Raw genomic sequence first — 56151 nt, forward strand, 5'->3', positions numbered from 1 at the left:
GGCGGCGGGGGAGGCGGCGGGGGCGGCGGGGGCGGCGGGGGCGGAGGCGGCGGGGGCGGCGGCGACGCGAAGGAATAGCGCAGGCCGACCGTCACCGACTGGTCCTTGTATTCGCCCGAGAACACGCCCGGCTGCAGCGCATGGCTGCCGACCGAAGCGAAGTCGAGGTCCGACCCGGCCAGATAGCGATAGGTCAGGTCGACGTTCAGGCGATCGGTCGCCTTCCAGGCCAGACCGGCGATCAGCTGATAGGCCAGCGCCGTGTCGTCGTCGTCGATGGTCAGGTTCTGATACGCCGGGTTGGCCGCCGAGAAGGCGCCCGTGACGCTGGAGAACTGACCGACGGTGTCGACCGAGACGTGGTTGATACCGACGCCGAGGCCGATGAAGGGATTGATCATCGAGCCCGGGGCGAAGTCATAGATGACATTGCCCATGACGGTCCAAGACTCGATCTCGCCGGCGGGCGAGCCGCAGGCGGGAGCCGCGGTCGTGCGGATCACGCCGGCCGTGCAGAGGCCGAGGATGGCGTTGGAGCTGCCGCCGCGAATCGATTCGATGTCGCCGGGGCGGTAGCCGCCTTCGAGTTCGACGCGCCAATGCTCGTTCAGCTGGTAGCCGAGACGCGCGAAGCCGGTCCAATCCTCTTCTTGGTTGAAGTCCCAGCTATAGGGCGTGCCAGCCGCGGAATTGTTCGAAGAGGTGCCTTCGATGCCTTCGGGCCAGTGGTAGCCGAGGTCGACAGCGCCGTACCAGCCAGCGTCTTGCGCGGACGCGCCGGACGCGGCGAAGACCGCTGCCAGGGCGGCTCCCGCCAGAAGTTTGAATCTCATATTCAGAGCCCTCTCATTGCCCTTGCTGCGGCCTTACGCCTCAGCACTGTTATATCAAGGCCGAAGCTTAGCGAAAGTGTCGCGGAGGCAACACCAAACGCCAATTTCCTGAACCCCACGAACTAACGCCAGGACGCTACTGATATTCCCCCGAGCAAGCAACTTCGGGGCGAGGGACAAGTCCCCCGTTCGCGCCGCGAGCGAGGCGCCTGGCGCGCGCCGATCGCTGCGAATCTCGTTGTCTGGACTTCGTCCTGACCTTGATCCGGTCCGCGCCACCGCGTGCCGGCCTGGTCGAAGTTCTTGGAAGTGCTTGTAAACTTGTCACAGAGTCGCAGTGCGTCGGATAGACCCGCGCACCTGTTTCATCCGTGTTCCGCGACATTCCAGCCCCATCCTCTGCGCGTAAGCCCGCGCGCATCGACCCGGACAACGTCAGGCCCTGCGCTTGGTTCCAACGCTCGGAACCCGGGCTTTCACTTGGTGTTGGATGGTGACGCTTTTGCCTCACCTCGCGGGGCGGAAATGGGTCAGGATTCGGTCGCACGCCGGTAGCGGCGGCTCCGCCCGCCCAGGGCCTCGGGCCGGTTCAGCGCCTTGCGGAACTCGTCGCGCCGCTCGTGGATCGAGGCGATGATCAGGCCCATGGGCACGCCGATCTCCACCAGCACCGCCTCGGAGAGCTGCAGGCTGGCCTCCACCGTCTCGGGAACCGCGTCGGTGGCGCCCAGCTCGTAGAGCCTCTGGGCCTGACGCGCGTCGCGGGCGCGGGCGACGATGATCAGGTCGGGCCGCGTCTCCCGCGCCGTGGCGACGATGGCCTCGACGCCCTCCGGGGCGTCCATGGTCACCACCAGGGCTAGCGCGGTCTCCAGGCCGCAGCGCTTGAGGAACTCCGCGCGCGAGGCGTCGCCGAAGAAGATGGCGCCGCCCGCGTGGCGGCCGACCTCCACCAGGCGCGGGTCACGCTCGGCGGCCACCCAGGGGATATTGTGGCGTCCCAGCATGTCGCCCACCAGCTTGCCGACCCGGCCATAGCCCACCACCAGCACTCGCGGCGTCTCGGGCGGCTCGTCGCGCAGAGGCGGCTCGGGCGCGATCCCCTGCCCCGCGGTCTTGCGACCGCCCAGCTTCAAACCCAGCGCCGCCAGCAGCGGGATGCACATCATCGAGATGGTCGAGGCGACCAGGATGGTCTGGCCGATGGGACGTCCCACGATCCCCTCGCCCATGGCCGCCGACAGGATCACATAGGCGAACTCGCCGCCGCCGGCGAGCAGCAGGCCGGCCTCGACCGCCCCGCGCCAGGGCAGGCCGAACACGCGGCTCAACAGGAAGACCACCGACAGGTTCAAGGCGATCACGCCGCCGGCGATGCCGAGGATCAACAGCGGTTGGGCGGCCAGCAGCGACAGGTCCAGCCCGATGCCGATCGACAGGAAGAACATCCCCAGCAGCAGGCCCTTGAACGGCTCGATGGTGACCTCGACCTCGTGGCGGTACTCGGTCTCGGCCAGCAGGAGCCCGGCGATGAAGGCGCCCAGGGCCATCGAGAGGCCGGTCAGAGCGCTGACTAGGCCCGCCCCGATCACCACCAGCAGGCAGGCGGCCATGAACATCTCTTCGCTCTTGGCCCGGGCCACGGACTTCAGCATCGGACGCAGCAGCAGGCGGCCGAACACCACCAGCAGCAGCACCCCCATCAGGGCCGGGGCGAAGGCCAGCAGCAGGCGCGGCGAGAAGGTCTCCCCATCGGCGCCCCGACCGAGGATGGCCAGGGTCACCAGGATCGGAGCGACGGCCAGGTCCTGGAACAGCAGCACGGAGAAGGTCGCCCGCCCGGCGGCCGAGTGCTGGCGCTTGTGCTCGGTGAGGATCTGCATGACCACCGCGGTGGACGACAGCGCCAGCGCGGCGCCGATGGCGGCGGCGGCGGCCGGCGGCTGGCCCAGCGCCAGGGCCGCCGAGGCGATGGCGCCCAGGCAGAGGCTCACCTGCAGGGCGCCCAGGCCGAACACCCACCTGCGCATCAGGCGCAGCCGCTCCCAAGAGAGCTCCAGCCCGATCATGAACAGCAGGAAGACCACCCCGAACTCGGCCAGCTGGGCCAGCTCGTCGGGATTGTCGATGGTCACATAGGACAGCCACCCATAGGTCGCGGACAGGGCGCCCAGGCCATAGGGTCCCAGCACCACGCCGGCGCCGAGGAAGCCCAGGATCGGACTGATCCTCCAGCGTCGGAACAACGGCACGATCACGCCGGCGGTGGCCAGGAACAGGATGACGTCCTTGTACTCGCCGGGCGAAACGTGGCCTTCCATGCGCTCTCCTTCTGGGATGGGCGACAGTATGGGGCGCATCGGTGATTTGCGTAACCCTCGCGGCGCCCTTCGACCCCTGACGGCAACTCGATTTCCGCTTTGAAACAAGGGGCTCGCGGCGTTGACAGCGCCGATGGTCTTATCGCCTATGCCCTCCATATTTTAAGCAATGGAGGAACGCCTTGGTTTGGAATTACGCCAACCTCTGGGAGTCCGTGGCCAGCGCCACCCCGGACCGCCCGGCCCTGATCCACGGGGACCGCAGCCTGACCTGGTCGAGCTTCGACCGCCGCGCCAACGCGCTCGCCGCCCATTTCGTCGCCGCGGGCCTGACCAAGCAATCGAAGGTCGCGGCCTACCTCTATAACGGGCCGGAATACCTCGAGACCTACTACGCCGCCTTCAAGGCCGGGCTGGCGCCGTTCAACACCAACTACCGCTACGGCGGCGAGGAGCTGACCTACCTCTTCGACAACGCCGACGCCGAGGCCGTGGTGTTCCACGCCGCCTTCGCCGAGATGGCCGACAAGGTGCGCGGCCGCCTGCCCAAGGTGAAGACCTGGGTCGCCGTGGCCGAGCCCGGCCATCCGGTCCCGGCCTGGGCCGCCGACTATGACGCCATCGTCGCCAAGGGCGCCGACCGGTTCGAGGCGGCCTGGGGCCGCTCGGCCGACGACCTGCTGATCATGTACACCGGCGGCACCACCGGCATGCCCAAGGGCGTGATGTGGCGCCAGGAGGACCTGTTCAAGGCCCTGGGCGGCGGGGCCAACCTGCTGCTGGGCCTGCCGCCGCTGGAGAGCGTCGCGGAGGCCGGGGCCCGCGCCGCCGCCAACGCCGCTTCCGACGCGCCGCTCAACATCACCATCCCGGTGGCCCCGCTGATGCACGCCACCGGCCAGTTCATCTCCTTCGGGACCCTGATCTCCGGCGGCGCCGTGGCCACCCTGGTCCCGCGCCGGTTCGATCCCGCGCACCTGTTCGACGAGGTCGACCGCCTGGGCGTCTCGGGCCTGATCATCGTCGGCCCGGCCTTCGCCGCCCCGATGCTGGAGACCCTGGACGCCAATCCCGGCCGCTGGACTCTGCCCTCCCTGCGCCGGATCGTCTCGTCGGGCGCCATGTGGGGCGCGGAGAACAAGCAGGGCCTGCTCAAGCACCTGCCGCACATCATGCTGATGGACTCGCTGGGGTCGTCGGAGGCCTTGGGCCTGGCCGCCTCCACCTCGGGCGGCGGCGCGGCGGCCGGCACGGCGAAGTTCGCCACCGGACCCAATGCGGCGGTGTTCACCGAGGACGGCGTCCGGGTCCAGCCGGGCTCGGGCGTGCGCGGCCTGGTGGCGGTCGGCGGCCACACCCCGGTCGGCTACTACAAGGACGAGGAGAAGTCGGCCAAGACCTTCCGCACCTTCGAGGGGACCCGCTGGAGCGTGCCCGGCGACTGGGCGACCGTGGAGGCCGACGGCTCCATCACCCTGCTGGGCCGCGGCTCGCAGGTGATCAACACCGGCGGCGAGAAGGTCTTCCCGGAAGAGGTCGAGGAGGCGCTGAAGCGTTTCGCGGGCGTTCGCGACGCCGCCGTGGTGGGGGTGCCCGATCCACGGTTCGGCGAGCGCATCTGCGCGGTGGTCGACTTCACCGGTGACAAGGCTCCCTCCCTGGCCGACCTCGCCGCCCACGTGAAGGGGCTGCTGGCCGACTACAAGGCCCCGCGCGAACTGGTCCTGGCCCCCGTGGTCCGGGCGCCGAACGGCAAGCTGGACTACAAGGCCATCCGCGCCGAGGCGATCACGGCCCTGTCGGCGACGGCGTAGGGCAAGTCGGAAAGAGCACTCCCCATTGGTTCGTCATGGCCGGCCTCCGTGCCGGCCACCCATGAACTCCGCCGTGGACGATTGTCCTGAACCGTTCGTGTTCATGGGTCACCGGGACAAGCCCGGTGATGACGAGCTGGGAGGGGTGGGTGGCGATCACTCTCCGCCTAAACAAAATGTAACGTGCCTAGGGGGGCGCGGCCGGTCCACGGTCGCGCCAACCCAACGGCTTATGAAAGCTCAGCATTCCATGAAGACCCTCTGGTTGGGCGCGGCGTCGGCCGTGGCCCTGATCTGCGCGTCCGCGCCGGCCCTGGCGGCCAATGCGCCCGACCTCTCCCAGGCCCCGCGGATGGGCCCCTGGGGCTTCGACGCCGCCGGCCGCGACCTGTCCGTCGCGCCCTCGAAGGACTTCTTCGACTACGCCAATGGGACCTATCTCAACAAGCTGGAGATCCCCGCCGACCGCTCGCGCTACGGGGCCTTCGACGCGCTGAACGAGCTGTCGCAGAACCGCATGCGCGCCGTGGTCGAGAAGGCCGCCGCCAACCCGGGCGCGACCGGCGAGGAGGCCAAGATCGGCGCCTTCTACCGCAGCTTCGTCGACGAAGCCGCGGTCGACGCCCTGGGCGCCAAGCCCCTGGCCGGCGACCTGGCCGCGATCCGCGCCATCAAGTCCCGCGACGAGCTGGCCGGCCACATGGGCGGCACGTCGCGCGCGTTCGGCGGCTCGTTCTTCGGCTCCTATGTCCATGACGACGCCAAGGACCCGGAGAAGTACGCGGCCTATCTGGTGCAGGGGGGCCTCGGCCTGCCCGACCGCGACTACTATCTGGACGCCAAGTTCGCGCCTCAGAAGACCGCCTATGAAGCCTATGTCGCCAAGCTGCTGACCCTGGCGGGCTGGGAGAAGCCGGCGGAGAACGCCGCGGCCATCGTCGCCCTGGAGACCGAGATCGCCAAGGTCTCCTGGACCCGGGCCGAGCGCCGCGACGACGACAAGACCTACAACCCCTTCGAGGTCGCCAAGCTCCAGGCCTATGCGCCGGGCTTCGACTGGAAGGCCTATCTGGACGGCGCCGGCCTCAAGACCGGCCGGGTGATCGTGTCCGAGAACACCGCCTTCCCGAAGATCGCGGCGATCTATACGGCGGCCCCGCTCGACACGCTGAAGGCCTGGTCGGCGTTCAACCTGGCGGACCAAGCCGCGCCCTATCTCTCCAAGGCCTTCGATCAGGCCCACTACGAGTTCCGTAGCAAGACCCTGTCAGGTCAGCCGGTGCAGCAACCGCGCTGGAAGCGCGGCGTGATCGCCATCGACAACAATGTCGGCGAGGCCCTGGGCAAGGTCTATGTGGCCGCCTACTTCCCCGCTGAGAACAAGGCCAAGATGGAGGCCCTGGTCGGCGACATCCGCACCGCCATGGGCGCGCGGATCGAGAAGCTCGACTGGATGGGCCCGGCCACCAAGGCCAAGGCCCTGGAGAAGCTCGCCAAGTCCCGGGTGAAGATCGCCTATCCCGACACCTGGCGCGACTATTCGGGCCTGGCGATCAAGGAGGGTGACCTCTATGGCAACATCCAGCGAGCCAGCGCCTTCGAGTGGGACTACCGCGCCGCGCGGCTGGGCGGGCCGGTGGACGACGAGGAGTGGGGCATGACGCCCCCGACCATCAACGCCTACTACTCCTCGACCAAGAACGAGATCGTCTTCCCGGCCGCCATCCTGCAGCCGCCGTTCTTCGATCCGCAGGGCGACCCGGCGGTCAACTATGGCGGCATCGGCGGGGTGATCGGCCACGAGATCACCCACGGCTTCGACGACCAGGGCCGCAAGTCGGACGGCGACGGCAAGCTCACCGACTGGTGGACCGCCGAGGACGCCGCCAAGTTCGACGCCCAGGCCAAGAAGTTCGGCAAGCAGTACGCCGCCGTCGAGGTCCTGCCCGGCGCCAACATCAATGGCGACCTGACCATGGGCGAGAACATCGCCGACCTGGGCGGGCTGCTGCTGGCGCTGGACGCCTACCACCTGTCGCTGAAGGCCCAGCCGGCCCCGGTGATCGACGGCCTGACCGGCGACCAGCGAGTGTTCCTGGGCTGGGCCCAGGTCTGGCGGGGCAAGTACCGCGACGACCGCATGCGTCAGCAGCTGGTCTCCGACCCGCACTCGCCGCCCAAGTACCGGGTGCAGGTGCCGGTGAAGAACATCGACGCCTTCTACGAGGCCTTCGGCGTCAAGCCGGGCGACGCCATGTACGTGGCGCCGGCCGACCGCGTCCGGATCTGGTGACGGCCACGGACGGCGGCGCATGGGCGCGCCGCCGTCCGGTCCTATCGCGACTAGGCCGCGCGGATCAGGCCCAGCTGGGTCAGCGCGGTCACGCCGTCGTCGAGGCCGATCTCCTCGACGATCTTGCCGTCCTTGAGCTTCAGGACCGTGGTCCCGGTGAAGCGCATGGTCTTGCCGGTGGCCGCCGGCAGGGCGCCGGTCAGGAAATCGCCGAACGCCGGGCCGGTGTGGGTTCCGCCGCCTTCCCAGCGGCCGACAACGTAATCGCCCTCGGCGATCAGGTCCGCCGCGCCCCAGAACTCGAGGTCCGGGAAGGCTTCCCGGAAGCCGGTCATGAAGGCCTTGATGTCCTCGCGGCCGCGACGCGGCTCATGCAGGGAATATTGCAGGAGCATGTCCGGCGCGGCCAGTTCGTCGACGATGGCCAGGTCGCAGGTCTGGCCCCAGAAATCGGTGAACCAGCGGCCGACGATGGCCTTGTTGTCGTCTTCCTTCGACATGGGATCTCTTCCTCGCGGTCTGGTGGGGCCTTCCGGTGGGAAGGCATGGCGAGGGTCTAGGCCCCGCCCCGAACCGCCGAACCCCGTCTGTTGCTTTGGAATCGCGGATTGGGTGAGGACACCGCGAATATCCCGTTGACCCGGCCCCTGGGACCGCCCCGATAAGGACAGCGGTCAGCCAGCAACGAGGTGATTCGTGAGCTCATCCGCCCAATACCTGAACCCCTCCGAAGCCGCCCGGCGGCTCGGCGTCTCCGCTAAGGCCCTGCGGCTCTACGAGCAGCGCGGCCTGGTCGCGCCGGTGCGCACGGCGGCCGGATGGCGCGCCTATGGCCCCGAGGAGATGGCCCGCGCCGCCGAGATCGCGGCCCTGCGGGCGCTCGGCCTCAGTCTCGCCCAGACGGCCCGCGTGCTGGGCGGCGATCCCCAGGGCCTGGAGCCGGCCCTGGCCGCGCACCAGGCGAGCCTCGAGGACCGGGCGCGCCAGTTGGCGGGGGCCGTCGAGAAGGTCCGCGGCCTGCGGACCGACCTCGCCCAGGGCAAGACGCCGGCCGCCGCGGACCTGGCGCGGCTGGCCGGGCCGGCCGGCGAGATCAGCGTCGCCTTCGACCTGCCCTGGCCCTGGGGCGGCGAACGCTTCGAGTTGCGGGACATCCGCCCGATCAACTACATCATCGGCTCCCTGGGCAGCGGCAAGACCCGGCTGGCCATGCGCCTGGCCGAGACCCTGCCTGACGCCGCCTTCCTTCCCCTGGAGCGGACCGCGGACAGCGCGCGGCTGGCGGCCGACCCGGCCTTGAAGGCGCGGGTCGACGCGACCCTGGCCTGGCTCGCCGAGGACGGAGCGACCGCATCCGACGCCCTGGTCGCCCTGCTCGTCGCCCTGGAGGCCGAGGGTCCGGCGATCCTGGTGGTCGACATGGTGGAGCAAGGGCTGGACGAGCCGACCCAGGAGGCTCTGATCGCCCACCTGCGCCGGCGGGGCCCCGGCGCGCGACCGCTGTTCCTGATGACCCGCTCCTGCGCGATCCTCGACCTGGCCGCCGTAGGCCCCGACGAGGCGATTATCCTCTGCCCGGCCAATCACGCGCCGCCGACGCGGGTCGCCCCTTATCCGGGGGCGCCGGGCTACGAGGCCGTCGCCACCTGCCTGGCCTCGCCGGACGTCCGGGCACGGACGGAAGGCCTCATCGCCTGGCGGCCGCCGGCGGCGTGAGGGTCAGCCGTTTTGGAGGGATCGTAGCCGTCACACGTTCGCGCCCAGGGGGGCGAGCAGTTCGTCCAACTGCTCGAATTGCTCGGCCAGCCCCTCCGACGCCCCGATGGACGCATCGAGCGCTGCCTTCGAAGGGTAGAGTTCGTGCAGGACCAGCAGCGTCTTGCCGTCCTTTTCCTCGAAGGTCACCGTGGTGACGGCGCCGTCTTCGCTTTCGTCATTGGTCCAGACCAGGCGCGCAGGCGGCGTCACCTCGATGTACTTGCCGAAGAAGGCCATGACGTTCGCGGCGTCGTGTCCGAACTCGAGGCGGTAGCCGCCGCCGACCCGAACATCCATCGCGCAGGACCGCAGGGGCACGCCCAACGACTTGGGCGGCCACCACAGCTTGAACAGTTCGGGCCTGGTCCACGCTTCGAACACGATGTGAGCGGGGCCGTCGAAGGTGCGAGTCACCACGAGCTCGCGCTCAGACTTCCGTTCGACTTTCGTGGGGTTGGTCATCGATCTTCTCCTCGCGATTTCAATGCCTCGACCACCCTGTCCAAGGTGTCGAAGCGGGCGGCCCAGAGCTGGCGGTAGCTTTCGATCCATGCCGCTTCTTCCTCGAGCCTGCGTAGGCCGAGCCTGCAGGTCCGCACACGCCCGACCTTCTCCGTCGTGACGAACCCCGCATGCTCCAAGACGCCGACGTGCTTCCTCATGCCCGTGAGGGTCATGTGGAACCTGTCGGCAAGCTCCGTGATCGAAGCGTCCGAACGTCCGAGCTGCTCCAGAACGCCGCGTCGGGTCGGGTCCGAGAGCGCAGCGAACGAAGCATCGAGGCGATCTGTCGAATACTGAACCATGTGGTGCAGTATTTAGCGCGCGGATTGGCGATATGCAAGGGGCGGCCGCGCGCGCTGGAACGCGCTGGAAACTGTCAGGATCGCTTGGCGCCCGCCGAGATCACGTTGGCTTGCGAGATCGACGACATTGGTGTCGAGGGCGCCCGGACGTCGACGCAGAACTTAGCCGCCAACTGATCGGCCGCCGTCAGCCGCGACGGGCGGCGAAGGCGGCCTCGACGCTGGGCATGACCAGCCAGTCGATCCGCTCACCCATGGCGTCGAGCTCCTTGGCGGTGCTCGACGAGACATGGAGGAACTGTGCCTCGCAGATGAAGTGGACCATCAGGATCGACGGGTCGATCCGGCCCGCGACGCCATGCAGGTTGAATTCCTCGTTGAAGTCGCTCGCCTCGCGCAGGCCGCGCACGATGTGGGTCGCCCCGATCCGGCGCGCATAGGCGATCAGGCTCTGGTTGGCGTATTCCCCAACCTCCAGCGCGCCATCGAACAAGGTGTCCGTCCCGGCCGCCGCCTGCGGCCAGCGTTCCGTGATCGAACGAACGAGCAGAAGCTGGCTTTCCTCGACCCCGAACATGCGCGTCTTCCGGACGTTCGTGCCGACGGCGACGTGCACGGTGTCGAAGGTCCGCAGGGCCTTGCCGATGATGTCCAGGTGGCCCCGGGTGACCGGGTCGAACGATCCGGCGTAGAGGGCCTTGGTCGTGACGGGCTTGCGCATGGAAACCTCAGCGGGGCGCCAGGATCAGGCGCACAGGATCGAGCGGCGTCCTGGGCGGATAGTGGTCGCCAAGCCATTGGCTGCCATGCATCGAGACCGTCGCGGGGATGACGATCTCGCCCGACTCCCCGGAGGTCATGGCCCCCAGGTCCAGCTGCGCGACCTCCAGGCGGTAGTCGCGCGCGCTGCTGTCGGCGACGGTGACGACGCCTCCGGCCGGGCCGATCTCCAGGATGGGATCCGCGAGACAGACTGAGAGCATGCCGCCGTGGGCCTCGAACCGCACCTCGCCCAGGAACGCTCCCCGCCCCGCGAGCTTGCCGTCGGCGTCCAGCCTCAGGTCGCCCCCCGGCGCCGCGGCGAAGGTGAAGGAGCCGTCCTCGGCGCGCTCGGCGCCGTCGCGGACCTCGATCGCGCCGCCCGCGGCCTCCACATAGGTCCGGAAGCTCTGCTTCACGCCCCAGCTGAGCGCGCTCACCCACGGCAGGTGTTCGGTCATCGTCCCCTCCCCAACGCCCGCCCGGCGCCTCAGCGCGCGACGGTGACTTCCTTGATCAGCGCCTGGACGGGCCCCTTCTCGCCGACGTTCCACATGACCTTCAGGTGGGCCAGGGTCCGGCTCGCGGCCTCGTCCATCTTCCACTCGCAGCCTTCGAAGCGGCAGTTCTTGAAGCTGGGGACCGGCCCGCCGGCATAGACCAGGCGGCAGTCGCGGAATTCGCAGCCGGAAAAGCTCTCGCCGTCCAGCGACACGGTCTCATGATTGAATACGACGCCGTCCTGCATGCTCAGTCTTCCGTCGGCTCGGGATCGGCGGGCGGGCCGGCGGCCTCGGCCCGGGCGCGCTCACGCTGCTCGCGCTTGGCGTCGGCGCGTTCGGCCAGCTTGTTGGCCTTGACGCGCTCCCGCTCTCGCTTCTCGAACTGGTAGTTCGGTGTCTTCGCCATGGCTTGGTCCCCTTGGGGAGTAGGCCCCGCCATCTCCTAACGCTTCCTGGCGGCGCAAAGCCAGCGGAACCGGACACGGGCGAACTGCGTTCCAAAGGATCGGATCGCCCAGGCTGCCGCTTTCGGGCGCGCTGGGTCTTGTTTTGACAGAGTTGTCAAAAATGAAGGCGGACAAAAATTTGGCCCGCTGCGGGGGATAATCGCAGCGGGCCTTATTTTGAGCAGTCGCTCTTATTGAGCGGGCGTTTCCTCCCCGAAACGCCGGAGACTGGAAGACTTGCGCCGCCATGTCTCTCGCAGGACTGAGAAAACGGCAATTTCTGACCCGAGTCAATGCGCCGAAATCAGCGTACAGGGTAAATCTTGGTCGAACTTACCCGGCGGCAGCGTTTCCAGCGTGCAGGGCGACTCTTTTTGACGGACCCGTCAATTCCTCACCCGCGACAGTAGTGTATCGTACGCGACACAACCTGCATTGTAGACGAAGTCGGGGCTGGAGGCCGTGACCGGCCCGATTCCCGCGCTCGCCAGGGCGATGGAGGCCTCCGCAATCCTGTCCACCGGTGTCAAAAGCCCGTTCGGCCGGCGGGTGGCGCCCCGCGCCACCAGGCCTTCCACCACCTGGGCGTCGCGCGGGTCGGCGGGCCAGGTGAGGATGGCGCTGTCATGGGCGGTGGCGCGGGCCTCGATGGTCCGCAGCAACCGTTCGGCAACCGCCAGTTGGCCGCTGTTCCAGTCCGCGCGAAGAGAGGCGGTCAGGTGGGCCTGGCTTTTCAGGATCACCCCGTCGGACAGCACCTTAAGGCCGTTGGCGACCAGGGTCGCCCCGGTGGTGGTGATGTCGACCACCAGCTCGGCCGAGCCCGCGGCCGGCGCCCCCTCGGTGGCGCCGCCGGATTCGGTGATCCGATAGTCGGCGACCCCGTGGCGGGCGAAGAAGGTTCGCGTCTGAACGAGGTACTTCGTGGCCACCCGCATCCGGCGGCCGGTGCGCGCCACCAGCTCGTGGGCCACCTCCTCCAGATCGGCCATGGTCTCCACGTCCAGCCAGCTCTTGGGCACCGCCACCACCAGGTCGGCGCGGCCGAAGCCCAGCGCCCGCAACAGCAGGATGCGGGCGTCGACGTCGCCGCCGCGCTCGCGCAGCAGATCCTCGCCGGTGATCCCCAGATGGACTTCGCCCGCGTCCAGGGCCTCGGCGATGTCGCCGGCTGAGAGCAGCCGCACCTGGACGCCGGGGACGCCCTTGAGTTCGGCCATATAGCCCCGCGATCCGCCGGAGACTGAAAGCGATAGTCCGCAGTCGGACAGCCAGGCCTCGACCTGTTCCTTCAGCCGGCCCTTGGAGGGCACGGCGACGATCAGGGGTTCGCTCATGCCTCGCCTCCCGCCCAGGCCCGCCAGGGCCGGACCATGCAGCCCACCGCCTTCACCGCCGTCGCGCCGCCCAGCCGCGCGGGCAGGCCGTCATAGCGACCGCCGACCGCCACCGCCCGGTCGGGCGCGAGCGCACCGGAGCGAACCTCGAAGGTCAGGCCATCGTAATAGTCGAAGGCGTGACCAAGCGCCGTGGCGAAGCGCAGGCGATCGGCCGGGACGCCCGCGGCGGCCAGCAGGTCCAGCCGCCGGTTCCAGGCTTCAAGCGCCGCTTCGAGGTCCGAGGACTTGCCGGCGACGGCGCGCACCGCGGCGAAGGCGGCCTCCGGCGCGTCGTCGATCGCGAGGAAGCGGCGCACCGCCTCGGCCTGGTCCAAGGTCAGGGCGGGCGCACGGGCGGCCTCGGCCCGGCGGATCAGCCGCTGGGCGATCTCGGCGGCGCCGCGTCCGCCCACCGGCTCGACCCCGGCCAGGGACCAGACCTCTTCCAGAAGGCTGGCGGCGTCGGCCTCCGACAGTCCGGCCAGCAGGTCGGCGAGGCGTCCGTCGTCGGCCGCGGCGGCGGGTTCGGCCCCCGCCCGGGCCAGCTCGGCGGCCAGCAGGCGCGGCCGGGCGGCGACCCGCTTCAGCCGGGCGGCCAGGGGCGGCGCCAGGCCCTGGGTCTCCAGGAAGGCGGAGAACAGGGCGATGTCGCCCAGGTGCAGGGTCAGGTCGGCCCGCCCGCCGGCCGCGGCCGAGGCCCAGGCCAGGGCGGCGATCTCGGCGTCGGCCTCCACGGTCTCGCCGCCGGCGGCGAAGCGCTCCAGGCCGATCTGGCGGAATTCGTCGGGCTGGTCGGCGCCGAGGGCCGCGCGGAACGCCTTGCCCTCATAGAAGTAGCGTCCGGCCTCGCGACCGCTTTCCAGATGCTGGCGCACCACCGGCACGGTGAAGTCCGGACGCAGGCAGGTCTCCTCCCCGCCCGCGGCCTGGACCACGAACAGCCGCGCGCGCATGGCCTCGCCGGCCAGGTCGAGCAGCAGGCCCAGCGGCTGCAGGATCGGCACGTCGACAGTCTCGGCGCCGAGCGTCTCGAACGGTGCGCGGATGGCTGCCAGGGCGGCGGCGGGAACGGCGGGTTCGGCCCTCATTTGCCCACCTTGATCTGGTCGGCCTCGAGGATCTTGCGCACCGTGGCCACCAGTTCGGCGCGGTCGACCACCTGCTGGCCCGGCCGTTGCTCGCGCCACTCGGCGTTGTCGGCGACCGCCGAGGCGAGTTCGCGGCCCAGGTCCAGGTCCTTGATCGTCACCTTGCCGGCGGCGATCTCGTCCCCGCCCAGGATGACGGCGGCCGGCGACAGGCGGCGGTCGGCGTACTTCATCTGCGGCCGCATGCCCGAGGTTCCCAGATAGACCTCCGCGGCGATCCCGGCGGCGCGCAGTTCGCCGGCGGCCTTGAAGTACTCGGCCATGTCCTCCTGGCTGAAGGCGATGACCACCACCGGTCCCCGGGCCTCGCCCGCGGCCTCCCGCCCCGCCGCGCGCAGGGCCGAGGCCAGGCGCGAGACCCCGAACGAGAAGCCGGTGGCCGGAACCTGTTGGCCGGTGAAGCGGGCCACCAGGTCGTCATAGCGTCCGCCGCCGCCGATCGAACCGAAGCGCATCGGGGCGCCCTTGTCGTCCTTGGTCTCCAGCAGCAGTTCGGCCTCGAAGACCGCGCCGGTGTAGTATTCCAGCCCGCGCACGATCGAGGGATCGAACACCGCCCGGTCGGGACCGACCCCCAGGCTGGTCAGGGCCTGATGAATGGCCGACAGCTCGGCCAGGCCCGCGTCGCCCTCGGCCGAGCCGCCGATGATGTTGGAGATCTGGTCCAAGGTCTCGACCCGGCCCCCGGCGCCGGCGGCGACGAAAGCCAGCACCGCCTCGGCGCCGGCGGTGTTCAGGCCCGCGCCCTTGGTGAAGGCGCCGGACTCGTCCTTGCGGCCCTCGCCCAGCAGCAGGCGCACACCCTCGGGGCCCAGCCGATCCAGCTTGTCGACGGCGCGCAGCACCGCCAGCTTCTGGCCCTCGTCGGCGACGCCCGCGGTGGCCAGCAGGCCGTTCAGCAGTTTGCGGTTGTTGATCTTCACCACCGAAGACCCGGCCGGCAGGCCCGCGGCCTCCAGCCCTTCCACCACCATGGCGATGATCTCGGCGTCGGCCTCGGGACGGGCCGAGCCCACGGTGTCGGCGTCGCACTGGGTGAATTCGCGGAACCGGCCGGGGCCGGGCTTCTCGTTGCGCCAGACCGTGCCGAAGGCGTAGCGACGGAACGGCTTGGGCAGGGTCTCCCAGTTCTGGGCCACGAACCGGGCCAGCGGCGCGGTCAGGTCGTAGCGCAGGGCCATCCACTGCTCGTCATCGTCCTGCAGGGCGAAGACACCCTCATTGGGACGGTCGGCGTCGGGCAGGAACTTGCCGAGCGCATCGGCATATTCGAAGGCCCCGGTGTCGAAGGCCTCGAAGCCGTAGCGCTCATAGACCGCCGACACCTTCTCCAGGATCTGGCGTTCGGCGGCGAGGTCGCGGGCGCGGCGGTCGTGGAAGCCGCGCGGCGCGCGGGCTTCGGGGCGGGGTGCGTCGCTGGTCATCGCGCTCGCCTAAAGGCTGGCGCGCGGGACGGCAAGGCGCGGGAGGAAACAGGGAAGTCCATCGTCAGGTCCTTCAGGCGAAAGGTTCGACGGATGGAGCGCGATCAGCGAGCCCCATCCGCGTGTTGCGGGGGCTCGGACGAGGGTCGCTTAGGCCATGCGATCCCGGCCGATCCCGCAGTGCGAGGTCGGATGGTGGTGGCCGTGCTGGTGCGAGACGCGCGTCATGACGGCGGCGCTATAGCCGAGAAGTGTGAGCGTGGCGAGTCCGGCGCGCTCAGTCCGCGGCGGCGAAGTGCGCCATCTGGTCGGCGTGCGCCTTCACGAAACACGGGCGCGCGGTGGCGCGCGCGACATAGCCGCGGCAGGCGGGGTACTCCGCCAGCCCGTCGAAGCGGTCCACGAGACGCAGCACGTCCGCCATGAGGATGTCGGCGATGGAGAAGGTTTCGGCCAGCCATTCTCGCCCGCCCAAGACCGACTCCATGTGCTGGAGCCGACTGTTGAGGAACGCCTCCAAGCCCTTCCACCCTGGCGCATCGCCGGTGAGGCCGGAGAACTGGAATATCGACCACGGCAGGCTCGCCATCTCCACCGAGTTGAGCGCCGCGAACAGCCATTCCAGGGTCTCGGCGCGGCCGCGCGGATCGGTGGGCATCAGCGCCGCGCTGCGCTCGCCGAGGTGAAGCAGGATCGCACCGCTCTCGAAGATCGAGATGTCTCCGTCGGTCAGCCACGGCACCTGACCGAAGGGCTGGTGCGAGAAGTGCTCGGCCTTCCGTTCACCGAACGGCACGCTTTCGACGCGATAGGGCAACGCCGCCTCTTCCAGCGCCCAGCGCACGCGCAGGTCACGCACATAGCCCCGCGGCAGTTCGGGAACCCAAGCGAAGGTTGTGAGGACTAGATCGGCCATCCGAAATCTCCGTTCTCGCGTGCAGCCTGAGCCAGGGGCCGGCGGGCAAGGCGCCATCCGGCGCTGGGAGCGCGATCATCGGCGATGTCGCCTTCAACCTTCCCGGCATGGAGGCCTCGACAGGCCGCCCTCACGCGGTCGCCTCCAGATAGGCCGCGAGGCCGTCGATGCATTCGGTCCAGCCGCCCACATGGGAATCGCGGGTGGCGGTGTCGGTGAACGGGGCCTGGTGGAAGCTGAACTTGGTGCCACCGCCCGGCGCGGCGTCGAAGCCGACCGTGATCAGGTTGTTCAAGCCGTCCCAGGCGCCGTCGTCCCAGCGGAAGGTCATGACGATCCGCTTGGCCGGGACGATCTCCCGGTAGATCCCCGACATCCAGTGGTCCTCGCCCTCCGGATCGCGGATGCAGGCGCGGTAGGCGCCGCCGTCGCGGAAATCCATCTCGAAGGCGACGGTGGTGAAAGTCTTGGGGCCCCACCAGCGCATCAGGTGCTCGGGCTTGGTCCAGACCCGGAAGACCAGTTCGGGCGAGGCGTCGAAGGTGCGCTCGATGAGCAGCTCGTGGCCTTGCGTGGCCTCAATTGTCCGGGTCACGGTCGGTCTCCTTGGCTTTGAGTTCGGCGATGTAGTCGGCCATCTGGTCGAAGCCCTCCTCCCAGAACCGGCGATAGCGCAGCAGCCAGTCGCTGACCTCCTTCATCGGTCCGGCCCGCAGACGGCAGGGCCGCCATTGGGCTTCCCGCGAACGGGTCACCAGGCCGGCATGTTCCAACACCTTCAGGTGCCGCGAGATGGCCGGAAGGCTGATGGCGAAGGGCTCGGCCAGGTCGGAGACCGAGGTCTCCCCCTCGACCAGCCGGGCGAGGATCGCGCGCCGGGTCGGATCGGCCAGGGCCGCGAAGGTCGTGCTGAGGTGATCGGAGGCTTCCATTTAACGGATACGTTAATTAACATAATCGTTAAATGCAACTGCGGAATCGACGACTTCTCTGTCGAATTTCTATGTTGTTGGGTCTAGCCGATGACCCCGACCCCGCCGGTGGCGGCGATGACCTGGCCCTGGATGAACTCGGCCTCGGGGGAGAGCAGGTATTCCACCAGCGAGGCATAGTCCGCATCCCGGCTGGCGCGGCCGGAGGGGTTGGAGCGGGCGGCGCGGTCGACCACCGACTGTGCGGCCTCTTCGCCCCCCACCATGGCCGCCACCGAAGTGGTGTGGACCAGGCCCGGCGCCACCCCGTTGATCCGCACCCCGCGCGGCGCCAGCTCGGCCACCAGATAGCGGACGATGGCCTCGGCCAGGGCCTTGCCGACCCCGAGCGCCCCGTAGTTGGTCGACGGGATCCGCGCGCCCATGCTGGTGATGAACACCACCGAGGAGCCGCGCCCCAGCAGGTGCTGGGCGGCGTGGACCAGGTAGAGCAGCGACAGGCCGTTGGTCTCCACCGCCTGGCGGAACCGCGCGAGGTCGGCGCCCAGCAGGGTGGTCGGATAGATCATCGCCGCGGAATGGACGATGTGGCTGAGGCCGTGGCCCAGGCCCTCGACCGCTCCGATCAGCGCCGCCGAGCCCTCGATGGTCCCGACGTCGCCCTTGACGAGGTCGACCCCCGCCCCGGTGGCGGCGATCTCGGCGCGGGCGGCTTCAGCCGCCGCCTCGTCGCTGTGATAGGCCAGCACCACCCGGCCGTGGACCGGGGCCAGCCGCCTGGCGATGGCCAGGCCAATGCCCTTGGTCCCGCCCGTGACCAGGACGGTCATGGCTGGGCGGCCGAGAGGTCGGGGGTCTTGTAGTCCATGCCTTCCAGGGCCGGACTGGCGTCGGCGGCGTCGAAGCCGGCCATGATCGCGGCGAACCGCATCTGCACCAGGCCGCGCATGTCTGGGTGGGTGAAGATATAGGGTTCGTCGGCCAGCACGGCCTCCAGCACCCGCTTGCCGACCCGCTCCGGATCGATCCCGTTGTCGACGGCGGAGTCGGCGACGATCTCGCTGACCGTCGGACCGCCGTACTGGGCCTGACGGGCGCGACCCGACTGGTTGATCTTGGTCTTCACGAAGCCGGGGCAGAGCACCGCCACATGGATGTTCTCCGGCGCGAGCTGGCGCATCCAGCCCTCGGACATGGCGACCACCGCGTACTTGGTGGCGCTGTAGGGCTCCATGCCCGGCGGGGAGATGAGGCCCGCCATCGAGGCGGTGTTGATAAAGCAGCCGCCCTCTCCATGGCTGCGAACCAGGGGCAAGAAGGTCTCCATGCCGTAGACCACGCCCATCAGGTTGACCGCGACGATCCAGTCCCAGTCGGAGGGCTTGATCTCGCCCACCGGCCCGCCGACTCCGACGCCAGCGTTGTTAGCCACCAGGTGGACCTTGCCGAAGGCCTCGATGGTCCTGGCGGCGGCGGCCTCCATCGCCTTGCGGTCGGCGACGTCGCAGATCACGCTAGCGGCGCGGATCTGGCATTCCTGCAGGTCAGCGACGGCGGCCTTCAGCGGCGCCTCCTCGATGTCGGCCAGCATGATGTTCATGCCCGCCTCGCCCAGGGCGTAGGCCATGGCCAGCCCCAGTCCGCTGGCGCCACCGGTGATGAAGGCGGTCTTTCCCTTGAGGTCTTGCATGAGGCGCTCCTGGCTCAGGATTTCAGACGGTCGATAAGGTCGGCGGTGGACGGATCGTGCGCCCCCGGCGCCCCGCCTTCCAGCTCTTTGAGGACAGCGACGGCCAGGGTCTTGCCCAGCTCCACCCCCCACTGGTCGAAGGAGTTGATCCCCCAGAGCACACCCTCGACGAAGGTCTTGTGCTCGTAGAGCGCCAGCAGGGCGCCCAGGCTTTGCGGAGTCAGGGCGTCCAGCAGGATGAAGCTGGAGGGCCGGTTCCCGTGGAAGGTCTTCTGCGGCGCCAGCTCGTCGACGGCGGCCGGCGCCATGCCCTGGCCGGTCAGCTCGGCGCGGACAGCGGACTCGGACTTGCCGACCATCAGGGCCTCGGCCTGGGCGATGGCGTTGGCCAGCAGCTTGGCCTGGGAGGCCGTCTCGCCCTCGGAGGCCCGGCGCACGGCCAGGATGTCGATGGGGATGATGTCGGTCCCCTGGTGCATCATCTGGAAGAAGGCGTGCTGCACATTGGTGCCGGCGTCGCCGAACACCGTGGTCGAGGTCCCCCGCGCCACGGCCCGGCCGTGGGCGTCGACCTGCTTGCCGTTCGATTCCATCTCCAGCTGCTGCAGGAAGGTGGGGAGCAGATGCAGCCGCTGGGCGTAGGGGACCACGGCGCGGACGGGACGGCCGAGGCCGTTGCGGTTGAAGATGTGCGCCAGGGCCAGCAGCACCGGGGCGTTGGCCGCAAGCGGCGCGGTCTGGAAATGGCGGTCCATGGCGTGGGCGCCGTCGAGCAGGCCCTGGAAGGCGTCCCAGCCAAGCGCGATGGCGCAGGAGAGCCCCACCGAGGACCAGACCGAATAGCGGCCGCCCACCCAGTCGCCGAAGCCGAACACCTGGTCGTCGGGCACCCCGAAGGCGGCGGTCTCCCTGGGCGCGGCGGAGACCGCGATCAGGTGACCGTCGCCGGCCTGGCCGAGGGCGGCACGCAGCCAGGCTCGGGCGATCTGCGCGTTGGTGAGGGTCTCCAGGGTGGTGAAGGTCTTGGAGACGACCACCACCAGGGTCTCGGCGGGATCGAGGCCGGCCAGCGCCAGGGCCATGTCGGCCGGGTCCACATTGGCCACGAAGCGCAGCTCGATGGCGGGCTCCACCGGCCGCAGGGCGTCCCAGACCAGGCGCGGCCCGAAGTCGGAGCCGCCGATGCCGATATGGACAATGGATCTGAACCGCTGGCCGGTGGCGCCCAGCTTGGCGCCGGAATTCACCGCCAGGGCGAAGGCGCGCATGGCGTCGCGGACGGCGTCGATGCCGGCCGAGACCGGCTCGCCGTCGGCCTTGAAATCGGCGCCCGCCGGCGCGCGCAGGGCCATGTGCAGGGCCGCGCGGCCCTCCGAGGCGTTGACCACGGCGCCCGCGAAGTGCCGGTCGCGCGCCGCCTCGATCCCGCCGGCGCGGGCCAAGTCCAGGGCGATCTCGAGGTCGGCCTGGGACCAGGGCTGTTTCGAGAGATCGAGATAGAGCCCGGCGGCCTCCAGCGACAGGGCGCCGACCCGGTCGGGTTCGGCGGAGAACAGGCTGTCGATTCGGCGGTCGCGGGCGGCGTGGGCGGCGGCTTCCAACTTGGACCAGGCGGCTTTGAGCATGCGGCTAAGTTCGGCCCTCTTGCGGCGGTAGCAACGCGTTTACCCTGCGGGGGTAGCAAAAGCCTCCAGCCCTGTCTTTCGCCATTCGCTCTTTGGGGGACCGCCATGTCCTGCGACGTCGCCACCGCCATCGCCGTGCTCTGGCTCGCCGCCGCCCCGGCCCCGGCCGGCGCGGGGATCAGCCCGCCGCCCCCGCCGCCCGGCGTCTCGGTGGCCCGCGAGCCGCTGTTCGCCGACATCGTCGCCCGGGCCGGCGCGCTCAAGGCCGCGGTGGAGGCCTTCAAGGCCACGCCGCCGACCCCAGCCTTCAAGCAGGGGATCGCCGAGTTGGCGGCGCTGAACATGCGCGGCCATCTGGAACTCGCCAAGCGGGGTACGGACGGCGACCTGAAGTGCATCCTCAAGGGGATCGCGGAGGACCTGCCGCTGAAACTGAAGGCGCTGGAGGCCGCGGCCACCGACAAGGACCGCCTGCAGGCCGTCCAGGACCTGGGCTACCTGCTCAACGACAATGTCGAGGTGATCACCACCCCGCCCGAGGGACAGGTCTAGGGGGGGGCGGCCGCTAGGCTGGTTCTCCAGGGTCAGCGGTTCTGGGCGTCCTTCAAGGCGCGGACGACCAGGCCCTCGGTCAGGATCTGCGGCAGGATAACGCCGTCGCCGCCCTTGGCGCCGTAGACCAGATAGAGCGGCACGCCGGCCCGGCCGTGCTTGGCGAGTTCGGCGGCGATCTCGGCGTCCTTCCGGGTCCAGTCGGCCTTCAGATAGATGGCGCCGGTCGCCTTGAAGGCGTCGGCGACGCCCTGACTGGTCAGGGCCACCTTCTCATTGACCTGGCAGGTCACGCACCAGGCGGCGGTGAAGTTGACGAACACCGGCTTGCCGGCGGCCCGGGCGGCGGCGAGCTTTTCGGGGCTGTAGGTTTCGTAGGGAACCGAGGCCTGCGCTGGAGCGTCGGGAGCCGCCTTCGTCATCTCCTCGGAGACGCCATTTTGCCAGAGCGCGGCGCAGACCGCCGCCAGGCCGAGGGCGGCCGAAGCGCCGACAAGTCCGATCGGCCGACCGCCGGCCGCCAGGCGCCGCTGCGCCGCGCCCGCCAGCCAGGCAGCGAGAGCCAGCAGCACCGCCCCGGCGAGAACGCCCGCGAGCGCCATGTCCCCCGCCTGGACAGCCAGCACCCAGGCGAGCCAGGCGGCGGTCCCGTACATCGGGAAAGCCATCAGCTTCTTGAAGCCATCCATCCACGGGCCGGGCTTGGGCAGTCGGGTCAGGAGCCCCGGTAAAAAAGCGGCCAGCGCGAAAGGCGCCGCGAAACCGAGACCCAAGGCCAGGAAGACCGTTAGAGCGGCCGGCGCGCTCTGGGTGAGCGCCCAGCCGAGGGCCGGAGCCATGAAGGGCGCCGTACAGGGGGCCGCCACCACCACGGCCAGGGCGCCGGTGAAGAAGGCGCCGGCCAGACCGCCGCGGCCGGCCAGGCTGGAGCCCGCGCCCTGCAGCGAGGTCCCGACCTCGAACACCCCGGAGAGGTTGAGCGCGACGGCCAGCATCAGCAGGGCCAGGCCCGCCACCACCGGTGGCGACTGCAGCTGGAAGCCCCAACCCACCGCTTCACCGCCCGCTCGCAAGGCGATCAGCACCCCCGCCAGCGCCAGGAACGTCGCCAGCACGCCCGCCAAAAACGCCAACCCCTGGCTTTGGGCGGCGCGTCGGTCGTGGGCGTGGCCAGCCAGGGAGGTGGCCTTCATGGCCAGGATCGGGAAGACACAGGGCATCAGGTTGAGGATCAACCCGCCCAGGAAGGCGAAGGCCGCCGCCAGGGGCAGGCCCAGCGCCACGCCGCCGCCGGACGCCTTGGCCGGCGCGCCCAGGCCCGAGGCGCCGGCCGGCAGAGCGCCGGCCTGGGCCGAGATCTCATAGGCCTTGCCGCCCAGGCTGAGCACGCCCGTCATCGCCTTGGGGCCTGCGCCCTCCTGGAAGGCGTAGCCGGGGGTCAGGGTCAGGGTCAGGGTCAGGCCGTCGGGGCCGCGCTCGATGGCCTGGGGTTTGGCATGGTCGATGACCGTGGAGTCGAACGGGAAGAAATAGGCCTGGGCGAGGTCGACGTCCTTCAGGGCGGCGCCGGTGATCGCCAGGGCGACATTGCCGCCCTGCTTGGCGAAGGCGGCGTCGAGCCCGGCTGGGGCTGGCGCCTCGGCCAGGGTCTTGGCGATGGCCGCGCCCCACTTGGCGTCGGGCTGGGCCAGGCCGTCGGCCACCGGCAGGGTGAGGGTCAAGACCGCGTCCTCCGGGACGCAGATCTCCTCGCAGACCAGGAAGGCGGCGGCGGCCTTGAGGGTCACGGTCTCGCCCGGCCTGGCGCTGGCCGGGACCGTGATCGGCACGGGCAGCAGCACCTCGTCGTGATAGCCGTAGTTCATCAGCGGGCCGGTCGGCTGGCGTTGGGGGGTCGGCCAGACGATGTCGCCAGCGGTCCAGCCCGCGGGCAGGGTCCAGACCACCTTGGTGGCCTCGCCGCTGTCGCCGGAATTGCGCCAATAGGTGTGCCAGCCCTTGTCGATCTTCTGGCGCACGGCGACATAGGTGGTGGCGCCCGGGGTCACGGTGGCGTCGCGGGCCACCAGTTCGGCGACCAGGTGGCCGGTGTCCACCGGCTGGGCCATGGCCGGGAAGGCCGCCAGCACGGCCAGGGCCGCCGCCACTCTCGCGAAGAAACGCGTCATCCACTCATCCCGACAAGCTGTGCAGGCTATATGGCCCGGCGCGGGCTATCCGCAAAGCTACGTGGGGGGCGGCAGGGGCGTCCCCCAGATCCTCCCCCAGCGCGCAGCGCGATTTGGGGGAGGTGGATCGTCTGCTCCTTCGCGACGAGACGGAGGGGGTTGAAGCGCACTGAAGCGAGTCAAAGTCCCCCTCAGTCAGCTACGCTGACAGCTCCCCCAGAAGGGGAGCATCTGTTCGGCGCGGCTCAGAGCGTGATCCAGCGCCTCGGCCACTTCCAGCCGAGGGGGCGGACCTCGCCGGGCTTCAGCGCCAGGGCGCGGACGGTCTGGGCGGAAAGCTCGCTGACCACATGGACCGGCTCCAGGCCGCCGACCGGGCTGCCGGCCACCCCGCCGATCAGCTGGGCCTTGTCGATGGCGGTCCATTCGGCCTTGTTGCGATCCTCGTGGCCGACGGCGAAGAAGTGGCGCAGGGGCGCGGGTTCCCCGGCCAGCTCCACCATCACCCCGATCATCCAGCCGCTCGCCATGGCGCGGTCCTAACACGCCTCCGGCGCGGTGAAGATGGCGATCTCGACGGGGCGCGTGATCTAGCGTCTTGCCCGGAGATCCCAGTCGGCCCGGGTCAGGGCGTATTCGACATCGCCGTGCTCAGCGCCCGCGATCACCTCCGGCCAGTCGTCGAAAAAGGTGCGGACATAGGTCAGGCCGACCTTTTCCATCACCCGGCGCGAGGCGAGGTTGACGCTCATGGTCAGCGCGAAGACCCGCTCGAGGCCGAAATCGGCGAAGGCCTTCTCCACCATCAGGGCCGCGCCCTCCGTGGCGTAGCCCTGTCCCCAGGCCGCGCGGCGCAGGCGATAGCCCAGCTCGGCCTCGTCGGGCCCGCGCGCCGGGTCGGGCCGCAGCGAGAACCAGCCGACGAAGCCGCCGCTCGCCTTCTCCACCGCCGCCCAGATCCAGCAGTCCAGGCGCCCGCGGCCGGCGATCATGCCAGGCAGGTTCTCCACATAGACCTCCCGCGGGGTGGGCTTGCCGCCGGTCAGAAAGGCCATCACCTGAGGATCGGCGTCGAGCTCGACGAGGTTCTCCAGGTCACCCTCGGTGAAGGGGCGCAGGAGCAGCCGTTCGGTCGCCAGGACATTCGGCATCGCCATCCCTATCTTCGACATCAGGATGGGACGGCCTATGCTTGCGGCCAAGTGTTGCGCGGCCACACTCGACTTGTCGCGTCCACCCGCCATCATCGGCGAATCAGCGTTTATCCGGAGTGTCAGGCCATGCCCGCGTCGTTCGACGATATCGAAATGGGTCAGGTGGTGTCGCTGGGCGAGATCCCCGTGGACGCCGGCGCGCTGGACGCCTTCATCGCCGCCTTCGCGCCCGGCTGGCCTGCCGAGCGCGGGGCGCCCGACGCCATGGTCTATGCGATCTGGTGCCGGCTGGACGCCGCCTCGGCCATGGAGTGGCCGCAGACCAAGCGCCTGGGGGTCGACGCCCTGCGCTGGGCCCGCAACCCGCCGGCCGGCGAACTGCTGCGTGGCCGAATGACGGTGATGGGCAAGGATCCGGTCGGCGACGGCAAGGGCATCGTCATCGCCCAGCACGACCTGCTGGACGAAGCCGGGCGGTTGGTCTTCTCCTGCCTGACGCGGAGCGTGTTCTCGCGGTAGGCCAAACAGAAACGGCGGACCTCGCGGCCCGCCGTTTCGATTGTCGGCTCGCCGAAAGCCCTAGGCGTTGGCCGCCTGGGGCTGGGCGTTGAGGCGGGCGGTGGCCAGCGCGATCAGCCGATCCCAGCCGACCAGCGAGTTCAGGTGGCAGTAGATCTGGCCGAGCGCGCCGTTGTCGCGCAGCTCGATGAATTTCTCGGCCGGCAGGGCGTTGAGCTTGGTCTCCGAGACGCCGAAATACTCGGCGACCTTCTGGGGCTCGCCGGCGGTGCCGTCCGGATTGGTCGGGGTGAAGTTGGCGGTCTTCAGCTCGAACAGGTCCAGGTCCTTGAGGATCTGCACGAAGCTGGCCGTCCGCTGACGCTCGGCCTCGTAGTCGTTGCAGAACTGGATGCAGCCCTGGGTGTATTCGCTCGGCTGGCCCTTGTCGTCGAAGAAGGCCATGTCGCCGCCCTCGACGATGAACTCGGCGGCGCGGTCGATGCAGAGGATCATCTGGCCGGCGGCGCTGTCATTGGCGAACACGAACGGGTAGCGGCGGATATAGGCCGGGATGTAGACGCCGGGCTCGAACATGCCGTCGTCCTGCAGGAACATGTTGGTCCCCGGGTTCAGGCCCATGACCTGGAGCGGGATCTTCTCGTCGCCGACGAAGATGATCGGACCGCAGACCGCGCCCAGGCTGAATTCGGTGACGGTGATCGGAACGGCGTGGCCTTCGCTGGCGAATTTGAAGGGTCCGTCCATGCGCTTGACGCCGAGGCTCTTGTGCAGGTCGACGGAGAGCGGCTCCGGCTTGGAGTAGAACAGCACATTGCCGGAAATCTGGCCCGAGCCGGTTTGGGTGGTCGCCATTGCTGAGATGATCCTGGGCGATTGAAGTTGGAACGTCGGCGGACCGTTCGAGGGCCCGTTCCGACAAGGTCGCCGCTTCTACCCGATGCACGACGGGGCGGCAAATGGGCTCGCGCCCTGCTTGCCTCCGCGGGGCCGAACGGCTTCAATCCGCCGCATATCAAAACGCCGCCAAGGCGACATACCGGAGGATATATTTTCATGGCGATTTTTTACCCCGACATTCTCGATCAGAAGACCGCCCCGCGGACCTTCAGCTACGGCGACAAGGACGTGATGCTGTACGCGCTGGGCGTCGGCCTGGGTCAGGACCCCATGAACGAGACGGAGCTCGGCTTCGTCTACGAGAAGAACCTCAAGGTCGTGCCGACCGCGGCCACGGTGCTGGCCTCGGGCCTGCGCGGCGCCGCCGGCCCCGCCCCGGAGATGCCCGCCGGCCATCGTCCCAGCCAGATCAATTTCCTGATGGTCGTCCACGGCGAGCAGAAGGTGGAGCTGCACAAGCCGCTTTCCGCCCATGGGACCTACACCGCCAGCGGTCGCACGGTCGGCGCCTATGACAAGGGCGAGGGCAAGGGCGCGGTGATCATCAACGAGACCGTCTGGACCGACGACAAGGGCGAGAAGGTCGCCACCTTGACCGGCTCCACCTTCGCCCGCGGCGACGGCGGCTTCGGCGGCCCCTCGGAAGGCGCCCCTGAGCCGCACCAGGTCCCCAGCCGTGCACCTGACCTGTCGGTGGACTTCACCACCCGCGAGGACCAGGCCCTGCTCTACCGCCTGAACGGCGACCGCAACCCGCTGCATTCCGATCCGGACGTCGCCAAGCGGGCGGGCTTCCCGCGGCCGATCCTGCACGGGCTGTGCACCTACGGCATCACCTGCCGCGCCGTGCTGCAGGCGATCACCGACTTCGACCCCGATCAGATCCTCAGCCACCAGGCGCGGTTCTCGGCTCCAGTCTTCCCGGGCGACACCATCACGGTGGACCTCTGGAAGGACGGCAAGAACATCTCCTTCGAGGCCCGGGTGAAGGAACGCGGCGCCACGGTGATCAAGAACGGCCTGACCGTCCTGCGGTAGCCTTTTTCCTCCCCCATTGATGGGGGAGGGGGACCGCCCGCAGGGTGGTGGAGGGGGCGAGACCGAGCGCGGCGCGTGAGGCCGCCCCCTCCACCAGCTACGCTGGTCCCCCTCCCCCGTTCCCGTTGGTCACGTGGGAGGAAGAGCCCCGTTCCCAATTTCCGGGAGCCGTTCTAGAGAGGGGTCATGTTGCGCACGCCCAAGCTCCTCGCCGGCGCGGCCCTGGCCGCAGCCCTCGCCGCCTGTTCCAGCCTGACCCCCGCGCTCGCGCCGGCCGCCGTGGCGCCCGTGGACGAGAGCCTGGTCGCCCATCCGATCCCGACCAACCTGACCGGCTATCTCGCCGCCGGCGCCATCGACGCCGCCGCCCTGCTGGGTCCGCCGCCGGCCCCCGACAGCCTGCGCGGCCAGGCCGACCGGGCGCGCTATCTGGAGACCCGGTCCCTGGAGGGCAGTCCCCGCTGGGCGCAGGCCAAGATCGACAACGACCTGTGGGGCGGCGGGGCGCTGAAGCAGTACGCCTGCAAGATGGGAGTCGCCATCGACGCCAGGCAGACCCCGGCCACCCTGCGGGTGCTGGAGCGGGTGGAGCTGGATGTCCGCACGCTCGGCAAGCCGGCCAAGGACCACTACAACCGCCCTCGCCCCATGGTCGGCGACGACCGGGCCATCTGCGTCCCGCGCGAGGACTGGATGAAGACCAATGCCTCCTATCCCTCCGGCCACGCGATGACCGGCTGGGCCTGGGCGCTTGTCCTGGCCGAGCTCATGCCCGCCAAGACCGACGGCCTGCTGGCGGTCGGCAAGTCGGTGGGCGACAGCCGCGCCATCTGCGGCGTGCACTATCCCAGCGACATCGAGGCCGGCCGGACGCTCGGCGCGGCCATGGTGGCGACCCTGCACGGCGACCCACAGTTCCAGGCCGATATGCGCAAGGCCCATGCCGAGATCGCCCGCGCCAGGACCGCGCCGAGCGGCTGCGCCGCCTAGGGCCTCTGGGCCACATAGACCATCGAATGGCGCAGCGGGCCGTCCCGCGGCTGGTCGGGATAGTCGAAGTCCAGATCCGACCGCCGGGTCATGCCCAGCCGGCGCATCACCGCCTGGGACCGGAGGTTGCCCGGATTGGTGAAGGCCCAGATCTCGGGAAAGCCCAGCCGGCCGAAGCCGTCGGCGATGGCGGCGGCGGCGGCCTCGGTGGCGTAGCCCTGGCCCCAGGCGTGGCGGACCAGCCGCCAGCCCATCTCCGGGACGCCGGCGATCGGCAGGGTGTGGAAAGCCGGCATGATTCCGCTCCAGCCCAGGAAGGCGCCGTCGGCCTTGCGCTCCACCAGGAAGCGACCGTGGCCATTGGCCTCCCAGCTCGCCTCGACCCGGTCGACACGGGCGTCGGCCTCGGCGCGGGTGAGCGTCCCGCCCAGCCATTCCATGACCTCGGCGTCGGCGCAGATGGCGGCGAAGGCGTCGCGGTCCCCGGGCTGGTCGAAGCGGCGCAGCACCAGGCGATCGGTCTCCAGCCTCATCGGCGCGCCACATAGACCACGTGGCGGCGCAGGGGATGGTCCTCCGCCAGCCTCGGATGGTCGAAATCGCGGGCCGGGTCGGCGACCATGCCGATGCGGGCCATCACCGCCTGGGACTTGAGATTGGTCGCCGCGGTGAAGGCGATGATCTCGGGGGTGTCGATATGGCCGAAGCCCCAGTCGAGCGCAGCCCTCGCGCCTTCGGTGGCCAGGCCTCCGCCCCAGGCGTCGGGGATCAGCCGCCAACCCATCTCGATGGCCGGCCCGACGGGAAGCGCGTCCGCCTTGACCGTCGCCAGGCCGATGAAGCCCACGACGCGGGCGTCGGCCTTGCGCTCGGCGGCCCAGAGGCCCCAGCCATGTTCGTCGATATGGGCGTTGATGCGGTCCAGGGTTGCGTCGCTGGCCGCCCGGTCGCTGGTCCCGCCCAGCCATTCGCCCACGCGCGGGTCGCCGTTCATGGCGGCGAAGGCGTCGCGGTCTTCCTCGCGGAAGCGGCGCAGGATGAGGCGGGGGGTCTGGATCATGCGGCCAGGGTAGCCAACCTAGTGTCATCCCGGAAGCCGCGCAGCGGCTGTCCGGGACCCATACGCGCCTGATCTCTCCGCGCTGGCGAGGCCTTGGCCAAATCCTGGACCATCAGGTGTTCATGGGTCCCGGTCTTGCTTCGCAAACCGGGATGACAGCTTGGGCGTGTGGGGCTCAGGCCGGGCGCGGCGCCGTCAACGCGCCGTAGAGGTCGGTGCGGCGGTCGCGGAAGAAGCCCCAGGCGGCGCGGTGGGCGGCCAGGAAGTCGAGGTCGAAACTGGCCTGGACTAGGCCCTCGTCGTCGCGCCCCAGGGCCGAGACCAGGTCGCCGCGATGATCGGCGATGAAGGATGATCCGTAGAAGGCCTGGCCGCCGTTGGGGTAGTTGTCCCAGGGCTCGAAGCCGATGCGGTTGGCGCCCACCACCGGGATCACGTTGGAGACCGCGTGGCCCTGCATGGCGCGCCGCCAGGGGGCGGCGGTGTCGAGGGTGGCGTCGTGCGGCTCCGAGCCGATGGCGGTGGGATAGAACAGCACCTCGGCGCCCATCAGCGCCATGGCGCGGGCCGCCTCCGGATACCACTGGTCCCAGCAGATGCCGACGCCCAGGCGGCCGAAGCGAGTGTCCCAGACCTTGAAGCCTGTGTCGCCCGGCCGGAAATAGTACTTCTCCATATAGCCCGGGCCGTCAGGGATGTGGCTCTTGCGGTAGACGCCCATCAGCGAGCCGTCGGCGTCGACCATGACGAGGGAGTTGAAGTAGTGCGGCCCCTCGCGCTCGAAGATCGAGATCGGCAGCACCACCCCCAGCTCGGCGGCCAGCGGCGCGAGGGCGGTGACGCAGGGATGCTCGCGCCACGGGTGGGCCTGGGCGAACCAGCGCTCCTCCTGGGCCACGCAGAAATAGGGACCCTGGAACAGCTCGGACGGCAGGATCACCTGGGCGCCGTTCGCCGCGGCCTGGCGGATGAAGTCCTGGGTCTTGGAGATATTGGCGGCGAGGTCCGTCCCGTAGGCGGTCTGGATCGCGGCGACATTGATCGTGCGGGCCATCAGGCGGGCTCCTGCTGGGTGATGCAGTGGAACGATCCGCCGCCGGTCAAGATGGCGTTGGACGGCAGGCCGATGACCTCGCGGTCGGGAAACACGCTCTTCAGGGCCTCCAGGGCGAAGTCCGCGGCGCGGCCCGGCTTGTAGGTGGGCATGATCACCGCCCCGTTGGCGATGATGAAGTTCATGTGGCTGGCCGGGGCCGCCCCGCCCTCGTGGCTCTCGATCCAGCCCGGCGAGGGCACGCGGACCACCTGCAGCGGCCGTCCCTCGGCGTCGGTCATGCCGGCCAGGCGGCGCGCGGCGTCGTCATAGGCCTCGACGTTCACATCGCCCCGGCCGAAGGCGACCGGACAGACCACCACCCCTGGGGCGACGAAGCGCGCCAGGTTGTCGACATGGCCGTCGGTGTGATCGTTGGCCAGGCCTTCGCCCAGCCACAGCACCTTGCGGGCCCCCAGGGCCTGGGCGAAGGCGGCCTCGGCGGCGGCTTCCGTCCAGCCGGGATTGCGGTTGGCGTTGAGCACGCACTGGCCGGTGGTCAGCACGGTGCCGATCCCGTCGTGGTCGACGGCGCCGCCCTCCAGGATGAAGTCGTGCTCCGTGAGCGGAACACCGGAGGCCGCGGCGATCTGGCCGGCCACCTCGTCGTCGTGCTCCAGCTCGTAGCTGCCGCCCCAGCCGTTGAAGCGGAAGCCACGGGCGGTGTCGCCGTCCGGCCCCTTGGCGAAGATCGGGCCGGTGTCGCGCAGCCAGATGTCGCCGAACCGTCCAGGGACGATCTCGACCCCCGCCACCTCGCCCAGCAGGCGCCGGGCGTCGGCCTCGCCGGCGGCTGACCCGGTCAGCAGGCGCACGCGCTCGGCGCCGGGACCGGCCAGGGCGCGGGCCAGGGCGGCCACCTCGGCCTGGGCCTCCGGCAAATCCTCCTCCCACAGCTCCGCATGGCTGGGGAAACCCAGCCACATGGCGCGGTGGCGAGCCCATTCGGCGGGGACGAGCACGGTCATGGTCTTCCTACGGCTATCGGACGCGCGCAGATGGGCGGAGCGGGCGCGCACGTCAAGCGCGGCCTAAGAAAAGGGCGGCCGCATCGCTGCGACCGCCCCATGTCTCTCGGAGAACCGTTCGACTTAGAACGAGTACTTCACGCCGAACTTCACCTGCCACAGCGAGCGGTTCGGGGCGTCGGAGTTGGCGAAGCCCTTCACCCCGGGAGCGAAGTTCGAATAGGTGTACTTGCCGTTGGCCAGCGCCACGCCGACGATCGGCGCCGCGTAGAAGAAGTCCACCTGGTCGAGCGCGCCCCATTTGTTGTTGAGCATGTTGCCGACGTTGATGATGTCCATATAGGCCTGCAGCTTGGCGCCGCCCGGGAAGAAGGCCGGGAACTCCTGGCTGAAATGCAGGTCGAAGCGCGTGACATCGTCGCTGCGGAAGCCGTTACGCGGCGAGATTCGGCCGGAATAGTCGCTCAGGCCGGTGCTGCGGATGTAGTCGTTGAAGGCCGCGAGGTTGAAGCCCGCCGCATAGGCGACGATCGGGTCGCTGGTGGCGGTGACATTGCCCGAACCATCGGTCTTCGGAACGTAGAAGAGCTGACGGTTCGACGCGCCATCCCCGAAGATCGCCAGGGAGTTCGTGCTCGAGAGGTTGTAGACGAAGCTATAGGGCAGGCCCGAGCGATGCTCGGCGAACAGGGTGACGTTGGTCTTGTTGTCGCCGAAGAACTCCTTGGTCCACGAGAGGCGCCCCTTGAAGGAGTGCTTGATCTCGTAGTTGGAGGTCGCCAGGCCCGGATCGTTCATGTCGGCGGTGGCCACCTGGCCCCAGTTCGAGAAGGCCACCGAGCTGGTGCCCGGATTGACGTCCTTCGCGTCCGTCAGGGTGTAGCTGAAGCTGGCGTCGATGCCGTTTTCCCAACCCTTGGCGACGCTGAAGGCCCAGGACTGCTGGAAGCCTTCGTCGGTGTTGGTCAGGATCAGGTCGTTGCCGGTGTCATTGCTGGGCGCGCCGGTGACGAACAGACCGCGCTCGGGACCGCGACGATAGATCGGACGGCCGTCCGGGGCATAGCCGATGGGGCTGAGCCCGCCGCGATAGTCCTGCCACAGGACGCCCTTACGGACGTCGCCGCGCAGAAATTCGATGGCAAGCTGGTAGTTGTCGCCCAGGTACGGGAAGTCGACCTCGGCCGACAGGCTCAGGCTGCTCTTCCAGGTTTGCACCGGGTCGAAGTTGGGATCGATGCCGTTGACGCCGGCGCTCTTCTGGATGTTGACGATCGACGCCTTGGTCGGATCGAGCAGGCTCTCCACCACCGCGGGCAGGTCGAAATAGTTGGTGAGCTGGGCCAGGACGGCGTTGTCGGTCGTGCCTGCGGCCAGGCCGCAGGCGCTGCTGGTGGCGTTGCGCAGGCAGGAGACGCTCGCGCCGAGCACGCCGGTGTTCGAGAAGCTGTTGGAAACCCAGACCGTGGCCGAGCCGCCCGAGAACAGGCCGACGCCGCCCGACACCCGCAGGTTATGCGCCGAGATGCCGGCGAACTCCGGCTGGAAGTCCGACCTGTAGTCGAAGCTGACCCGCGGCAGGACCACGTCGCGCTTGTCGAGGTTCTCGGAGTTGGAGAACCCGTAGCGCTGCAGGAAGTAGGGGTTGGCGAGCGGCTTGTCGTCCTGGGTCAGGCGCGTGTAGCGGACGCCGGCGGTGACCGAGAGGTTCGGCGTGATCCGCAGGGTGTCCTGGGCGTAGAAGTTCCAGGTGTCGAAGTCGAACTGGGCCGCCAGGTCCTGCTCGTTCCGCTGGCCGTCGCCGTTCGCGTCGACGATGGCGTTTTGGTAGACGAGCTGGTTCAGGGTGCGGGTCTGCAGGTCGGCGATGCTGTTGAAGGTGAACTCGCCTTCGGTGCGTTGGCCGAACAGGTTGAAGACCTCGAGATTGTCCTTCTCGGCGCCGATCACGAACTCATGGTCGCCCAGGGTGTAGAACACCCGGCCACGGATGCTCTTGACGGTGTTCTCAAGCTCGTTGGCGTGACGCGAGACGTCGGGGCCTGCCAGGATCCGGGTGGCCGTGCTCTGCACCGCCGGATTGGCGCCGATGGAGAACTGGCCGATCTCGGTACCTTCGTCGCCCGCCACCTCACCGTTGCCCGACTCGCCGCCGACCGGCGACTGCAGGGTCACCACTTCCTTCTTGGTGACGGTGACTTCCGAACGGAGGCTGTCGCTCCAGTCGGAGTTCAGCTGGGCGGTGTAGACCTTCAGGGCGTCGCCCTTGAGGTAGTAGTTGGAGTAGAGCGCCAGCTGGGTCGAGGAGGAGCGGTTGCCCTCGATCAGGCGCGTGCCCTCGGTCTGCTGGTAGGTCACGGCCAGGCGATGGTTGTCCGTGATGTTCCAGTCGATCTTGAGGAGCTTCTTCTCGTCCTCTTCGGGGAGCGAGAGGTTGTCCAGGATCGAGTTGGTCGTATCCAGATTGTAGTTGTAGACCGAGGCCAGGATGTTCTGGACGCTCTGGACCTGGGCCGGGGTGATGAAGGGGATCGCCGCGTTGGGGTTGCCGGCGATCACCGGCTTGCCCGAGCCCACGGGTCCGGCGATCGAACCGCGCTGAGCCTTGAACTTCTCATAGGACGCGAAGAAGAACAGGCGGTCTGGGATGATCGGGCCGCCCAGGGTGGCCGCGTAGCTCTCTTCCTTGAAGATGTTGGTGATCGCTCGGCCGTCGGTGTTGTCGCCGATCAGATCCTGGTCGGAATATTCGTAGAGCGCCGTGCCGTGGAAGCTGTTGGTGCCCGACTTGGTCACCACGTTGATGTTGGCGCCCTGGAAGTCGTTGTAGAGCACCGAATAGGGCGCCAGGTTCACCGACATCGCCTGGACCGCGTCCGACGAGATCGGGCTGCGCTGGGTCGGGTAGCCGTTGGCGTTGAGGCCGAAGTCGTCGTTCTGCTTCACGCCGTCGACGGTCAGGCTGTTGTAGCGGTTGCTGACCCCGCCCGCGAAGACCGCGTCGAGGTTCGCGGGATCCAGGGTGATGAACGGGTTGATGCGAGCGACATCCTTCAGATCCCGGCGAAGGCTGGGAAGTTCCTGGATATCGGCAAGGCTGTAGTTGCCGGTCGGGCCGCCGTTCTTCGAACCGCCGACCGCGCCGGTGACGACCAGTTCGGCCACCGCGGCCTGATCAAAGGTCACGTCGACCTCGGCCGGAGCGCCCACACCCACGGATTGCAGTCGCGAGGTTTCGGTCTGGCCGCCGGAGGTCACCGAGACGGTGTAGGGGCCGCCGACCCGCAGGCCGCGCGCCGAATAGTAGCCGTCCGGGCCGGTCACGGCCGTGACAGCCGTCGAGGTCGGCACGTGGGTGATGGTCACCGCGGCGTCCGCCAAGGGTGCGCCGTCCGCGCCCGTCACCTGACCCCGGATACCCGAGGTCGTTTCCTGCGCGTAGACCGCGCTGGACATGGCGCATACGAGCGCCGTCAGAGCCGCGCCGCCGGCGAGCCTGGTCATCATTCTCATTGAGATCCCCTCATCTATCGAGATGGGGTAGAGCTGCCCCGCCCCCCCGTCTTGAACGGTCGTATAGCGCGGAATTTGTCGGTGTGGGTGACGGATTTGTTACGGTGACGCCTCGCCGCGAGGCGGTCGCTCGGAAAGGTGGCGCCTGTCGCTTTACAGACACGCTGGCGCGCGCAACCTTCCCGCCGCTCCAGGAGACCTCGGTGGCCCGCAACGCTTTGTCCGATCACGGATTCGACGCCGAATGGCGGGCCGTCCTGCTGATCACGGCGGCCTTGACCGCCGTACGGCTGGCGGCGCTGTTTGCGACCCCTTTGGAGCTCTATCCTGACGAGGCCCAGTATTGGCTTTGGTCGAGGACCCTGGACTGGGGCTATTTCTCCAAGCCGCCGATGGTCGCCTGGACCATCTGGACCACCACGGCGCTCGGCGGTGATTCCGAGGCCTGGGTACGGCTGGCCTCGCCGCTCTTCCACGCCGGGACCACGCTCTGCATCTATGCGGCGGGGCGGAAGCTGTATGGTCCGAACGCGGCCCTGGCCGGGGCGGCGCTCTACCTGCTGATGCCCGGGGTGCAGCTCTCGTCGCTGATCGCCTCGACCGACGCGCCCCTGCTGTTCTTCATCGGCTTGGCCCTCGTGGCCTATGTAAACCTGCTGGAGGCGGAGGGCCGGCGGCGCCTGCTGCTGGCGCTGGCCTTCGGCGCGGCGGTGGGCCTTGCCTTCCTGGCCAAGTACGCGGCGGTCTATGTCCTGATCGCGCTCGTCCTGCACCTGGCCCTTTCCAAGGCGGCCCGGGCCGCCTGGTCCCTGGGCGCCGCCGCGGCGGCGCTGACGGCCTTCCTGCTGGTGCTGGCGCCCAATGTCGCCTGGAACGCCGCCCACGGATTCGCCACCGTCCAGCACACGGCCGCCAACGCCGCCTGGGGCGGGCGCAAGCTGTTCAACTTCGCCGAGCTCGGCGACTTCCTGGTCTCGCAGTTCGGGGTGTTCGGGCCGATTCCGTTCGCGGTGCTGGTCGGCGGCGCGGTGCTGCTGGCCTGGCGCCGCCGGCTGACCCCGGCCGACCTGCTGCTGCTCTGTTTCGCCATCCCGCCCTTCCTGATCGTCACCGGCCAGTCGTTCATCAGCCGGGCCAACGCCAATTGGTCCGGGGCCGGCTATGTGGCGGCCTCGATCCTCGTCGGGGCCTGGCTGGTGCGCTGGCGCGCGCGCGGCTGGCTGATCGCCGCCATCGGCTTCCAGGCGGTCGCCGCCGTGCTGTTCCTGGCCTGCGTGCTCAACCCGCCCTTCGCCGACAAGGTGGGCCTGGCCAATTCCTTCAAGCGCGCCAAGGGCTGGGAGCAGATCACCGAGAAGATGGTCGAGCGGGCCCTGCGCGAGGGGCCGGGCGAGCTCTCGGCCATCGCGGTCAACGACCGGTTCCTGTTCAACGCCGCGGCCTATTACGGGCGGGACTTCTTCGCCCTCCCCGGCCAGCCGCCGCTGGTCATGTGGCTGCGTGAAGCCCACCCGCAGAACCAGGCCGAGACCACCGCCCCGCTAACGGCGCAGGTCGGCCGGCGAGTCCTGGCGGTCAGCCTGGAGCAGGTCTATCGCGACGAGATGGCCGGCGACTTCAAGGCGGTCGCCGACCGCGAGATCGTCAGCGTACGGCTGGACAGGAAGCGCCGGCGCCGGGCCGAGCTGTTCATCGGCGAAGGCTTCGCGCCCAGGCCCCGCGACCCGGTCAGTGGTAAGCCGATCCCCATACGGCCTTGAGCGCCCGGTCGCGACCACAGCCGATCCGGTAACGGTTGTAGGCGGCGGGATTCTTCTTGGCGTAGTCCTGGTGGTAGGCCTCCGCCGGCCAGAAGGTCGACTTGCGCAGCACCCTGGTCGCCACCGACTTGCCCAGGGTCTTGGCCACCTGGGCCTTGACCTCCAGCGCCGTGGCGCGCTCGGCCTCGGTCGAGACGAAGACCGCGGTGGTGTAGGCGTGGCCACGGTCGCAGATCTGCCCGCCGGAATCGATCGGGTCGATATTGTGGAAGAAGCCGTCCACCAGCTTGGCATAGCTGATCTTGGCGGGGTCGTAGGTGACCTTCACCGATTCCAGATGACCTTCGTGGTTCCGGTAGTCCGGGTTGCGCAGGCCGCCGCCGGAATAGCCGGAGACCGCCTCGGTGACGCCGGGCATGCCCTCCATGGCCTTCTCGACGGACCAAAAGCAGCCGCCGGCGAAGACGGCGGTCTGCAGCGGGGCGGCGGCCCAGGCGGGGGCGCTGAGCGGGGCGGCGGCCGAGAGGCCGAAGACCGCGGCCAGGGCCGCGGCGGTCAGGGTCGGTTTCATAGGTCCAAGCATCTCACCATGCACCGGCGGGGCAAACCGCCGTTTCGCCGATGAGATACGGATGGATCGCCGAAGCGGATGCCCCCTCGGCTGTCATCCCGGTTTGCGAAGCAAGACCGGGACCCATACGCGTCGGGATATGCGGAACACGGCGAGGCCGCGCGATGGCTTGGACGATCAGGTGTCTATGGGTCCCGGACAGCCGCCGCGCGGCTTCCGGGATGACACGTGAGGAAGACGCCGTCGTCTAAATCGCGACGGCGAACTCGGCCTCGGTCTTGGCCTTGACCTCGTCGAGGGTGACGCCGTCGGCCAGGGCCGTGAGCGTCAGGGGCGACTTGCCGCGGCTGATGTCGAACACGCCGAGGTCGGTGATCAGCAGGTCGACCACGCCGGCCCCGGTCAGCGGCAGGGTGCAGGCCTTGAGCAGCTTGGGCGCGCCGGACTTCTCCACATGGTCCATGACCACGACCACGCGCTTGACGCCGGCCACCAGATCCATGGCCCCGCCCATGCCCTTGACCACCTTGCCCGGCACCATCCAGTTGGCCAGGTCGCCCTTCTCGGAGACCTGCATGCCGCCCAGGATCGAGAGCGCGATATGGCCGCCGCGGATCATGGCGAAGCTGTCGGCGCTGGAGAAGTAGGAAGAGCTATCCAGCTCGGTGATGGTCTGCTTGCCGGCGTTGATCAGGTCGGCGTCCTCCTCCCCCTCATAGGGGAAGGGGCCCATGCCCAGCATGCCGTTCTCGCTCTGCAGGGTGACGTGCATGCCGGCTGGAATGTAGTTGGCCACCAGGGTCGGGATGCCGATGCCGAGGTTCACATAGAAGCCGTCGCGCAGCTCCATGGCGGCGCGGGCCGCCATCTGTTCGCGGGTCCAGGCCATCAGGCGCCAACCTTGTCTTGAGCGGACTTCTCTTCGCGGGGGCGGGTGGTGACGCGCTCGATGCGCTTCTCGTATTTCGCGCCGGCCACGATGCGGTCCACATAGATGCCGGGGGTGTGGATGTTGTCCTTGTCGAGCGCCCCGATCTCCACCAGCTTCTCGACCTCGGCGACGCAGGCCTTGCCAGCCGTGGCCATCATCGGATTGAAGTTCCGGGCGGTCTTTCGATAGACGAGGTTGCCCTCCGCGTCGCCGGCATAGGCCTTGACGATGGAGAGGTCGGCCACCAGGCCGCGCTCCATGACATAGAGCTCGCCGTCGAACTCGCGGACCTCCTTGCCCTCCGCCACCAGGGTGCCGACACCCGTTTTCGTGAAGAAGGCCGGGATGCCCGCCCCGCCGGCGCGAATGCGCTCGGCCAGGGTGCCCTGCGGATTGAACTCCAGCTCCAGGTCGCCCGAGAGGTAGAGCTGCTCGAACAGCTTGTTCTCGCCCACATAGGACGAGATCATCTTGCGGATCTGGCCGCTCTCCAGCAGGACGCCGAGGCCGAAGCCGTCGATCCCGCAATTGTTGGAGACCACGGTCAGATCCTTGGTCCCCGTCTCGCGGATCGCCGCGATCAGGTTTTCCGGGATGCCGCAGAGCCCGAAGCCCCCGGCCATGATGGTCATGCCGTCGAACAGCAGACCCGCCAGGGCCTCGACCGCGTCTTTTTGAACCTTGTTCGCCATGCGGGTTCCCTTAGGTCGCGACGCCGAGAATATCAACAGTTGGTGAATTAGATTCCGGTGCGCATATGCCGCCGCATCGGGCCATAGTCGAGGCTCCAAGGCGAGGGCGAGATCCAAGCATGCATGGCGACGGACTTCTGATCCAGGCCCTGGTCTATCTGGCGGCGGGCGTGATCTCGGTTCCGATCGCCAAGCGCCTGGGACTGGGCTCGGTGCTGGGCTACCTGATCGCCGGCGTGCTGGTCGGGCCGTTTGTCCTCGACCTGGTCGGCGAGCCCGTCGACGTCATGAAGTTCGCCGAGTTCGGCGTGGTCATCCTGCTGTTCCTGATCGGGCTGGAGGTCCGCCCCGCCCTGCTTTGGCGGATGCGCACGGCGATCTTCGGCCTGGGTGGTGCGCAGGTCACCTTCACCACGGCCCTGACGGGCGGAGCGGCCCTGGCCCTGGGGCTGCCGTGGCAGATGGCCCTGGCGGTCGGCCTCACCCTGTCGATGTCCTCCACCGCCATCGTGCTGGCCAGCCTCGAGGAGCGCGGCCTGCGCCAGGGCGCGGTGGGCGAGGCGGCGTTCGGCGTCCTGCTGTTCCAGGACCTGGCGGTGATCCCGCTCTTCGCCCTGCTGCCCTTCCTGGCCACCATCGCCCCCGACGCCGCGGCCCAGGCCGACGGACATGCCGGCGACCTGCTGGGCGACCTGCCGGGCTGGGCCCGGGCGCTGGCCGTCATGGGCGCGGTGGGCGCGGTGGTGATCGGCGGCAAGTACCTGACCCAGCCGATCTTCCGGTTCATCGCCGCCGCGCGGCTGCGCGAGATCTTCACCGCCTTCGCCCTGCTGCTGGTGATCAGCGTCGCGGCCCTGATGCAGACGGTCGGCCTATCGCCGGCGCTGGGCGCCTTCCTGGCCGGGGTGGTGCTGGCCGAGAGCGAGTTCCGCCGCGAGCTGGAGACCGACATCGAGCCCTTCCGCGGCCTGCTGCTGGGGCTGTTCTTCATCACCGTCGGCGCGGCGCTCGACTTCGGGCTGATCCTGGCCCAACCCCTGCTGCTGGCGGGACTGGTCATCGGGCTGATGGCGCTCAAGACCGCGGCCATGTACGCCGCCGCGCGGCTCTTCAAGATGCCCGGTCTCGCGGCCGGCGCCACCGCCGTCGCCCTGGCCCAGGGTGGGGAGTTCGCCTTCGTCCTGCTGACCTTCACGGTCGGGGCCGGGGTGATCGACGCCGAACTCGCCAAGCTGATCACCGCCACCGTGGCCCTGTCCATGGCCGCCACGCCGCTCGCCATGGCCGCCCATCAGGCCCTGGTGCTGAACGGCCCCGTCGCCGAGGGCCCCAAGCCCGCCCACCAGCCGTTCGAGGACGATCCCCACGTCATCGTCGCGGGCTTCGGCCGGTTCGGTCAGGTCGCCGCGCGTCTGCTCATGGCCAACGACTTCAACGTGGTCACCCTGGATTCCAGCATCGAACAGATCGAGACCCTGCGCCGCTTCGGCCGCAAGGTGCACTATGGCGACGCCGCGCGCCTGGACCTGCTGCGCACCGCCGGCATCGACAAGGCCTCGCTGCTGATCGTCGCCATCGACGACCAGGACAAGGCCGCCGAACTGGTGGAGGCCGCGCGCCAGGCCTTCCCGCATCTCACCATCATCGCGCGAGCCTGGGACCGGCGGCATGCCTACGACCTGCTGCGCAACGGCGCCGACGACGTGGAGCGCGAGACCTTCGAGGGCGCGCTGGCGGTCGGCCGCCGAGCCTTGGTGGGGCTAGGATTTTCGGAGTTCCGGGCCACCCGGGCGGCCACCGCATTCCGCCGCATCGACACCCAGCTCTTCAAGGAGCTCGCTCCGATCTACGGTCAGGAGGAGAGCTACATCCTGGCGTCCCGCGACTCCCGCGACACCATGGACAGGCTGCTCGGCGCGGAGATGCGCAAGGCCGCCGAGGAGGACGCCGAGCGCACCAACCTCGCGGAGTCCCGCCGCATGGTCGAGACGGACAAGAGCAAGGACAAGGTGTCTTCGTGACCAGCGCGCTTCACGAGATTTTTGCCCAACCCGGCGCCTCGGTGTAGGGGATCGGCCATGACCCAAGCTTCGATCCAGCCCGTCTCATTCCAGGATTTCGGACGCGATTTCGACGGCTTCTCGCGCGACCTCGGCGGCTCCTTCGCCCGCTATGGTTTCGCGGTGATCTCCGACCACGGCCTGCCGCAGGACCGCATCGATCGCGCCATCGCCGCGGCCAAGGCTTTCTTCGCCCTGCCGGAGGACGTGAAGAACAAGTACGTCGGGGTGGGCGGGCAAAGGGGCTACACGCCCTTCGGCATCGAGACCGCCAAGGACGCCAAGCATTTCGACCTGAAGGAGTTCTGGCACATGGGCCGCGATCTCCCAGCGGGCCACCCCTACCGCGCCTCCATGCCCGACAATGTCTGGCCGGCCGAGGTCCCCGAGTTCCACGCCGAGATCGCCTGGCTGTTCCAGACCCTGGACGCGCTCGGCCGCAAGGTCCTGGAGGCCATCGCCACCTATCTGAAGCTGGACCGGCATTTCTTCGACGCCACCGTCGACCAGGGCAACTCCATCCTGCGGCTGCTGCATTATCCGCCAGTGCCCAAGGACGGCCCCAACATCCGCGCCGGGGCGCACGAGGACATCAATGTCATCACCCTGTTGCTCGGCGCGGAGGAAGCTGGGCTGGAGGTCTTGGACCGCGACGGCCGCTGGCTGCCGATCAATCCGCCGCCGGGCTCGGTGGTCTGCAATATCGGCGACATGCTGCAGCGGCTGACCAACAAGGTGCTGCCCTCGACCACCCATCGCGTGGTCAATCCGGCGCCCGAACGGCGGGGCTTCGCGCGCTATTCGACGCCCTTCTTCCTGCACTTCAATCCGGACTACGAGATCGTCACCCTGCCTGGTTGCGTCGATGAAACGCACCCTGATCAGGGCCTGCCGCCGATCACCGCCGACGCCTTCCTTCTCGAGCGGCTTCGCGAGATCAAGCTGCTGTAGAAGCCCTTGAGTCTCCTTCGGTTTGAGCTTCACCACGGAGAAATCCGGCGTCTCTCGAAGCGCTCACAATTGCTCCACAGCTTTCTAGTGAAGGTTGCCGAACACCGTTCGGATAAAGACGGAAATTTAACCCAAACCCACCAGTCTCCGACCCCAAGTATGGTTCGGGGGAGAAGATGTCCGAGGAAGGACCGGCCTTGCAGGCCGAGGCCCAGCGCCTTGCCGCCATCGCGACCCTTGATCTGGACGAGCTGAAGCCGACTTTCGAGCGGATCGGCCGTCTCGCGCGCGCGCACTCCCGGATGCAGCTGGGCGACGTTGTGCTGGTCGGCGCCAAGCGCACCTGGCACGCCAGCATCGGACCGGACTGGAACGACGAACAGGTCAGCCAGGACCAGTCGTTCTCGCAGGTCGCGGTCGAAAGCGACGAAGTCCTGTGGGTGGCCGACACCCGCGAGGACGCTCGCTTCGCGTCCCATCCCCATGTCATGGGCCCCGAGGGTGTCCGCTTCTACGCCGGCGCCGCGATCCGGCTGGGCGACGGCCAGCGCATCGGCGTGGTCTGTGTGGCCCACCACGAGCCCCGCGCCTATGATCGGGAGCTGGCCGACTACCTGATCGACCTGGCGGCCATCGCCGCCAGCGAATGCTCCCGCCACCACGCCCAGCGCGACCTGGTCAAGGCCGCCCAGGAAGCCCGCCGCTCGGAGGAGCGAGTCAAGCTCGCCCTGGAGATCGGCGAGGTCCGCATGTGGGAGATGGACTATCAGCGCCGCTCGCTGAGCACCGTGGGCTTCGACCATGCGGAGCTCGGCGTCGAGCCCAGCTTCGATCTCATGGCCTCCGACATGTGGTTCGGCGTCCACCGCGACGATCGTGAGGACGCCCAGCGCGCCTGGGAAGACCACGTGACCAACGGAGTCCCGTTCCGCCAGACCTACCGGGTCGTGCAGAAGGGCGGGCCGCACCAGTGGCACTACTCCGCCTGCGAGGCCACCAAGGACGAGCAGGGGCGCGTGATCCGCGCCATCGGGGTGCTGCGCAATATCGACAACCAGAAGCGCGGCGAACTCGAGCTGCTCAAGGCCAAGGACGAGGCTGAGGCGGCCAACAAGGCCAAGAGCGAATTCCTGGCCAATATGAGCCATGAGATCCGCACCCCGCTGAACGGGGTGATGGGCATCGCCGGCGCCCTGGCCCGCACCGAGCTGTCCGGAAGCCAGGCCGAGATGGTCGAGCTGATCGAGACCTCGGCCCAGACCCTGGAAGCCCTGCTCACCGACATCCTGGACCTGGCCCGCATCGAGGCCGGCCGCATGGAGATCCGGCCCGAGCCCTTCGACCTGACCACCTCGGTCAACGCCTGCGCGGCCCTGTTCGAAGCCTCCGCTCAGGCCAAGGACATCGATCTGAAGGTCGAGCTGGAGCCCTACGCCCAGGGCATGTTCGAGGGCGACGCCCCGCGCATCCGCCAGATCCTCACCAACCTGCTGGGCAATGCGGTGAAGTTCACCTCCGGCGGCGAGGTGAAGCTCGCCGTCCGCGCCCGCCGCGACGAGACCACCACCCACCTCACCTTCGCGGTCTCCGACACCGGCATCGGCTTCGACGAGGAGACCCGCCAGCGGCTGTTCGGCCGTTTCCAGCAGGCCGACGGCTCGATCACCCGCAAGTACGGCGGCACGGGCCTGGGCCTGGCCATCTCCCGCTCCCTGGCCGAGGCCATGGGCGGCGACCTGACCGCCGACGCCACCCCGGGCAAGGGTGCGACCTTCTATCTGTCCCTTGAGCTGCCGCGCCGCGAAGGCACGGTCGAAATGTGGGGCGAGCACGAGGCCGACCAGGCCGAGGAAGCCGAGTTGGACACCATGCGCGTCCTGCTGGCGGAGGATCACCCGACCAACCGCCGGGTCGTGGAGCTGATCCTGGGCGCGGCCGGGGTCGACCTGATAAGCGTCGAGAACGGCGCCGAGGCGGTGGACGAAGCCGCCCGCTCACGCTTCGACCTGATCCTCATGGACATGCAGATGCCGGTGATGGACGGCCTGACCGCCATCAGGGCCATCCGCCGTCGCGAGGCGCGCAACAATGAGCCGCGCACCCCGATCTACACCCTCACCGCCAACGCCATGCCCGAGCACGCCCAGGCCTCGTCGGCGGCCGGCGCCGACGGCCACGTCACCAAGCCGGTCACCGCCGAGCGCCTACTGCACGTGGTCGAGCAGGTCTGGACGGAGCGGGCCAACGGCGCGGTTCCGGTGGCCCTGAGCGCCTAGGGGCGCTACCGCGCGAAGATCCCCATCAGCAGCGGCCGGGCGAACACCGAGGGCGCGGCCTTCTGGGTGACGCCGTGAACCCAGACCCCCAGCTCCGCCCCCGCGTTCAAGGTGGCGTTCAGCATCTGGGCGGCGATGAACGGGTCGACCGGGCGGATCGAGCCCTCGGATATCCCGTCCGAGATCATCGAGGCGAAGCGATCGGACACCCGGTTGGAATGGGCCACCTGCTCCTCGCGGATGGCCTCGGGCAGGGCCGACAGGGCCGTGGTGCGCAGCAGCGGCCCGTATTCCGAGAGCTGGTATTCGGCCAGCGCCGCCGCGGCGCTGGTCAGCTTCAGCCACTGGTCGCCGGCCAGGCCCATGGCCAGGCGCTGGACCCGGCGCATCACCTCGAAGGTGCGGTCGAAGCAGGCCACGACCAGGTCCTCCTTGGCGTCGTTGTGGTGGTAGAACGAGCCCTTGGTGACGTTGAGCTCGGCGGAGATCTTGTCCACCGAGGCGCCGCGATAGCCGCGCGAATTGACCAGCCGGGTGGCGGCCAGCAGGAAGGTCTCACGGCTCATCTCCTGGCCGTCGCGGGCCGCGAGGTCGGCGAGTGGGATCGGGGCCGGCGCCCATTGAGCGCCCTCCACGGCCAGACCGCCCAACAGGATGTCCAGCATCCGTTCGCAGATGCGCGGATAGTCCTCGGCGTCGTATTTCGGCAGCCAGGCCGCCGCCCAGAAGATCTGCTCCATGAGCATGTGGGTGCGCGCCGTGCGGCGGCCGCGACCCAACCAGGCGAGGTCGGGGGTGTCGAACACTCCGCGCACCTTGCGGAACAGCTTGAGGAAGGCCTCGCTGACCTCGGCGCGGCGCGGATTGTTCAGGGCCCGGATGTCGGAGAGCGCCGGCAGGGGCGGCGCCTGTCCCACGGCCGTCAGCCGAAGGCGCTCCAGATAGAGCTCCAGCAGCCGGCGCAGGCGGGCCGGCGGCGTGATCTCGCCCATGGCCTGGTCGGCCGCGCCCTGCAGCCAGGCGATGCCGCGCATCATGCAGGCGGCCGCCAGGTCATCCTTGCGTTTGAAATAGTAGGTGACGCTGGTGGTGGAGAGGCCCACGGCGGCGGCGGCCACGCCGAGGGTCAGGCCCTTCACGCCCTTCTGGTTCAGGATCAGGGTCGAGGCGTCCAGAATCGCTTCGCGCTTGCGCGCGAAGCGGTCGGTCGATCGGCCGCCGTTGCGCTCAGCCATGACCCCGGAAACTCCCCCCGTCGCGGACCGCTCCCCGGCAATCCCTACCCTCTAGTATCGCAAGGTCTTTCCGGCGCAAGACGCCAGCATGCCGCTCCGTCAACCTGCGGCGAACGGATAGGGCGAGATCGACTTGGTGAAGTCGTCCACCGTCAGGGTGCGGTTGATGGGCTCGGCCGCCCGTTGCGGGCAGGCGGGCCGCTCGCAGATCCGGCAGGCGGGGCCGATAGCCGTGGCCACGGGGTCGCGCAGGTCGATGCCGCGGGAATAGACCAGCCGTTCGGCGAACTTCAGCTCGCAGCCCATGCCGATGGCCAGTTCCGAATCGTCGCCGGCATAGGGGGTGGCGATGCGGCTGACGGTCCGCGACAGGGTGAAATAGCGCTGGCCGTCGGGGGTCTCGACGATCTGGGTGACGATGCGCGAGGGGGTGCGGAAGCTGGTGTGGATGTTCCAGCGCGGGCAGGTGCCGCCGAACCGCGAGAAGGGGAAGGTCGCCCCGGCGAACCGCTTGGAGATATTGCCCGCCGAATCCACGCGCAGCATGAAGAAGGGCACGCCGCGCGCGCCCGGCCGCGACAGGGTGGTCAGCCGGTGGCAGGCCTGCTCGAACGACACCCCGAAACGGGCGCGGACCAGTTCGATGTCATAGGCCGTGCGCTCGGCCGCCTCGTGGAACGCCGCGTAGGGCATCATCAGGGCGGCGGCCAGGTAGTTGGTCAGGCTCACCTTCAGCAGGGCGCGGGTGGGGCGGTCAGGCGGACCGGCGCGGTCGGCCATGGCGTCCAGCATCGGGCCGTATTCCAGGATCGCCAGCTGGTAGGCGAGCGAGAATGAGCGTCCGGCGCCGGTCAGCACCTCCGACAGGAACAGCCGCTTGCGGTGATGGTCGTAGCGGCGGACGGATTCCGGCAGGACGTCCAGCGGCACCACGCGAACCTGGATGCCGTGGCGCTTGGCCAGGCGCTCGCGGGCCGCGTTGTGGAACTCCTGGGGCTCGTAGGCCAGTTCGGCCACCAGCTCATCGGCCGCCTCCTCGAGCTCGGCGAAATAGTTCTTCTGGTCCTGGATGAAGTCGCGCACCCAGTCCGACGGGATCACCGATGGGGACGAGGCTCCGCCCTCCTCCGGCCGGCCGATGGCGCCGAGGTCGGTGAGCCGCCGCTGGTCCAGATAGGATCGGTAGAGCCGCACGATGGCCTCGGCCACCCCGGGGGCGGAATCGGCCACCTCGGCGATCTCGTGGCGGGCCACCCCGAGGTCTCGGAACATCTGGTCGGAAAACACCTCGGACAGGCCCGTGGCGCCCGCCGAGTCCGGGTCCGACGACAGGCTCTTCAGGTCGAGGTCATAGGCCTCGGCCAGGCGCAGCAGCACCTGGGCGGTCACCGGGCGCTGGTTGCGCTCCAGCAGGTTGAGATAGCTTGGCGAGACGCCGAGATCCTCGGCCATCCGCGTCTGGGTCAGGCCCAGCTCGCGGCGCAGGCGCTTCATGCGGGCGCCCAGGAACAGTTTCCGGTCTGTGGTCGCGACGGCCATGAGTCTTATTGTCACAGATTTACAATATTTACAAGGTCGCACTGTGACATGTGCGCCTTTTGCCTCCGCGTTAACTCTTCGCGCCGTGCGCCATAAGCGTTACAGGGCGCTAACGGCTTGTCACAAGTGACGGCCACGGCAATTCGCGGAAGAGACAGATGGCATACCAAGACCACATCATCGAGATGGGCCAGCTCATCAAGAGCAAGAATGGAACCTGGGACGGCATCAACGCCGAATCCGTGGCCCGTATGCGCCTGCAGAACCGCTTCAAGACCGGCCTGGAGATCGCCCGCTACACCGCCGACATCATGCGCAAGGACATGGCGGCCTACGACGCGGACTCGGCCAACTACACCCAGTCGCTCGGCTGCTGGCACGGCTTCATCGGCCAGCAGAAGATGATCGCCATCAAGAAGCACTTCGGCACCACCGACCGGAAGTACCTCTACCTGTCGGGCTGGATGGTCGCGGCGCTGCGCTCCGACTTCGGCCCGCTGCCCGACCAGTCGATGCACGAGAAGACCTCGGTGCCGGCCCTGATCGAAGAGCTCTACACCTTCCTGCGCCAGGCCGACGCCCGTGAGTTGGGCGGCCTGTTCCGCGACCTCGACGCGGCCCGCGCGGCCGGCGACAAGGCCAAGGAAGAAAAGCTGCTCGACGCCGTCGACAACTTCCAGACCCACGTCGTTCCGATCATCGCCGACATCGACGCCGGCTTCGGCAACGCCGAGGCGACCTATCTGCTGGCCAAGAAGATGATCGAGGCCGGCGCCTGCGCCCTGCAGATCGAGAACCAGGTCTCCGACGAGAAGCAGTGCGGTCACCAGGACGGCAAGGTCACCGTGCCGCACGAAGACTTCCTGCAGAAGGTCCGCGCCTGCCGCTACGCCTTCCTCGAACTGGGCGTCGAGAACGGCATCATCGTCACCCGCACCGACTCGCTGGGCGCCGGCCTCACCAAGCAGATCGCCGTCAGCAACGCGCCGGGCGACCTGGGCGACCAGTACAACAGCTTCCTCGACTGCGAGGAGATCACGCCCGAGAACGCCAACAACGGCGACGTGGTCCTGAACCGCAACGGCAAGCTGCTGCGTCCCAAGCGCCTGCCGTCCAACCTGTTCCAGTTCCGCGAAGGCACCGGCGAGGACCGCTGCGTCCTGGACTCGATCACCTCGCTGCAGAACGGCGCCGACCTGCTGTGGATCGAGACCGAGAAGCCCCACGTCAGCCAGATCGCCGGCATGATGGACCGCATCCGCGAGGTCATCCCCAACGCCAAGCTGGTCTATAACAACAGCCCGTCCTTCAACTGGACCCTGAACTTCCGCCAGCAGGTGTTCGACGCCTACAAGGCGGCGGGCAAGGACGTCTCGGCCTATGACCGCGACAAGCTGATGAGCGTGGACTACGACGGCACCGAGCTGGCTGCAGAGGCCGACGAACGCATCCGCACCTTCCAGGCGGACGGCGCCAAGCGGGCCGGCATCTTCCACCACCTGATCACCCTGCCGACCTACCACACGGCCGCGCTCAGCACGGACAACCTGGCCAAGGAATACTTCGGCGCGGCCGGCATGCTCGGCTACGTCCTGGGCGTCCAGCGCCAGGAGATCCGTCAGGGCATCGCCTGCGTGAAGCACCAGAACATGTCGGGCTCCGACATCGGCGACGATCACAAGGAATACTTCGCCGGCGAGGCGGCCCTGAAGGCCGGCGGCGTCCACAACACGATGGGCCAGTTCGCCTAGAGTTATCGAGATCCGGCCACCGCCGGGGGAGCAAGGACCATGACCACGGAACGGTATTGGGTTGTCGGCGGCGAATACAGCTGCATGGCGTTCAAGTCCCTGAAGGGCGAAGGCCCCAAGGTGCTGGGCCCTTACGAGACCCGGGAAGAGGCCAGCGAAGTGTGGAAGCGGATCTCGCGGGAAACCCGCAGCGGCGCCACCACCCGTTTCGCCATCGCCTCGGAACAGCTCGTACTGCCGGCCTAAAAGTCATGGGCTAGCGCCCAGTTGTCTCTCCTAGAGCTCGTCCCGGCCCTTGGGTCGAGGCGGGCTCTCTTTTTATCGACTATGATCCCGGCCCAGCCGGAAACGAGGAAGCCCCACATGTCCGTCGATGTCGCCGCCCGCCCTGGCCTGGAACTCAAAGGCGCCGTGGAAGGCCGCGCGGCCGAGGTGCTGACCCCGGAGGCCCAGGCCTTCCTCGTCGAGCTCCACACCCGTTTCAATCCGCGCCGGCTGGAGCTGCTGGCCGCCCGCGCCACCCGCCAGAAGCGCTTCGACGCCGGCGAGCAGCCCGATTTCCTGGCCGAGACCAAGGCCGTGCGCGACGGCGACTGGAAGGTCGCGACCATCCCCGCCGACCTGCTGGACCGCCGGGTGGAGATCACCGGGCCCGTCGACCGCAAGATGATCATCAACGCGCTCAATTCCGGGGCCAAGGTGTTCATGGCCGACTTCGAGGACGCCTCGTCGCCGACCTGGCAGAACATGGTCGAGGGCCAGGTCAACCTGAAGGACCGCTGGGCCGGCAAGATCGGCTTCACCGACGCCACCACCGGCAAGGCCTATGCGCTGAAGGACAAGGTCGCCACCCTGATGGTCCGCCCCCGCGGCTGGCACCTGCCCGAGGCCCACGCCCTGGTGAACGGCGAGGAGATGAGCGGCGGCCTGTTCGACTTCGGCCTCTACTTCTTCCACAACGCCAAGGCCCAGATCGCCGCCGGCGCCACACCCGCATTCTACCTGCCGAAGATGGAGAGCCATCTGGAGGCCCGCCTCTGGAACGACGTCTTCGTCTATGCCCAGGACGCGCTCGGCGTGCCGCAGGGGACCATCAAGGTCACGGTGCTGATCGAGACCCTGCCCGCCGCCTTCGAGATGGACGAGATCCTCTACGAACTGCGCGACCACATGGCGGGCCTCAACTGCGGCCGCTGGGACTACATCTTCTCCTACATCAAGCGCCTGGGCCGCCAGCCGCAGGCGCTCACCCCCGACCGCGCGGTCATGGGCATGGGCTCCGCCTTCCTGGCCGCCTATTCCCTGAAGCTGATCCAGACCTGCCACCGGCGCGGCGCCTTCGCCATGGGCGGCATGGCCGCCCAGATCCCGGTCAAGGGCGACGACGCCGCCAACCAGGCGGCCTTCGCCAAGGTGCGCGCCGACAAGGAACGCGAGGCCAACAACGGCCACGACGGCACCTGGGTCGCCCACCCGGACCTGGTCCCCGTGGCCCTGGAAGTGTTCGATAGGGTCATGCCGACCCCGAACCAGCTGGGCAAGCTGCGCGAGGACGTCAAAGTCAGCCGCGAGGACCTGCTGAAAGTCCACGAGGGCGCGCGCACCGAGCACGGCCTGCGCGAGAACATCCGGGTCGGCGTCCAGTACATCGAGGCCTGGCTGCGCGGTAAGGGCGCGGTGCCGCTCTACAACCTGATGGAAGACGCCGCGACCGCCGAGATCAGCCGCGCCCAGATCTGGCAATGGATCAAGCAGGCCGCGACCTTGGACGACGGCCGGGTGGTCGACGAGGCCCTGTTCCGGACCCTGCTGGACGAGGAGATGGCCGCGCTCAAGGCCACCCTGCCCGGCGGCGCCTTCGAGACCGGCCGCTTCGCCGAGGCGATCGCCATCTTCACCGAGATGAGCCTGTCGGAAGGGTTCGAGGAGTTCCTGACACTGCCGGCCTATCGGGCGCTGTAGGCCTCGTTTCCCTCCTCCTTGTGGGGAGGGAAGACCGCGCAGCGGTCGAGGGTGGGGCTTTCTGAAGCTTCGATGAGGCCGGCCGGTCTTCCCCACCCTGGCGGCTTCGCCGCCTGTCCCTCCCCATAAAGAGGAGGGAAAAGGGACCCTACTCCGGCCAGAGCTCCTGGACGTCGCCCTTGCGGTTCAGCACCCGCACCGCGCGCTTGACCACGGTCAGCAGGCGCTCCTTGCGGGCCGTCTCATCATAGGTCATGGCGCCCTTGGCCAGGCCCTCCAGCAGGAATCGGCCGAGGTCGCGGCTGGTCTGGAAGCGGGGGTCCTCACCGGCAGAGGCGAGCGCCAGGAACCGATCGCCGACCTGGTTGTGGTCGAAGGCGCTCTGGGCGCCGGCCAGGCGCACGCGCAGCATCGGATCGGTCCGCGCCGCGGACTCCATCTCGCCGAAGGCCACGAACGGCGTCTCGTGCAGCAGGGTCCAATAGGCGTCGATGGCGTGCTCGGCGGCGTCCACGCCGGCCGCCGGGGGCGCAGAGGCCGCCTGCTCGAACAGGCGCGCGCGCTCCACCTCGATATAGGTCACGGCCGCCTCCACCAGCTCTTCGCGACTGGCGAAATGATAGAGCATGGCGCCGCGCGTCAGGTTCGCGGCGTCGGCGATCATCGCATTGGTCGCGGCATGGTAGCCGACCTCGGCGAACAGCCGCATGGCGGCGTCAAGGATGCGCGCTCGGGTCCGCCGAGATTTCGGCGTCTCCTTCGCAGGATAGGTTCGGGCGTCCATAGGACCTTGTTTGCGGAAGACCTGGGGAGGGTCGGCCTTGCAGAATCCTTACGATGAAAGGCGGGGCGACAAAAGGGCCGACGTCGGTTTCATGAGACTGACACGCAATCAGCCTAGCGGATGGGCAATCGGCCGCATGCTTGAGGGCGATAGCCGAAAGTGGAAGCCGGTTTCGGCGGCCATCGCCCTCAAACTTTTCATGTTGGAGCCCACTTGGGCTCCGGGGGGCATCTATGGGTGATCCGGGAGTCCGCAGCTATCGGACCGTGTTCATTTCAGACATCCATCTCGGCACCAAGGGGTGCCAGGCGGAGCTGTTGTTGGACTTCATTCGCCATATCGAGTGCGAGACGCTCTATCTGGTCGGCGACATCGTCGACGGCTGGAAGCTGCGCTCCGGCTGGCACTGGCCCCAGGCCCACAACGACGTGGTCCAGAAGATCCTGCGTATGGCCCGCAAGGGGGTGAAGGTCATCTATGTCCCCGGCAACCACGACGAAGGGGTGCGCGACTTCGTCGGCGTTCATTTCGGCGGGGTGATCGTGGCGCGCGACGCCATCCACGAGACCGCGGACGGCAAACGCTTCCTGGTGGTGCACGGCGACGAGTTCGACGGGGTGGTGCAGCACGCCCGGTGGCTGGCCTTCGTGGGCGACTACGCCTACCGGGTGCTGATCGCGGCCAATACGTTGTTCAATCGCGTCCGCCGCCGGCTGGGCTTCGGCTATTGGAGCTTCTCGGCCTTCCTCAAGACCCGGGTCAAGAACGCCCTGCAGTTCGTCGAGAACTTCGAGGCCGCGGTGGCCGACGAGGCCCGCCGTCGCGGGGTGGACGGGGTGATCTGCGGCCACATCCACAAGGCCGAGATGCGCGACATCGACGGCATCGCCTATATCAATGACGGCGATTGGGTGGAAAGCTGCTCGGCCCTGGTCGAACATCCCGATGGCCGGCTTGAGATCCTGGAATGGGCCAAGCTGCGCTCCTGGTCGGCGATCGACCGCAAGGGCCGCCGGCCCGAGCCGTTCCGGGAGCCCCTGCCGGAGGCCGCCGCGGCCTGAGGCGCTTCATTGACAGTCCAGCTGTTTTGATGACAGTGCGGCTGTCATGATCCCGCCAACCCGGTACACCTCGAACCTGCGCGACCGCCAGAAGCAGGCGACCCAGGACCAGATCATGCATGCGGTGGCCCGCAAGCTGGAATCCGGACCGTTGGAGGATCTCAGCTTCGCCGAGATCGCCGCCGAGGCCGAGGTGGGCGAACGCACGGTCTACCGCCATTTCCCCACCAAGGAGGCGCTGCTGGGCGCCTTCTGGGCGTGGCTGCAGAGCCAGGCCCTGACCACCACCCGCCCGGCGACGCGCATCCGCGAGGCGATCACCGCGCCGCGGGTCGACGGCCAGAAGCCCATGCGCATCCTGCTGGTCACCGACGCCTGGGCGCCGCAGGTCAACGGCGTGGTGCAGACCCTGTCGCGGGTGATCGCCGAGCTGAAAGCCTTGGGCCATTCGGTCGAGGTGATCAGTCCCGACCAGTTCAAGACCTTCCCGCTGCCGACCTATCCCGAGATCAAGGTGGCCATCGCCGCCCATGAGCCGGTGCAGGAGCGCTTCAAGGCCTTCGAGCCCGAGGCCATCCACATCGCCACGGAGGGTCCGTTGGGCCTAGCCGCCCGGCGCATCTGCGTGGAATGGAAGCTGCCCTTCACCACCAGCTACCACACCCGGTTCCCGGAATATGTCTCGGCCCGGCTGCCTTTGCCGCTGGCGGCCGGCTATGCCTACATGAAGTGGTTCCACAAGCCGTCGGGCCGGATGATGGTCACCACGCCGACCATGAAGGACGAGCTGGAACGCCACGGCTTCGGCAATATCTCGGTCTGGTCGCGCGGGGTGGACACCGAAATGTTCCATCCCAGGCGCCCGGACGAACGCGACATCTTCGAGGGCCTGCCGCGCCCGATCTTCCTGTCGGTGGGCCGCGTGGCGGTGGAGAAGAACATCGAGGCCTTCCTCGGCCTCGACCTGCCCGGAACCAGGGTGGTGGTCGGCGACGGTCCGCAGCGCGAGGAACTGATCGAGCGCTATCCCGAGGCGGTGTTCACCGGCGCCAAGTTCGGCGCGGAGCTGGCCGCGCACTTCGCCTGCGCCGACGCCTTCGTCTTCCCCTCGCTCACCGACACCTTCGGCCTGGTGATCCTGGAGGCCATGGCCGCGGGCGTGCCGGTGGCCGCCTATCCCGCCCCCGGCCCCATCGACATCCTGCCGGGCTCCGGCGCCGGGGTCCTGGCCCACAGCGCGACCGAGGGCCTGCGCGAGGCCTGTCTCGAGGCGCTCAAGCTCGACAAGGCCGCGGTGCGCGGCTTTGCGGAAGGCTTCTCCTGGAAGGCCTGCGCCGAGGACTTCGTGAAGAACCTCCAGCCCTATCCGGAGCCGGAGAAGACTCGCTTCTGGCGCCGCCTGCGCCGCCTGACCCGCGTCCGCCGGCGCCGTGTCGAGGCGACGGCGTAGCCTAACGATTCTCGCACCCCACCTTCGTCACCCTCCGGTCGTCTGAAAGACGATCCGGGGGATGACGACGTGGGTTGGCTTTCGCCGCCCGCCCCAAACAGAAAACGCCGCGACCCGGGGGCCGCGGCGTTTCCAGCTCTCCTCGAGCGGTCGATCTTAGCTGGCCGGACGCGCCATCGGCGTCAGCTTCTGGGCGACGCCCTGTTGCCCGGCGTGCTGGCCGGCGGGCAGCGCGATCAGGCCGCGTTGCGAGAGGTAGCCGCCACGGCCGGTGGCCGCATCGGACACGTACTCGGTGACGAACTCCTGCAGACCCTTGGTCACGCCGATGTTCGCCTTCTTCACGTAGATGTAGAGCGAACGGGACAGCGGGTAGGACCCGTCGGAGATCGTGCCTGGGGTCGGGCGGATGCCGTTGATCGACGCCCCTTTCACCTTGTCGCCGTTCTCTTCGAGGAAGGAGTAGCCGAACACGCCGAGCGCGCCCGGCGTCTTGGTCAGGGTCTGGACGATGGCATTGTCGTTCTCGCCAGCGTCCACCCAATGATCCTTGCGCATCGGATCGACCAGCTGCTTGAACTTCTTCTCGTTGTTCGAGCGCAGCTCGTCGGCGGTCGGATATTTGCGAGCGCCTTCCTCGATGGCCAGCTCGATCCAGGCGTCACGGGTGCCCGAGGTCGGCGGCGGCCCGTAGACGAGGATGCGATTGCCGGGCAGGCCGGCGCCGATCTCGTCCCAGGTCGTGTAGGGGTTGGGGATGAACTTGCCGCCGCGAAGCACGGTGGCCGCGAGACCCAGATAGAGGTGCTCGCGCTTGAAGCTGTAGTCCGCGCCGTCCTTGTCCACCGCCACGACGATGCCGTCGAAGCCGATCTTGATCGCGACGATGTCCTTCACGCCCTTGGCGGCGCAGGCGTCGAATTCCGACTTCTTCATCGGGCGCGAGGCGTTGGCGATATCCGGATAGGCGTCGCCGGCGCCCGAGCAGAACAGCTTGATGCCGCCGCCGGTGCCCAGGCTCTCGACCTTGGGGGCCTTGTTGCCGGTCTTGCGGGCGAAGTTCTCGGCCACGCGGGTGGTGAACGGGAAGACGGTCGAGGAACCGGCGGCCCAGACATAGTCGCGCGCGGCGAACGCCGGAGCGCTGGCGCCCAGCATCGCGGCAGCCGCGGCGCAGGCGAGAAGCGCTTTCTTAGCCAGAAGCTTTTTCACGGGATGTCTCTCTTCGAAGAGGGAGCGGGGCGATCCCAGGGACCGCCCCGCGGAGGGATCTTAGAAATCGAACTGAGCGCGGAACTGCAGGGTCTTGGCGTCGACATCCGCGCCGACAGCCGCGTTGTCGTTCTCCGAGACCGAGTAGTTGGCCATGAAGCGGACATAGGGGTGCGGGTACCAGTTGGCGCCGAGGGTCCAGGCCGAGTACTCGCCCGCGGTGGCCACACCGGTGATGTCGGTGAGGTCGACGCTGTCGTAGCGAACGCCGAGCTCGACAGCCCCCAGCCCGCCGCTGGTCATGGGATCGAGGATCTTGATGCGGTTGAACTCGCCCTTATTGGCCTCGTAGCGGCGGGTCTCGCCGGTCACGAACCAGCTGCCGTAGAGGTACCAGGCGCGCGCATCGGCATCGAGATTGCCGGGACGCTGGATGTCGATGTTGGCCCATTCGCCTTGCACCGAGAACGGTCCGTGCACCCAGGCGCCTTCGAGGCCGATCATGGTGTCCTTGACGCCGACGGCGCCCGAGGTGACGTACTGCGCGCCGTAGTTGGTGTTGTTGCGCACGCCGTAGCTGAAGTTGCCCTGGTCTTCGCGGTTGCGCCGACGGGCCCAGACGCCGAGGTGGACCTGGTCGCTGTCAGTCATGATCGGCGCGAAGGTGGCGCGGCCGTTGAAGCCGAACACTTCCTTGGAACCGGTGGCGGCGTTGGTCGCCACATCGGCGGAATTGAGGCTGTCGCCAGAGACGGCGCCGGCGACGGTCCAGTTCGGGCCGTTGGCCTTGACCTGGACGTTCATCACGCGGCCGATACCGAGCACGTCATTGTACGGACCGCGCTCCATGAAGGTGATGTAGCGCGAGGAGGTGATGTTCTCGAGCGACACGGTCTTGAAGTTGCCGGCCATGATCGAGATCGTGTCGGTCGGCTTGTACTCGAGGATCAGGTCCTCCCACTCCGAACCGCCGCGGGTGAAATTGATCTCGGCCTTGTAGGCCCAGTTGGCGTTCCAGGTTCCCTCGACGCCGAGGCGAGCCGTGCGCAGGCGGGTGTTGCTGGCCTCGAAGTCGGCGCCCGTCTGGCGGTCGACGTCCTGATAGACATAGTCGTTGTAGACCCGACCGCGGACCTTGAAGGTCAGGCTGTCGTTCTGGAATTGCGGCGCGCCCTTCCAGGCGGTCGTGGTGTCTTGAGCCTGCGCGGCGGATGCGCCCAGCAGCAGCACGCCAAGCGCCGCCCCGGCGCAGAGCGAGGTTTCGATTTTCATTATTAGGATCCTTGTAGAGCTATCCCCGTGGCCTCTTCAGGC

The 56151-nt window shown here is 68.6% G+C and carries 51 protein-coding genes and 1 pseudogene; 17 read left to right on the top strand and 35 right to left on the bottom strand.

Translation table 11 applies throughout. The features are described 5' to 3' along the window. On the bottom strand, positions 1-833 hold an 833-nt coding region (locus tag V6M51_RS03640), incomplete at its 3' end, for an outer membrane protein (protein WP_332764724.1). Between the two features lie 530 nt (positions 834-1363). Then, entirely contained in the window at positions 1364-3154 is a 1791-nt protein-coding gene (locus V6M51_RS03645) for a cation:proton antiporter domain-containing protein (protein ID WP_332764726.1), read from the bottom strand. 182 nt (positions 3155-3336) lie between these two features. Here V6M51_RS03645 and V6M51_RS03650 point away from each other — a divergent pair, with 182 nt between their 5' ends. Together V6M51_RS03650 and V6M51_RS03655 are read left to right on the top strand one after the other, a co-directional pair. Next, positions 3337-4968: an AMP-binding protein gene (locus tag V6M51_RS03650; protein WP_332764728.1), complete on the top strand. Its 1632-nt coding sequence runs from the start codon at positions 3337-3339 to the stop codon at positions 4966-4968. A gap of 250 nt (positions 4969-5218) precedes the next feature. Next, positions 5219-7261, top strand: coding sequence for a M13 family metallopeptidase (locus V6M51_RS03655; RefSeq protein ID WP_332764730.1), 2043 nt, complete (start codon positions 5219-5221; stop codon positions 7259-7261). Between the two features lie 50 nt (positions 7262-7311). On the opposite strand, the gene V6M51_RS03660 is transcribed toward V6M51_RS03655, so the two are convergent. Beyond that, positions 7312-7761, bottom strand: a complete 450-nt coding sequence (locus V6M51_RS03660; protein ID WP_332764732.1) for an ester cyclase — start codon at positions 7759-7761, stop codon at positions 7312-7314. A 196-nt stretch (positions 7762-7957) separates the two neighbouring features. Between V6M51_RS03660 and V6M51_RS03665 the strand changes: the two genes are divergently transcribed. Then, a complete protein-coding gene (locus V6M51_RS03665; protein WP_332764734.1) occupies positions 7958-8977 on the top strand; it encodes a MerR family transcriptional regulator in 1020 nt (339 codons plus the stop codon). Between the two features lie 30 nt (positions 8978-9007). Here V6M51_RS03665 and V6M51_RS03670 read toward each other — a convergent pair whose 3' ends face one another. The 15 genes from V6M51_RS03670 to pgi form a co-directional block, all read right to left on the bottom strand. Beyond that, positions 9008-9481, bottom strand: a complete 474-nt coding sequence (locus tag V6M51_RS03670; protein ID WP_332764736.1) for an SRPBCC family protein — start codon at positions 9479-9481, stop codon at positions 9008-9010. Next, positions 9478-9825: an ArsR/SmtB family transcription factor gene (locus V6M51_RS03675; protein ID WP_332764738.1), complete on the bottom strand. Its 348-nt coding sequence runs from the start codon at positions 9823-9825 to the stop codon at positions 9478-9480. The genes V6M51_RS03670 and V6M51_RS03675 overlap by 4 nt, the downstream gene beginning before the upstream one ends. Positions 9826-10012: 187 nt before the next feature. Beyond that, on the bottom strand, positions 10013-10546 hold the full coding sequence (coaD, locus tag V6M51_RS03680; RefSeq protein WP_332764740.1) for a pantetheine-phosphate adenylyltransferase: 534 nt from the start codon (positions 10544-10546) through the stop codon (positions 10013-10015). 7 nt (positions 10547-10553) lie between these two features. Continuing rightward, positions 10554-11045 carry an HtaA domain-containing protein gene (locus V6M51_RS03685; RefSeq protein WP_332764742.1) on the bottom strand — a complete coding sequence of 164 codons (492 nt, stop codon included), beginning with the start codon at positions 11043-11045 and terminating at the stop codon, positions 10554-10556. Positions 11046-11074: 29 nt separating this feature from the next. After that, positions 11075-11332 carry a hypothetical protein gene (locus V6M51_RS03690; protein ID WP_332764743.1) on the bottom strand — a complete coding sequence of 86 codons (258 nt, stop codon included), beginning with the start codon at positions 11330-11332 and terminating at the stop codon, positions 11075-11077. A gap of 2 nt (positions 11333-11334) precedes the next feature. Then, complete coding sequence (locus tag V6M51_RS03695; RefSeq protein WP_305675703.1) at positions 11335-11493, bottom strand: hypothetical protein; 159 nt, start codon at positions 11491-11493, stop codon at positions 11335-11337. Between the two features lie 426 nt (positions 11494-11919). Then, complete coding sequence (hisG, locus tag V6M51_RS03700) at positions 11920-12870, bottom strand: ATP phosphoribosyltransferase (protein WP_332764746.1); 951 nt, start codon at positions 12868-12870, stop codon at positions 11920-11922. Further along, complete coding sequence (locus V6M51_RS03705) at positions 12867-14000, bottom strand: ATP phosphoribosyltransferase regulatory subunit (RefSeq protein WP_332764748.1); 1134 nt, start codon at positions 13998-14000, stop codon at positions 12867-12869. Before V6M51_RS03705 ends, hisG begins: the two co-directional genes overlap by 4 nt. Further along, a complete protein-coding gene (hisS, locus tag V6M51_RS03710) occupies positions 13997-15484 on the bottom strand; it encodes a histidine--tRNA ligase (RefSeq protein ID WP_332764750.1) in 1488 nt (495 codons plus the stop codon). Before hisS ends, V6M51_RS03705 begins: the two co-directional genes overlap by 4 nt. 277 nt (positions 15485-15761) lie before the next feature. Beyond that, a complete protein-coding gene (locus V6M51_RS03715; protein ID WP_332764751.1) occupies positions 15762-16343 on the bottom strand; it encodes a glutathione S-transferase family protein in 582 nt (193 codons plus the stop codon). A gap of 187 nt (positions 16344-16530) precedes the next feature. Next, complete coding sequence (locus V6M51_RS03720; protein WP_332764753.1) at positions 16531-16995, bottom strand: SRPBCC family protein; 465 nt, start codon at positions 16993-16995, stop codon at positions 16531-16533. After that, positions 16979-17332: an ArsR/SmtB family transcription factor gene (locus tag V6M51_RS03725; RefSeq protein WP_332764755.1), complete on the bottom strand. Its 354-nt coding sequence runs from the start codon at positions 17330-17332 to the stop codon at positions 16979-16981. Before V6M51_RS03725 ends, V6M51_RS03720 begins: the two co-directional genes overlap by 17 nt. Before the next feature lie 83 nt (positions 17333-17415). Continuing rightward, positions 17416-18162, bottom strand: a complete 747-nt coding sequence (locus V6M51_RS03730) for an SDR family oxidoreductase (RefSeq protein WP_332764757.1) — start codon at positions 18160-18162, stop codon at positions 17416-17418. Further along, entirely contained in the window at positions 18159-19022 is an 864-nt protein-coding gene (locus V6M51_RS03735; RefSeq protein WP_332764759.1) for an SDR family NAD(P)-dependent oxidoreductase, read from the bottom strand. Before V6M51_RS03735 ends, V6M51_RS03730 begins: the two co-directional genes overlap by 4 nt. Positions 19023-19036: 14 nt before the next feature. After that, positions 19037-20647, bottom strand: a complete 1611-nt coding sequence (gene pgi / locus V6M51_RS03740) for a glucose-6-phosphate isomerase (RefSeq protein ID WP_332764760.1) — start codon at positions 20645-20647, stop codon at positions 19037-19039. A 105-nt stretch (positions 20648-20752) separates the two neighbouring features. Here pgi and V6M51_RS03745 point away from each other — a divergent pair, with 105 nt between their 5' ends. Further along, the gene (locus tag V6M51_RS03745) at positions 20753-21199 is read left to right on the top strand and encodes a hypothetical protein (RefSeq protein WP_332764762.1); all 447 of its coding nucleotides are present in this window, start codon (positions 20753-20755) and stop codon (positions 21197-21199) included. Positions 21200-21231: 32 nt separating this feature from the next. Here the strand turns inward: V6M51_RS03745 and V6M51_RS03750 are convergent, their stop codons facing one another. The 3 genes from V6M51_RS03750 to V6M51_RS03760 all read right to left on the bottom strand — a co-directional run bounded on the left by V6M51_RS03750 (position 21232) and on the right by V6M51_RS03760 (position 24524). Next, on the bottom strand, positions 21232-23367 hold the full coding sequence (locus tag V6M51_RS03750) for a protein-disulfide reductase DsbD family protein (RefSeq protein ID WP_332764764.1): 2136 nt from the start codon (positions 23365-23367) through the stop codon (positions 21232-21234). A gap of 245 nt (positions 23368-23612) precedes the next feature. Beyond that, positions 23613-23897: a hypothetical protein gene (locus V6M51_RS03755; RefSeq protein WP_332764766.1), complete on the bottom strand. Its 285-nt coding sequence runs from the start codon at positions 23895-23897 to the stop codon at positions 23613-23615. Positions 23898-23957: 60 nt separating this feature from the next. Then, a complete protein-coding gene (locus tag V6M51_RS03760) occupies positions 23958-24524 on the bottom strand; it encodes a GNAT family N-acetyltransferase (RefSeq protein WP_332764768.1) in 567 nt (188 codons plus the stop codon). A gap of 123 nt (positions 24525-24647) precedes the next feature. On the opposite strand from V6M51_RS03760, the gene V6M51_RS03765 reads away from it, so the two are divergent. Continuing rightward, positions 24648-25040, top strand: a complete 393-nt coding sequence (locus V6M51_RS03765; RefSeq protein WP_254834812.1) for an acyl dehydratase — start codon at positions 24648-24650, stop codon at positions 25038-25040. A gap of 60 nt (positions 25041-25100) precedes the next feature. Here the strand turns inward: V6M51_RS03765 and V6M51_RS03770 are convergent, their stop codons facing one another. Further along, complete coding sequence (locus tag V6M51_RS03770; RefSeq protein ID WP_332764771.1) at positions 25101-25895, bottom strand: SapC family protein; 795 nt, start codon at positions 25893-25895, stop codon at positions 25101-25103. A 201-nt stretch (positions 25896-26096) separates the two neighbouring features. On the opposite strand from V6M51_RS03770, the gene V6M51_RS03775 reads away from it, so the two are divergent. Further along, positions 26097-26978, top strand: a complete 882-nt coding sequence (locus V6M51_RS03775) for a MaoC/PaaZ C-terminal domain-containing protein (protein WP_332764773.1) — start codon at positions 26097-26099, stop codon at positions 26976-26978. Between the two features lie 186 nt (positions 26979-27164). Next, the gene (locus tag V6M51_RS03780) at positions 27165-27968 is read left to right on the top strand and encodes an acid phosphatase (protein WP_332764775.1); all 804 of its coding nucleotides are present in this window, start codon (positions 27165-27167) and stop codon (positions 27966-27968) included. Here the strand turns inward: V6M51_RS03780 and V6M51_RS03785 are convergent. The 5 genes from V6M51_RS03785 to V6M51_RS03805 all read right to left on the bottom strand — a co-directional run bounded on the left by V6M51_RS03785 (position 27965) and on the right by V6M51_RS03805 (position 34593). Beyond that, positions 27965-28501 carry a GNAT family N-acetyltransferase gene (locus V6M51_RS03785; RefSeq protein ID WP_332764777.1) on the bottom strand — a complete coding sequence of 179 codons (537 nt, stop codon included), beginning with the start codon at positions 28499-28501 and terminating at the stop codon, positions 27965-27967. The two genes, V6M51_RS03780 and V6M51_RS03785, sit on opposite strands and share 4 nt — an antisense overlap. Next, entirely contained in the window at positions 28498-29028 is a 531-nt protein-coding gene (locus V6M51_RS03790; protein ID WP_332764779.1) for a GNAT family N-acetyltransferase, read from the bottom strand. Before V6M51_RS03790 ends, V6M51_RS03785 begins: the two co-directional genes overlap by 4 nt. 175 nt (positions 29029-29203) lie before the next feature. After that, entirely contained in the window at positions 29204-30082 is an 879-nt protein-coding gene (gene aguB, locus V6M51_RS03795; protein ID WP_332764780.1) for an N-carbamoylputrescine amidase, read from the bottom strand. Then, the gene (locus tag V6M51_RS03800; RefSeq protein ID WP_332764782.1) at positions 30082-31089 is read right to left on the bottom strand and encodes an agmatine deiminase family protein; all 1008 of its coding nucleotides are present in this window, start codon (positions 31087-31089) and stop codon (positions 30082-30084) included. The genes aguB and V6M51_RS03800 overlap by 1 nt, the downstream gene beginning before the upstream one ends. 123 nt (positions 31090-31212) lie before the next feature. Then, positions 31213-34593 carry a TonB-dependent receptor gene (locus V6M51_RS03805; protein WP_332764784.1) on the bottom strand — a complete coding sequence of 1127 codons (3381 nt, stop codon included), beginning with the start codon at positions 34591-34593 and terminating at the stop codon, positions 31213-31215. Positions 34594-34805: 212 nt separating this feature from the next. Between V6M51_RS03805 and V6M51_RS03810 the strand changes: the two genes are divergently transcribed. Then, positions 34806-36362 (top strand): glycosyltransferase family 39 protein, encoded by a 1557-nt coding sequence (locus V6M51_RS03810; RefSeq protein ID WP_332764786.1) that lies wholly within the window; start codon positions 34806-34808, stop codon positions 36360-36362. Here V6M51_RS03810 and msrA read toward each other — a convergent pair. The 3 genes from msrA to V6M51_RS03825 all read right to left on the bottom strand — a co-directional run bounded on the left by msrA (position 36331) and on the right by V6M51_RS03825 (position 38556). Then, complete coding sequence (gene msrA, locus V6M51_RS03815) at positions 36331-36933, bottom strand: peptide-methionine (S)-S-oxide reductase MsrA (protein ID WP_332764788.1); 603 nt, start codon at positions 36931-36933, stop codon at positions 36331-36333. The genes V6M51_RS03810 and msrA overlap by 32 nt on opposite strands. Positions 36934-37180: 247 nt before the next feature. Next, on the bottom strand, positions 37181-37822 hold the full coding sequence (locus V6M51_RS03820; protein ID WP_332764789.1) for a 3-oxoacid CoA-transferase subunit B: 642 nt from the start codon (positions 37820-37822) through the stop codon (positions 37181-37183). Further along, on the bottom strand, positions 37822-38556 hold the full coding sequence (locus V6M51_RS03825; protein WP_332764790.1) for a CoA transferase subunit A: 735 nt from the start codon (positions 38554-38556) through the stop codon (positions 37822-37824). The genes V6M51_RS03820 and V6M51_RS03825 overlap by 1 nt, the downstream gene beginning before the upstream one ends. Positions 38557-38675: 119 nt before the next feature. Here V6M51_RS03825 and V6M51_RS03830 point away from each other — a divergent pair, with 119 nt between their 5' ends. The 3 genes from V6M51_RS03830 (at position 38676) to V6M51_RS03840 (ending at position 43843) form a co-directional block, all read left to right on the top strand. Continuing rightward, positions 38676-40577, top strand: a complete 1902-nt coding sequence (locus tag V6M51_RS03830) for a monovalent cation:proton antiporter-2 (CPA2) family protein (RefSeq protein ID WP_332764791.1) — start codon at positions 38676-38678, stop codon at positions 40575-40577. A 57-nt stretch (positions 40578-40634) separates the two neighbouring features. Continuing rightward, a complete protein-coding gene (locus V6M51_RS03835) occupies positions 40635-41567 on the top strand; it encodes an isopenicillin N synthase family dioxygenase (RefSeq protein WP_332764792.1) in 933 nt (310 codons plus the stop codon). A gap of 176 nt (positions 41568-41743) precedes the next feature. Beyond that, positions 41744-43843: an ATP-binding protein gene (locus tag V6M51_RS03840; protein ID WP_332764793.1), complete on the top strand. Its 2100-nt coding sequence runs from the start codon at positions 41744-41746 to the stop codon at positions 43841-43843. A gap of 5 nt (positions 43844-43848) precedes the next feature. Here the strand turns inward: V6M51_RS03840 and V6M51_RS03845 are convergent, their stop codons facing one another. Together V6M51_RS03845 and V6M51_RS03850 are read right to left on the bottom strand one after the other, a co-directional pair. After that, a complete protein-coding gene (locus V6M51_RS03845) occupies positions 43849-45078 on the bottom strand; it encodes a TetR/AcrR family transcriptional regulator (RefSeq protein ID WP_332764795.1) in 1230 nt (409 codons plus the stop codon). 99 nt (positions 45079-45177) lie between these two features. After that, entirely contained in the window at positions 45178-46617 is a 1440-nt protein-coding gene (locus tag V6M51_RS03850) for a helix-turn-helix domain-containing protein (RefSeq protein WP_305677286.1), read from the bottom strand. A gap of 158 nt (positions 46618-46775) precedes the next feature. On the opposite strand from V6M51_RS03850, the gene V6M51_RS03855 reads away from it, so the two are divergent. From V6M51_RS03855 to aceB, 3 genes are all read left to right on the top strand, one after another. Then, a complete protein-coding gene (locus V6M51_RS03855) occupies positions 46776-48368 on the top strand; it encodes an isocitrate lyase (protein WP_332764798.1) in 1593 nt (530 codons plus the stop codon). Between the two features lie 39 nt (positions 48369-48407). Further along, positions 48408-48614 carry a DUF4170 domain-containing protein gene (locus V6M51_RS03860; protein ID WP_254834830.1) on the top strand — a complete coding sequence of 69 codons (207 nt, stop codon included), beginning with the start codon at positions 48408-48410 and terminating at the stop codon, positions 48612-48614. A 117-nt stretch (positions 48615-48731) separates the two neighbouring features. Continuing rightward, positions 48732-50330, top strand: coding sequence for a malate synthase A (aceB, locus tag V6M51_RS03865; protein ID WP_332764800.1), 1599 nt, complete (start codon positions 48732-48734; stop codon positions 50328-50330). 148 nt (positions 50331-50478) lie between these two features. Here aceB and V6M51_RS03870 read toward each other — a convergent pair whose 3' ends face one another. Beyond that, on the bottom strand, positions 50479-51114 hold the full coding sequence (locus tag V6M51_RS03870; protein WP_332764802.1) for a helix-turn-helix domain-containing protein: 636 nt from the start codon (positions 51112-51114) through the stop codon (positions 50479-50481). A gap of 233 nt (positions 51115-51347) precedes the next feature. On the opposite strand from V6M51_RS03870, the gene V6M51_RS03875 reads away from it, so the two are divergent. The 3 genes and pseudogenes from V6M51_RS03875 (at position 51348) to V6M51_RS03885 (ending at position 53625) form a co-directional block, all read left to right on the top strand. After that, positions 51348-52175, top strand: a complete 828-nt coding sequence (locus V6M51_RS03875) for a UDP-2,3-diacylglucosamine diphosphatase (RefSeq protein ID WP_332764804.1) — start codon at positions 51348-51350, stop codon at positions 52173-52175. Positions 52176-52290: 115 nt separating this feature from the next. After that, positions 52291-52413 (top strand): annotated as a pseudogene (locus V6M51_RS03880) (TetR family transcriptional regulator); the annotation flags it as partial. Between the two features lie 111 nt (positions 52414-52524). Next, entirely contained in the window at positions 52525-53625 is a 1101-nt protein-coding gene (locus V6M51_RS03885; protein WP_332765300.1) for a glycosyltransferase family 4 protein, read from the top strand. Positions 53626-53781: 156 nt separating this feature from the next. On the opposite strand, the gene V6M51_RS03890 is transcribed toward V6M51_RS03885, so the two are convergent. Together V6M51_RS03890 and V6M51_RS03895 are read right to left on the bottom strand one after the other, a co-directional pair. Then, positions 53782-54783: a substrate-binding domain-containing protein gene (locus V6M51_RS03890; RefSeq protein WP_332765302.1), complete on the bottom strand. Its 1002-nt coding sequence runs from the start codon at positions 54781-54783 to the stop codon at positions 53782-53784. Between the two features lie 114 nt (positions 54784-54897). Beyond that, on the bottom strand, positions 54898-56109 hold the full coding sequence (locus V6M51_RS03895; protein ID WP_332764806.1) for an OprO/OprP family phosphate-selective porin: 1212 nt from the start codon (positions 56107-56109) through the stop codon (positions 54898-54900). Positions 56110-56151: the final 42 nt, after the last annotated feature.

Source organism: Phenylobacterium sp., assembly GCF_036677185.1.
Taxonomy (GTDB): Bacteria; Pseudomonadota; Alphaproteobacteria; order Caulobacterales; family Caulobacteraceae; genus Phenylobacterium.

Bases quoted from the DNA above. Each gene is read 5' to 3' on its own strand.
- V6M51_RS03645 (WP_332764726.1), bottom strand. From the start codon at position 3,154: ATGGAAGGCCACGTTTCGCCCGGCGAGTACAAGGACGTCATCCTGTTC.
- V6M51_RS03655 (WP_332764730.1), top strand. From the start codon at position 5,219: ATGAAGACCCTCTGGTTGGGCGCGGCGTCGGCCGTGGCCCTGATCTGC.
- V6M51_RS03660 (WP_332764732.1), bottom strand. From the start codon at position 7,761: ATGTCGAAGGAAGACGACAACAAGGCCATCGTCGGCCGCTGGTTCACC.
- V6M51_RS03670 (WP_332764736.1), bottom strand. From the start codon at position 9,481: ATGACCAACCCCACGAAAGTCGAACGGAAGTCTGAGCGCGAGCTCGTG.
- V6M51_RS03675 (WP_332764738.1), bottom strand. From the start codon at position 9,825: ATGGTTCAGTATTCGACAGATCGCCTCGATGCTTCGTTCGCTGCGCTC.
- coaD (WP_332764740.1), bottom strand. From the start codon at position 10,546: ATGCGCAAGCCCGTCACGACCAAGGCCCTCTACGCCGGATCGTTCGAC.
- V6M51_RS03685 (WP_332764742.1), bottom strand. From the start codon at position 11,045: ATGACCGAACACCTGCCGTGGGTGAGCGCGCTCAGCTGGGGCGTGAAG.
- V6M51_RS03690 (WP_332764743.1), bottom strand. From the start codon at position 11,332: ATGCAGGACGGCGTCGTATTCAATCATGAGACCGTGTCGCTGGACGGC.
- V6M51_RS03695 (WP_305675703.1), bottom strand. From the start codon at position 11,493: ATGGCGAAGACACCGAACTACCAGTTCGAGAAGCGAGAGCGGGAGCGC.
- hisG (WP_332764746.1), bottom strand. From the start codon at position 12,870: ATGAGCGAACCCCTGATCGTCGCCGTGCCCTCCAAGGGCCGGCTGAAG.
- V6M51_RS03705 (WP_332764748.1), bottom strand. From the start codon at position 14,000: ATGAGGGCCGAACCCGCCGTTCCCGCCGCCGCCCTGGCAGCCATCCGC.
- hisS (WP_332764750.1), bottom strand. From the start codon at position 15,484: ATGACCAGCGACGCACCCCGCCCCGAAGCCCGCGCGCCGCGCGGCTTC.
- V6M51_RS03725 (WP_332764755.1), bottom strand. From the start codon at position 17,332: ATGGAAGCCTCCGATCACCTCAGCACGACCTTCGCGGCCCTGGCCGAT.
- V6M51_RS03730 (WP_332764757.1), bottom strand. From the start codon at position 18,162: ATGACCGTCCTGGTCACGGGCGGGACCAAGGGCATTGGCCTGGCCATC.
- V6M51_RS03735 (WP_332764759.1), bottom strand. From the start codon at position 19,022: ATGCAAGACCTCAAGGGAAAGACCGCCTTCATCACCGGTGGCGCCAGC.
- pgi (WP_332764760.1), bottom strand. From the start codon at position 20,647: ATGCTCAAAGCCGCCTGGTCCAAGTTGGAAGCCGCCGCCCACGCCGCC.
- V6M51_RS03745 (WP_332764762.1), top strand. From the start codon at position 20,753: ATGTCCTGCGACGTCGCCACCGCCATCGCCGTGCTCTGGCTCGCCGCC.
- V6M51_RS03750 (WP_332764764.1), bottom strand. From the start codon at position 23,367: ATGACGCGTTTCTTCGCGAGAGTGGCGGCGGCCCTGGCCGTGCTGGCG.
- V6M51_RS03755 (WP_332764766.1), bottom strand. From the start codon at position 23,897: ATGGCGAGCGGCTGGATGATCGGGGTGATGGTGGAGCTGGCCGGGGAA.
- V6M51_RS03760 (WP_332764768.1), bottom strand. From the start codon at position 24,524: ATGGCGATGCCGAATGTCCTGGCGACCGAACGGCTGCTCCTGCGCCCC.
- V6M51_RS03765 (WP_254834812.1), top strand. From the start codon at position 24,648: ATGCCCGCGTCGTTCGACGATATCGAAATGGGTCAGGTGGTGTCGCTG.
- V6M51_RS03770 (WP_332764771.1), bottom strand. From the start codon at position 25,895: ATGGCGACCACCCAAACCGGCTCGGGCCAGATTTCCGGCAATGTGCTG.
- V6M51_RS03775 (WP_332764773.1), top strand. From the start codon at position 26,097: ATGGCGATTTTTTACCCCGACATTCTCGATCAGAAGACCGCCCCGCGG.
- V6M51_RS03780 (WP_332764775.1), top strand. From the start codon at position 27,165: ATGTTGCGCACGCCCAAGCTCCTCGCCGGCGCGGCCCTGGCCGCAGCC.
- V6M51_RS03785 (WP_332764777.1), bottom strand. From the start codon at position 28,501: ATGAGGCTGGAGACCGATCGCCTGGTGCTGCGCCGCTTCGACCAGCCC.
- V6M51_RS03790 (WP_332764779.1), bottom strand. From the start codon at position 29,028: ATGATCCAGACCCCCCGCCTCATCCTGCGCCGCTTCCGCGAGGAAGAC.
- aguB (WP_332764780.1), bottom strand. From the start codon at position 30,082: ATGGCCCGCACGATCAATGTCGCCGCGATCCAGACCGCCTACGGGACG.
- V6M51_RS03800 (WP_332764782.1), bottom strand. From the start codon at position 31,089: ATGACCGTGCTCGTCCCCGCCGAATGGGCTCGCCACCGCGCCATGTGG.
- V6M51_RS03805 (WP_332764784.1), bottom strand. From the start codon at position 34,593: ATGACCAGGCTCGCCGGCGGCGCGGCTCTGACGGCGCTCGTATGCGCC.
- msrA (WP_332764788.1), bottom strand. From the start codon at position 36,933: ATGAAACCGACCCTGACCGCCGCGGCCCTGGCCGCGGTCTTCGGCCTC.
- V6M51_RS03820 (WP_332764789.1), bottom strand. From the start codon at position 37,822: ATGGCCTGGACCCGCGAACAGATGGCGGCCCGCGCCGCCATGGAGCTG.
- V6M51_RS03825 (WP_332764790.1), bottom strand. From the start codon at position 38,556: ATGGCGAACAAGGTTCAAAAAGACGCGGTCGAGGCCCTGGCGGGTCTG.
- V6M51_RS03830 (WP_332764791.1), top strand. From the start codon at position 38,676: ATGCATGGCGACGGACTTCTGATCCAGGCCCTGGTCTATCTGGCGGCG.
- V6M51_RS03835 (WP_332764792.1), top strand. From the start codon at position 40,635: ATGACCCAAGCTTCGATCCAGCCCGTCTCATTCCAGGATTTCGGACGC.
- V6M51_RS03840 (WP_332764793.1), top strand. From the start codon at position 41,744: ATGTCCGAGGAAGGACCGGCCTTGCAGGCCGAGGCCCAGCGCCTTGCC.
- V6M51_RS03845 (WP_332764795.1), bottom strand. From the start codon at position 45,078: ATGGCTGAGCGCAACGGCGGCCGATCGACCGACCGCTTCGCGCGCAAG.
- V6M51_RS03850 (WP_305677286.1), bottom strand. From the start codon at position 46,617: ATGGCCGTCGCGACCACAGACCGGAAACTGTTCCTGGGCGCCCGCATG.
- V6M51_RS03855 (WP_332764798.1), top strand. From the start codon at position 46,776: ATGGCATACCAAGACCACATCATCGAGATGGGCCAGCTCATCAAGAGC.
- V6M51_RS03860 (WP_254834830.1), top strand. From the start codon at position 48,408: ATGACCACGGAACGGTATTGGGTTGTCGGCGGCGAATACAGCTGCATG.
- aceB (WP_332764800.1), top strand. From the start codon at position 48,732: ATGTCCGTCGATGTCGCCGCCCGCCCTGGCCTGGAACTCAAAGGCGCC.
- V6M51_RS03870 (WP_332764802.1), bottom strand. From the start codon at position 51,114: ATGGACGCCCGAACCTATCCTGCGAAGGAGACGCCGAAATCTCGGCGG.
- V6M51_RS03875 (WP_332764804.1), top strand. From the start codon at position 51,348: ATGGGTGATCCGGGAGTCCGCAGCTATCGGACCGTGTTCATTTCAGAC.
- V6M51_RS03885 (WP_332765300.1), top strand. From the start codon at position 52,525: ATGCGCATCCTGCTGGTCACCGACGCCTGGGCGCCGCAGGTCAACGGC.
- V6M51_RS03890 (WP_332765302.1), bottom strand. From the start codon at position 54,783: ATGCTGGGCGCCAGCGCTCCGGCGTTCGCCGCGCGCGACTATGTCTGG.
- V6M51_RS03895 (WP_332764806.1), bottom strand. From the start codon at position 56,109: ATGAAAATCGAAACCTCGCTCTGCGCCGGGGCGGCGCTTGGCGTGCTG.